Source organism: Prevotella sp. MGM2 (genome assembly GCF_002933955.1).
GTDB lineage: Bacteria > Bacteroidota > Bacteroidia > Bacteroidales > Bacteroidaceae > Alloprevotella.
The window spans coordinates 1-50,350 of the sequence record NZ_BEWW01000286.1; the positions used below are offsets into that span (position 1 = coordinate 1).

The window sequence follows — 50,350 nt, forward strand, 5'->3', positions numbered from 1 at the left end:
TTTCAGCTCTCGAATTTTAACAAATGCACCGGAATTTCGGCTTGACCCGGAAAAAATCCTGTTTCCGATAATATGACGTTTCTGTATCTTTTTCAAAGACGTTCGGCGCATTCGGCCGAGAGATCGTTGAAGAAGTTGCGGTTGAGGATGTGCGACACCCGCCTGAGCAGTTGTGTGTCAATGCTGTCTCGTTCGAATATCTTGTAGATGTGCGTCCGTGTGTAACACAACTGGCCGGCAAACCACGTGACACTGCGTCCCTGTCGGCGGAGTTCCTGGCGGATGAGTTGTCCGATATGTATTGGGGGTGGGTGGGACATGGAAATGAGAAGTGTGGCGGCAGTCCCCTTGCCTTGGTGAGGGATGATGGGGTGGAATAGAAAAAGCGTGGGGATTCTTACCTTAGCCTACCTCTAATTATCAGGCCTTCGCATTGCCCCCTATTCCGAGATAAGCAACGCAGAAAGCCCACGCAGATATGTGTATAACATACAAGCCCCCATTCATTCCCGTGGGGAAAGAATGAAGTGTAAGGAATTTATAACATATCATACGGGACGTCTCGTTGCGGCAGCTTTCGGAACAGGATTCAAAGTTGCGAAGTTTGATAATATCCAAGTCTGCGCGTGTAAACGCCCTTCTGTCGTCTCGCGGCCACCCGCCCCGCAGGGTGCGGCAGGAAGCATGGAGACTAGTGCAAAAGTACGCTTTTTCGGCGGAACATGGAGTTATTGTAACTTGATTTTTTCATTTTTAAACGCTTTGCCGTGGCGGGCTGCGGCGTGTGGTTGTATTTTGAAAAAGGATTACTTGGAATTTGAAATGCAATACTTACAATTTAAATTCCAAGTAACCCTTTTGAAAGGTGGCCGGCATACGCCGCTGAGCGGCCGTTTTCCACCTTTATCTTCAGGGGCGGCGTCCCGCTCTTCGGCAAAGATGAATGGGGTGCCCAGTGGGCGTTTTCGTTGCCGGGGAAGGCCATTGTGCCTTTGGCTGCCATTTCTCCGGCCGGCTTGCCGTTGACAAAGAGGCGTGTGACGCCTGCCGCAGCGTCGTAGGTGGCCACCACGTGGTAGGTTTCGCCCGCTGTGGCCGTGACGTTGCTTTTGAGGATTTTATAGCCGCCGCCCACGTAGGCGTAGAAGCATATCTGTCCGCCCGAAGCCTGCTCAATGCCTGCGAATCCGTTTTCCTGTCCGCTGAGCACGCACATGTTCGAGAGGTTGTCGGGGGTATATACCGTTTCAAGGCTGAAGGCATTTTGGAAGGCTGTTTTCATGGCGGCGTTGCCGGCATAGTCCACGCGATAGTAACACTGGCTGTTGCCTGAGAAATGGGGCACATGACCGTTCTCAGACGCCTTGTCGGCCATTACGGGCAATTCCGTTCCGTGAGTGATGGTGCTGTTCTGTTCGGAAATGTCGGTGGCTTCGCCGTTGCTGTCCCACACAACGTCCAGCAAGTCGGCCGTGGGCCGTTCGGTATCGGGATCAGGAGTATAGGCCGCTATGCGGAAAGTCTCGCTCACCAGCGGAGCGGATTCGTTGTTGTAGGAGTCAATGGCCCTGACGCGTGCCGTCAGTTCCGTTTCTTCGGCAATGCCGTTGAAGGTCATTGTGAAACTCTTCGGCTGGCGGCTGTTGAGGTAGTAGCCCGAGAAACAGGTCCGGCTGCTCACGGCTCGCCCGTCCTTACCGGTGATTTCCACGACATAGCGGTGTACCGCCTCGTCGTCCGTGGCCTGCGGGAAAGTCATCGTGCAGCCGTCTTCAGTGATGTCGCTCACCGTGAGGCGGTCGGTTTCGGCAAACCAGGGAGCTTTGCCGCCGGTACGGTCTTTATAGGTGAAAGCCGTTCCGTCGTGAGGAGCCGTAACGTGCCATCGCGGCAGGATTTCCTCGTTGGAGTAAGTGTCCCAGCGCTGTATTTCCAGATTGCTGTTGCCGTCGGCCTGAACAATGAGTCCTTCGGTGATGCGGTCATATTGGTCGGGATGTATGCCCTCGTCCACCGCGTCAGGTTCTATTTCGGAGTAAGTGGAGGAGCCTGCGTTGACGCTTGTGAAGACATTCTGGCTGATGGAGCGCGGATCGCCGAGCGGAAAGTGGGAGTGGCCGGTGAACAGGACAATCTGCGGGTATTGTTCAAGAATGTCGGTGAGCTGGCTGCTGCCCCATCCGCCTTCGCCGGCGCACGATCCGTACACGGTGCCGTAGGCCGGCACGTGGGTGAACACGAATATGGGTTTTCCCGGATAATCTTCGGCCGCACGGGCCAGGGATTTTTTCAGAAACTCGCGCTCGGTGTTGCCGTAGCCGTCGTAACCGCGTCGGCCGCGGATGCTCACGAGAATGAAAGGATAGCCTTTGATGTCTATGAACTGGTCGAGCGGCTGGCCGGTGGCCGTGCGGAAATTTTCATGGCCGTCGGCATCGTAATTGTCGTGGTCGCCTTGCACGCAGTAAACCTTCACGCCGGCGGGTATGTTGTCGGTATTGGCGAATACCCGCTTGAAGTCTGCGTACTGTTCCTGCGTGCCGCCGTCTGTCAGGTCGCCGCAGACGAAAAGGGCGTCGATGCTGCCCTTCGAGAGAAGGTGCCGCAAGGCTTGGGGTACTTTTACCAGAGGGCCTTCGCCTTTCTGATTGCCGAAGTGGAGGTCACACATGACGGCAAAGCGCGGATAGCCTTCGAACGACTGGCTCACAGACACTGTTACGGGAGTGCCCCCTTCGGGCGACAAGATGATTTTGTCTTCGCGAAGACCGGGCTGTGCCATGGCTTCGGCGGTGTATTCGTAGCACACGGCACCGGTTTGCCGGTCGGCGGTCTTGCCTGTTTGCTTTACCCATGCCGGAAGTGTCTGTGTGAAACCGGTGTTGGCCGCCAGCGTGAGGGTGAAACGCGTGTCGTTGTTGATGAGGCTCACAGCCCGTTCGGCCACGATAACCTGCGGATGGAGGCCGAGTTGCTGCAGGCGTATGCTTGCGTTCCGGCCGTCTTTGGCTGTCAGGGCCACGGTGGTTTCACGCACATCGTTTTCAGTGTTGGCCGGCACAGAAATGTTCAGTGTTCCGTTTTCCAGAGAAGTGCCGCACCAGGTTTGGGATGCTGTGGCGTTCACTTTCAGGTTGGTCTTGACCGTAGCCGCATATTGATGGCTTGCGGCCGTGAGAAGGATAACGGAGTCAGAAGGTGAGAGTGTCAGATAGGTGCTGCCTTCAGGGGCAACGGCTGTCAGAACATACCGCTGGGCTTGTAGCGGTACCAATGATAGCGTCAGCATCATGAGGAGCGCGACGACACCATTTCGTTTTCTTTTCATGGCGTTCATAGAGATTTGTTTTTGTTGATAATAAGCAGGGATGTAAAGATTGGTCATGACAGTTTGTGCCATACGTTTTATTGTCGTCGCAAAATTAAGTGGTGCCGCTCTCAAGAACAAGGGCATATAGATGGTCATATAGAAAGTAATATTTTCAAATGGTTGACTGATAGTGATTTGTGTTTTGTTTATATAGATTTGAATATAGTTTGTAAACAGAGGGGAAAATGCTGAAAAAAGCCTTCCCCCTCTGTTTGCCATCATTCTACGCACAATGCCGCACCGCGTACCGAGGGCGTCCGGTCCGTTGCGGAATGTGAGTTGTCAGTCGGGTCGCGTCATTTTTGTAATGAAATACGTCGGGCCTGACATTTTCCGTTACCGCATTGGTTTCGGAAAGAGAGAAAAAGCTAACTTTGCGGATATTAATTTTGTTTGGCCCTTCGGCCCGTTTTGTCCTTCTTACAATCCCGTGACTATGAATTTCCGCCATACCGCAGTCAGGTTGTTCCTTTCCGCTATATCAGGAGTCTGTGCCGGCATTTTGCCCGCTCAGGCCGAAAATCTGGATTCCTTGCTCCAAGTACTCGACACCTGTCTTCTTAACAGGGCGCATTATGAAGAGGTTTTTCAGGGAAAAGCCCTGGCGGTCAAAAAGCAGGCGCAGCATGCCGCCACAAAGGAGGATGCCCTGAAATACTGGGACCAGCTCAGCATCATGGAATTTGGCCGTCATGGCGATGAGGCCCTTTCGGCCTGTGAAAAGGCCGGTGCTCTGGCCCGTCAGCTCGGGCGCTACAGGCTGGCGGCCGTAGTGGCGCAGCGCGAGGCCGCGGTGCTTGGCATGTGCGGCTTTCCATGGGAAGGCAAGGCGCTTCTCGAAAGCGCCTTTGAAGATGCTTTGTTGCGTCCTTATCTGCAGAAGAGTCATTATACTGCGCTCTATGATCTTTACGATTATTTTCATGCCTATGACTTGCCCTCCTCATTGCTCAACCGCAATTATGCTTTTCTTCAGACGCTGGAGGATTCCATCCGCAAGTATGAGACCGATTCCACCGCCCTTTCGCTGACTTTCCATTACAGTACGCGGAAGGTTGACGACATGGTGGTATTGCTCAAGCGCCGCCTGGAAGAAGTGCGGCCCGAAGTGAAAGGCGTTATCGCCACCACTATTTCAAACAAATATTTTCTTAAGCGCGACATACCGTTGCGCGATTACTACTGGGCTTTGGCCGCCATCTTCAACATCCGTTCCGCCCGCCACGACAATGAGGCGCTCACCCGCCTGGCGGCACGAATGGTTGAGACGGGCGACTGGCGGCGGGCTTTGCTCTACGGCCGTGCGGCCTATGAGGAGGCCCTGACGTATAATTCGCGTTCGCGTCTGCTTGAGACGGTGCCTGTTATGGCCGCCACAGAGCGGCATGTGACGGAAGAGGCCCAAAAGCGCTTACGCGTGTTCCGTATATGCGTTCTTGCCGTACTGTTGCTCGCGGGCTGTATGTTGCTTGTGGTTGTGAAACTGAAAAGGAGGAACAGGAAACTCGTAAGGGAAATGGCGCTTTTGCGCCGGACTCTGGATGAAAACGAAAAGACGGCCGGCGAATGGCGGCTCGCTGTGGCCGACAAAAACGAAAGTGCCATGCGTTTCCTTAAGCTGGCGCTCGATTCTGTTCTGAAGTTTGAGCAGATGAAACAGCTTGTACTGATGAAACTTGAGGCCGGTGAGAGCGAGCGGCTGAAAAAGATGCTGAAGAATCCGGCCTTGCTCGACAATTTCAAGGAAACGTGTCTCAAGCGTTTCGATGTGGCCTTCCTGCGCCTTCATCCAACGTTTCTCAAAGAAGTGAATGCCTTGCTGCGGCCGGAATGTGCTTTGGTATTGTCTGATACGGAAATCATGAACAATGAGCTGCGTCTGCTGGCCTTTCTGCGCATCGGCATTACCGACAGCGCTCATATCGCCGCCATTCTTGGAGTGTCGGTCAATACGGTGTATTGCTACCGCACCAAGATTCGCGGTTGGGCCAACGACCGCAAGAACATAGAGCGTCAGATTGCCGATATGAAATGAAACGTCAATGAAAGGTCAAGGCTTTGCCCACGGCGTTTCGTTTGGCTTTTGTCCTTCGGAGGTGCGGTGATAGCCGGTAAAAGTGATAAAACGCGCTCAAACGGGAATATATTTTTCAGATTACAGAAAGGTATTTGGTGAGTTCTTCGTAATTTTGTCCAGACAAAAAAGCCGGTACCGGCGTCTTCTGCCGGTTGAGTGGCCCTCAACCTTTTTGAAATCACTTAAAGACAATGCGAAAACTTACTGTAGAAGAACTTTGCCGCATGGATGTGACGGCCTTTCGTGCCGCTGAAAAACTGCCCTTGGTCGTTGTGCTCGACAATGTGCGCAGTCTTCATAATGTAGGCTCTGTATTCCGCACGGCCGACGCTTTCCGTCTGGCGGGCGTGTGGCTCTGCGGCATAACGGCCTGTCCGCCGTCGGCCGAAATACACAAAACCGCTCTTGGAGCCGAAGACAGTGTGTCCTGGACTTATTGTGACGACACGCTTCAGGCCGTGGAACGCCTGCGTGCGGAAGGCTACATTGTATTGGCCGTAGAGCAGGTGGAAGGCAGTCTTAAACTCGACACATTCCGTCTTGATCCTTCGCGGCGCTATGCTCTTGTTATGGGCAATGAGGTGAGGGGAGTGCGTCAGGATGTGGTCGACGCCACCGACCAGGCGCTCGAAATTCCTCAATACGGCACGAAGCATTCCATGAACGTGTCCGTTACGGCCGGCATCGTCATGTGGGAGTTTGCCCGCCAGTTGCGCCGGTAGTTGTATGACCAGTATAAGAAAATAATCAAATACATAATGATGAAAAGAAAAATATCGTTTTTCCTTTTTTGCTTTGCCCTTGTGCTCACAGCAGCGGCACAGGCCGGTTTTTCGGTTTCGTACAAACGTGTCAGTCCCACTGAGCTTGACATTGTTTTCACCGGTAAGATTGACAACGGCTGGCATGTTTACGCCACCGACCTGCCCGCAGGCGGCCCCATGTCCACCACGTTTAACCTCGACGAGATAAAAGGTGCGCGTCTCAAAGGCAAGTTGCGCGAGGGAAGTGGCCGTAAAACCGTACATGATGACATTTTTGACATGCAGGTGAGCTATTTTGCCGGCACGTGCACCTTCACCCAGCGTGTGGAACTGACAGACAAGAACTATAGTGTGACCGGCTATCTCGACTATCAGGCGTGTGAAGACAACGGCGCCTGTGTGCCCGGCAAGGCGGAGTTTTCCACCGTTGGCACCGACGGGCCTGCCGCCGCTGCCGCTCCAGCTACCGAAAAGGCTGCCGAGGCCGCTTCAGTTTCCGCGCCGCTGCCTGCTGCCGCTGCCGACAGTCTTCCCGCCATAGGCGGCGATTCGCTTTATGTTGCCGATACTGTGGCTGCGGCCGTTTCATCCGGCAGTGCCGGTGCCGGATGGTGGGCGCCCGTAATCGAGGAACTCAAGGCCTTTGGAGGCGATGACTCCGGTGTGGCCGACATGGCCTGGTGGTACATCTTCCTGCTCGGTTTTGCCGGTGGTCTTGTGGCTCTCTGCACGCCCTGTGTGTGGCCCATCATTCCCATGACCGTCAGCTTCTTTCTCAAGCGCTCCAAGGATAAGGCCAAAGGTGTGCGCGATGCCGTTATCTACGGCATTTCCATCATCGTCATCTACGTGAGTCTTGGTCTGGTCATTACCTCCGCCTTTGGCGCCAACGCGCTCAACGACCTTTCCACCAATGCCGTTTTCAACATTCTTTTCTTCCTCATGTTGCTGGTGTTTGCCGCCAGTTTCTTCGGCGGTTTCGAAATCACGCTGCCCTCATCGTGGGGAGCGGCGGTGGACAGCAAGGCTGAGAAAACCACCGGTCTTCTGAGTATTTTCCTCATGGCCTTCACCCTTTCTCTCGTCAGCTTTTCGTGCACCGGTCCTATCATCGGTTTCCTGCTTGTGGAGGTCAGCACCTCAGGCGGTTCCGCCCTGGCGCCTACGGTGGGTATGCTTGGTTTCGCCCTGGCTCTGGCGTTGCCTTTCACGCTGTTCGCCCTTTTTCCGGCATGGCTCAAGAGTGCACCCAAAAGCGGCGGCTGGCTCAACACCGTGAAGGTGACACTTGGTTTTCTCGAACTGGCCTTTGCTCTCAAGTTCCTCTCCGTGGCCGATCTGGCCTACGGCTGGCACTTGCTCGACCGCGAAACCTTCCTTGCCCTCTGGATAGCCCTTTTTGCCTTGTTGGGCTTCTATCTGTTGGGCAAGATACGCTTTCCCCATGATGATGAGAGCCACCGTGTGAGCGTGCCGCGTTTCTTCCTGGCCCTTTCTTCGCTGGCCTTTGCCGTCTACATGATACCCGGCCTGTGGGGAGCGCCGCTCAAGGCCGTCAGCGCCTTTGCCCCTCCCATGTCCACTCAGGACTTCAACCTCGACCCGGTGAAAGTAGAGGCCCCGTTCACCGACTACGACGCCGGCATGGCCTATGCCCGTCAGACAGGCAAGCCCGTAGTGGTGGATTTCACCGGTCACGGCTGTGTGAACTGCCGGAAAATGGAAATGGCCGTATGGCACGATGCCAAGGTGCGCGACCTGCTCATGAAAGATTACGTGCTCATTTCGCTTTATGTGGACGACAAGACACGCCTGCCCCAACCGCTTGTGGTGACTGAAAACGGCGGGGAAGTGAAGCTGCGCACCGTTGGCGACAAATGGAGCTACCTGCAGCGTCATAAGTTCGGCGCCAACGCCCAGCCCTTCTACGTATTGCTCAACGCGCAGGGCACGCCGCTCAACCATGCCTATACTTTCGACACCGATGTCGACAAATTTGTCGGATTCCTCAACGCCGGACTGGAAAAGCATCGGCCATGATCAGTGAGGAAGAAATATTTCAGCGTACTGGACGCCTGATCGGAGCAGAAGGACTCCAACGGCTGCAAACTGCAAGCGCCATTATCTTCGGCGTGGGCGGCGTGGGCAGTTGGTGTGCCGAGAGTCTTGTCCGGTCAGGCGTCCGCCGGCTGACAATGGTAGATCCCGACACCGTGCAGGCGAGCAACATCAACCGCCAGTTGCCCGCCACTGTTCTCACCTTGGGCCGGCCCAAGGTCGATGTGCTGCGCGAACGCCTGCAAAGCATCAATCCTTCGGCCCTCATCACGGCTTTGCCTGAGGCCTATTCGCCCGATAATGCCGCCGGTTTCCGGCTGTCGGACTACGATTATGTCATCGATGCCATCGACAGTCTCGAAGCCAAAGCCCATCTCCTGCGCACCGCTGCCGACGCCGGCGCGCGGGTTTTCGCCTCGATGGGCGCCGCCCTCAAAATGGACCCGCAGAAAATCCGTGTCGCCGAATTCTGGAAAGTGCGCGGCTGTCCCCTTGCCGCCGCCCTGAGGCGCAAGTTCAAGAAGCAGCACCTCTTTCCCAGCCGTAAGATACATTGCGTTTATAGCGAGGAATTGCTGCCCAACCTGGGCCTTAGCGCCGAAGACCCCGGTGCGAAAGCCTGCATCAACGGTACCATGGCTCATGCGGTAGCCATTTTCGGATTCACTCTGGCAGGCCTCGTGGTTCAGGACATCCTCTCACGAGAGAAATGATCAGGGCAGTTTCGCCGATAACGGCAAAATGCGGGGAGAGGTGTCATATCCTCTTGTCGCCATGTACCGGAAAAGGCCTGTCTTGCCATTCGGATGGCAACCAATGAATAATTCAGCACCATAAAATTATGTCCGACCATCATATCCATCAGGCTGCTCAGGAGCGTTACGCCCGCAGCGGACTTTTTCGCCGTAGCGGCCGCAGCGGCATAATGCTGCCTGCCGTGTCGCTGGGGCTGTGGAAGAATTTCGGCGCGCAGCGTCCCTTTGAGGAGAGCCGCCGGTTGTTGCATTATGCCTTCGACCACGGCATCGTACATTTTGATCTTGCCAACAACTACAGGCCGCCGCCGGGCAGTGCCGAGGAAACTTTGGGACATGTCGTCTCCACCTCGCTGAAGCCTTATCGCGACGAGCTTTTCATAGCCACCAAGGCAGGCTATGAGATGTGGGACGGGCCTTATGGCAACTGGGGGTCGCGCAAGTCGCTCATGGCCAGTATCGACCAGAGCCTCAGTCGCATGAGGCTCGATTACGTGGACTTGTTCTATACCCATCGCTACGATCCGCAAACGCCGCTCGACGAAACCCTTCAGGCTCTGGCAGACATCGTCCGTGCGGGCAAATCGCTTTACGTCGGCATCTCGCGGTGGCCGCTTGAGGCAACGCTCTACGGACTCGACTATCTGCGTCGCCGCGATGTGCCCTGCCTTTGTTATCAGGGAAGGCTCAACCTCCTCGACCGTGCTCCCGAAACCGAAGGCATTCTGCCCGCCCTCAGGGAGAGGGGCTGCGGTTTCGTGTCGTTCTCGCCCTTGGCCCAGGGATTGCTCGCCGGCCGTTATCTGGGCGGAATACCTGAGGATTCGCGCATCCGCCGCGAAGCGACGCTCCCTCCCGAAGTGCTCACCCCTTCGCTGCTCGGAGTGCTGGAGCAACTCGATGTCATGGCCCGCGGACGGGGCGATACGCTGGCGCAGCTGGCTCTCAAATGGGTGCTGGCCCATGAGGGCGTGACCTCCGTCATTGTGGGCGCCAGCCGTGTGGAACAGTTGGCCGACAGCCTGCAGTGCCTCGGCGGCGCGCCTCTCAGAGCCGATGAGCTGGAAAGGATGGATGACATCTGCCGTGCGTTGTAACGGCCGCGCTCTGGCCGGAGTGCCGAAGGGCGGCGTTGGTTTCGCCGCCGGCGGTGAAGGCGCGGTGTTCTGCCGCTTTTACGGCGTGAGGTCCTGTTTTGAAAAACAGCCGGTAACCTGTCGGTGAAAAGGGTTACTTGGAATTTAAAAAGTCCGTATTGGAATTCAAATTCCAATACGGACTTTTCCCTGTTACAATACTGGTTTTTCAACCTTTTGATATTCAGAGTTTTCTTGTCAGGCCGCCATGGCTCTTCTGCCGGCTGGTTGCGGGTGATGCTTCCAATTGTTTCCGCCGCGTTGTCCAGCCCGTTTTTGTTACCGGCTTATTTTTTCGGCCACCAGTTGGCGGAGTTTCACTTTTCCGGTGAATAGATATCCGGTGGCGTAGGTGTTGCCCCCGAAGGTTTCATGTAGCGGCCGGTTCCCGTTGGCATTTTTCAGCGTCATGGCCGTGCCTGCCGGCTCGCGGCGGATGTGTTCCACCACAAGGTTTACGGTGCCGCCCGGAGTCTGTTCCACGGTGAGCGTGTCGCCCTTGGCGATAGCGAAATGGGGCGATGGCGACACGTAGGCGGCACAGGAAGCGCCGTCGGCACCGAGAAAGAGGCTGACGGAGGATTTTGTACGAATTTCGAGGCATTCGAGCATCACGGCAACGCCTGCCGCCATGAGCAGGAGGATGGCGAAGACGCCGTAGCGGATCAGGTATTTGTGCATGTTGGCTGTGTGAGTGAAGGTTAGTCCGCCAGCTCGAGCTGGTTGCGGATGAGTTCGTAGTAATATCCCTTGAGGGCGACGAGCTGCCGGTGGGTGCCGCTTTCCGCCACGCGCCCGTGGCGCAGCACGACGATGTTGTCGGCGTTTCTGACGGTGGAGAGGCGGTGTGCTATGACGATGCGCGTGCGGCCGGCAAAGCGGCGGCTGAGGTTGTCGGTGATGCGTCGTTCGTTTTCGGCGTCGAGCGACGAGGTGGCCTCGTCGAGCATGAGGTAGCAGGGGTTTTTGTAGATGGCGCGGGCTATCATCATGCGCTGTTTCTCCCCGCCGCTCACGCCGGTGCCCTCGGCGCCCACTTTGGTGTGTGTGCCCAGCGGATGGCTTTTCACGTAGTCGGTGAGGCAGGCCAGTTCCACGGCCTCTGAGAGGCGGTGCTCATCTTCCTCCTCCCCGAGCACGATGTTGCGGCGCACGGTGTCAGAGAAGATGAAGTTGTCCTGCATCACGATGCCGGCCGCCCGCCTCATGGAGTGCGCCGAATATTCCGCCAGCGGCTTTCCTCCCAGCCTTATCTCTCCGGCGGTCGGTTCGTAGAATTTCAGCAGCAGTTTCATCAGGGTGGTCTTTCCGCTGCCGCTTTCGCCCACGATGGCCGTCATGCTGCCGGCGGGAATGGTCAGGCTCACATCCTCAAGCGCCGGCCGTCCTATGCTGCCGGTGTAGGAGAAGGTGAGGTGGTTCACCTCTATGTCGAGCGGAGCGCCGGCGGGTACCGTGTCCATCTCCGTTGTGTCCTCGTTGTGGCAGAGGTGCACTTCTTCGGAGCGTTCCAGACTGATTTTCGCGTCCTGAAACTGCTGGAGGAAGGCCGTGAGCTGCGAGAGCGGCCCGCTCACCTGTCCGATGATGGCCGAAATGCTCATCATCATGCCCAGCGTGAGATTGCCGTCCACCACCTCGGCGGCAATCCAGCAGGTGATGAAGATGTTGCGCAGCTGCCCTATGAGCGTGAATCCTGTGTCCTGCACCTGTCCCAGCCGCAGCGCGCGCCGGCTCATGCGGTACTGCCGCTCCTGCAGGGCCTGCCATTCCCCTAGCTTGTAGTCCTCGTAGGCGTTGAGCTTGATGTCGGTGATGCCCGACATGAGTTCGTACTGTTTGTTCTGGTTTTCGGCGCTGAGTTTGAACTGCTCGTAGTCGAGGGCCTTGCGGCGCCGGAAGAAGTAGGCCATCCATGCCATGCCCGCCGCGGTGAAGAGCAGGTAGGCCGCCAGTATGACAGGACTGTACCATCCGATGATGGCCAGATAGAAAGGTGCCGACACCAGTGCGAAGAAAGTCTGTAGTGTGCCGTATGTCACGAAGCTCTGCAGCCTTCCGTGGTCTCCCAGCCGCTGATGGTAGTCTCCCACGCTCTTGGTGTCGAAGAAGGTCATGGGCAGGCGCAGGAGTTTTGTCAGATAGTCCGTGAGGATGTTGATGCTGATGCGTGTGCTCATGTACAGGCTCACCCAGCTTCCCACCAGCCCCATGGAGAAGGAGCCGATGAATAGAAATATCTGTGCCAGCATGATGTTCACTATCAATCCCATGTTGCGCATGCCGATGCCGTCGTCCACCATGGCCTGCGTGAGGAAGGGGGTGACGAGCGATAGCATCAGGCCGGCCAGCATGCCCAGTGCCGACTGCGCCAGCTCGCGGCGGAAGGGCCACACGTATTTCCGGCCGAAGCGTATGAAACTGTGCTTTTCCTTCACCGGTTTCCTCAGGTGGAAATCCTCGGTCGGTTCCATGGCAATGACCACGCCTTTCTCGCCGTTGAGCCAGAATTTGGCGAATGCCTCTTCGCTGAATGTGTGTTGTCCGTAGGCGGGATTGGCCACGCGGTATTTCCATCCTCCGGTCCTGCTCTTCTTCACATAGGTGAGCACTACGAAGTGGTTCTGCTCCCAGTGCAGTATGGCCGGCAGGGGACACTTTTCCCTCAGCTGCTCCGTGGTCATCTCGAAGGCGGCGCTCTCCATGCCAATTTCCCGCAGGGCGTCCCTAATGCCGGCCACGCTCACGCCCTCTCTCGTGAGGTGTGCTATCGACCGCAGATACGACAGAGGGTATTCCTTGCCGTAGGCCGAGGCCACCATGCGGATGCACGCCGGCCCGCAGTCCATCTGGTCAAACTGGCGGGTGAATTTCATTGTCTCCCGTTTCTTTTCTTGTACTGTCCTAGGATGAAGAGCGCGCGTCTTTTCAGTATATCTTCAATTTTCTCCCTCCCATATCCTTTGGGGCATGTACCGGCTACCGTGGTTTCGAGTTTCATTTGGCTACAACCGCCGTGACAGATTGGATAAATCCGGCATTGACGGCAGAATTTGCTGCCATGTCTTATTGACAGGCGCTTTTTGTATTTATCATTCCAATGGATGTCGCCGTCCGCGGTGAGAGTCCCCTCTCTGTTCTTGGATACAAAATCGCGCGCGGTACATTTGTACAGGTCGCCGTTGTAGTTGACAACAACGGTATTTTTTTTGTCGGCATAACAGTATGGCACTGTAAAGTCGTTCGATGGATTGACAAACAGGCCAGCCTCTTCAAATGCGCGTTCAATCTCCGCTATCTTCTCTTCTGTCTGTTTCGCATCTCCTCCGTGATCCTGCCATACGCGTTGGAAAGTGAAGTTCAGCAGTTTTTTTTGTGAGATCGGAAGGTCTTGGAAGTCTGACAGTACATCGATGAACGAAGGGAGTGATCTGCTCGTATAGTTGAATCTAACTCCTACTGGAAATCCAAAGAATGTGGCTAAATGAATATGTTTGATAATGGTGGAATAAGTGGGTTCGTCATTTTTGGTCTTTCTTACCGTGTCGTGTACGTTTTTGTTGCCGTCTATTGTTATTTGAAAGGACGCATCTAGTCCCTTCAACTGTTCTAGAACCTGCTCGGTCATCAGATAGGCATTCGTTGTGAAATGTATTGAGAGTGCGACTCTCTTTTCCTTGCACGTTTGAGCGGCCTCGTTGATGATGTCTGTCACGACTTTGTCAAAGTACAGCAGGGGTTCGCCGCCGAAGAAAGAAAGATTTATCTTGTCAGTTTCTCCTGATACGGCTTGTTTCTTTACCAATGCGATGACGGCCCTTTTCACTTCAGCACTCATCGCCGGCATGTTCTTGTGCGTTTCGTAGCAATACCAGCATTTCATATTGCACGCCAGCGTGGGGTTTACTGTAATGGTAAACTCTCCTGCCTCGTCTTCCGCCTTCTCCTGTGAAGCTATGTAGTCGGCCGTCTCGTCTGTTCCGTCCTCCACAAAGACGCCTTTTTTTACCAGATAGGCGAAGAGTTCGGGGTGTTTCTCTCCGATAGTGTCTGGAGTGTCTTTCCCCTTTTCATAGATGGCGGCCAATTGCGGGTTGAGGGCGATCACTTCATCGGCCTTGGCGTTGTATATCACCATGCCCGTATGGTCTTGCAGGCAGAGGTTGTACTTACTTTCTTTCATTTCTTGTTCTTCGGTTGTTTGTTGAAGCGGTATATCACGTGTGCCATGAAATAGGATGGCAGTACGTTGGTGTAGCTCTCGGTGCGTCCCTGTGCGTTGACCGTCCGTGTCACTTTCGACAGGTCGTGCAGCAGGTCGAATCCATCGAGCATAAAGATGAGGTTGCCGTTCAGGACGCTGTGCTCCAGACGGGCGTTCCACACGAAGTCGTTGGTGTTGAGGGCGGGGTCTTCGTATCCGCGTCGGCTGAATATGGTGAAGTCCGTGGTCAGTCCGATGCCCCATGGCAGTGGTATGCGTGCGGTCAGTCCGTAGTTGTAGTTCCATGCACTGATGTCAGCGAAGTCGCTTCGGTTGCCCGTTAGCCGGCTGTAGCTGCCTCGTGCCTTTGCGCCGATGCTCCATCCGTTGCGCGAATAGTCCAGTGTTAGTTGTTCGTACAGATGGAGGTTGCGGATGGTACTGAGCGTGTTGACGACCGCTCCGTCCACGTTAGCCATGTCCACGTTGTGATTGAAGGCGTAGGAGGTGTAGCTTCCCCACGAGAATGCTTTGTCCCTGCCGAACTGCCGGTCGAGGCTCAGGTTGCCGTCGGTGCGCCAGTTGCCGTTCACGTTGACGGGCCGCACGGTGTATCCGCCGGTGGTAGGATTGTAGTTGCGCTCCATGGCCAGCGCATTGTGGGTGCGGCTGTAGGACAGGACGAGGTTATAGAGACCGCGCCGTTTGTAGTCAGTGCTCAGTTTGACCGACAGGTTGTGGGTGGTGCTGGAACGCAGTGCCGCATTGCCCAGTTGCACATAGAGTGGGTTGGCATCGTTCACCAATTCGATGGTTTTCACGAAGTCAGGCTGGCGGCGGGACAAGTCGTAGTTCACGGTAACGTATGTCCAATAGTCTCCTTTTACAAGGCGTTGCTGAATGTATGCGTTAGGTACGATGAAAGCTTTGTCGCGGCGCAAATCGAAGTGTCGGGTGCTACGGTTGTAAAGCAGGTGATCCAGTTCTATGCGGACGGGCAGATCAAATCCGATGGTGGTTGTATTCTTTGCAGCGCTTTGGTAGCGCATGTGTAAATTTACTACGTGAATGCGGCGCCATTTTTCGGAGTGCTCGCTGTTTTGCAGGTCGAGCGCCTGCTGCATGTCCGACTCGGCCGACGGCAGTGTGCCGAGCGGATAGTCCGTGTCCGCTCCCCATCCGTTGAGACGATCGAGGCGGAACAGGTCGTTGCGTCCGCTGCGGTAGTCTTGGGTGTAACTGTAAGACAAATCTGCATTCCAGTTCAGGCGGCGGGGAAAGAGTGTTGTGGCATATGTCATATTTGCCGAATAATTATAATGTCGCGAGGGTCGTGTTGTATAGCGGTTGCGGTAGTCGTCGGGAACACCTTCCGCATTGAAATATTCCAGATTGTATTTATCGAAACTGTGTGAGGTGTGTTTGTCGTAGTTGGCGGAGAGTTCCAGAATCACCATGTCATTCACGCCCATTGATTTGAACGGGGTCCACCATCCGGTGTACGGCGCGTTTACGCTCCAGTTCTCGCCTCGTCCGCGCGCCTCCTGACTGCGACGGTAGCGGGCTATCTGTCGCAGTGTGCCTCCACCGGGGAGGAACAGACTGTCGAGCACGTTTTCGGTGACGATGCCGTAAGGGTCGCTTCCAAATTCTCCAGCGCGGCTCAGTGAGGTGTAGTTGTTTTTGTCATAGGCGAAGTTAATGCTACCATCATGGTATGTTTTTTTCACCGACTTGAACTTGTGTGAACTGCTGAGACTTGTCGCTTCGTTGCGCTCATCGCTCCGGCTCTGTGAGAAAGCGCGACTGGCAGGCAGGAAACTCTCGCCGCTTGTGCGCGTCAGAGTATGGTTGTCCGTGTGCGATGCGTTCAGGTTGCTCGTCCATTCGAAGGTCTTTTTGCGGTTTTGGTAGTAATATTCCGCTCCGGCGCTCTTACTCGTCTGTAGGCCGTCGGGCAGATACGATGGTGTCCAGTCGCCCCGCTGTCCCGGTCGGCGTGTGTCGTTGGTGTTGTTGATATTTCCGAAAACGGTCAGGCGCGAGCAGTCTGTGAAGCGCAGGGCGAAGAGTCGCCCCAGATATTTGTCCTCCGTGCCGTAGGCCGCCTCCGCGTTGGCTATCCAGCCGATGGAGTATTGCTTTTTCAGGTTCACATCCATTACCAGCGGACGGTTGATTTCCTTCCGTCCCGAAAACTTTTCCAAGTCTGTCTGCTGCTCGAACACCTTCACTTTGTCCACCATATAGGCCGGCAGGTTTTCGAGGGCTATCCTCGGGTCTCCCTTGAAGAAGTCCTTGCCGTTGACGAGCAGGTTGCTGACAGCGCGCCCGTTTACGATGATCACGCCGTTGTCCTTCAGTTGCGCTCCCGGCAGCTGTTCGATGAGCGCATCGAGCATGGAGCCTTGCGAAAGCTGGAAGGCGTCGGCATTATATACGATGGTGTCCCCCTTCATCACCATCTTGATTTTAGTGGCCGTCACCACAGCCTCTCCTAGCACCTTCTCTCTTGCCTTTGGCCGCTTTGTCATTTTCACCTTTTCCGAAAGCCACAGATTGCTGCCATGCCGTTTGGTCAACCTGATCTTTAAGGGGAAGTAAGTGGTCTGGTAATCCTTGTGCGTGAACCGTAGCAGATAGTTTCCACCGGTCGTTATCTTGGCATAGGCATACGAGTTGAGATTCTTGCCGTTGATATTGTTATATGAAACGCCGCCGTTGCGGATAAAGGTGGAGTCGGATGCCAATAGTTCTACTTTGGCATCTTCGATAAGTTCTCCGGTGAATGTATCAAAAAACTCAATATTAACGGAAACCGAGTCGGATTGCGCATATGAGTTGACTATTGCGAAGAAGGAGGCTAAGAAAAGTAGAAGGTTTTTCATATATGTCTTAAAAATATTATTTAAGGTGGGTGCGTTCAACAACACCGTCAATGGACGCACCTACTTTTTCAGAGAATACCACAGAGAGTTACAATACTTTTCCCTGCTTCAGGCGCTTTGGTCGGGGTTGGGGCTTTGGTTATAGCTAAGCAAATACCATCGTTTGTGCATGTTCCGTTGGAACACGCTTCATTTGTACAATTGGTATTACCACAAGTATCATTCTTGCATGAATCATTTTTGCATGCAGAGGCGTTAGAGCAAGCTCTATTACTGCCATTATTTGCCGCAGCGACGGAAATACTTCCAAAGCCGCCCCGCAGGTGCCCTTCCTGATCGGAAGTCAGTGGAGTGAGCAATAACTCACAATCTGACAAAAGTCCTTTTAATTTTAAAGCCATAGCTTGATTTTTTTAATAGTTAATAAATAGTTACTTATTAGCATGACATCATTGTCTTGCTATTCTATGGTACATTGTAACGCCTGTATCAGATTGCAGAGATAACCGACGGCCCCCGTCATTCCATTCTTCCAGTTTTTCGGATTCTGGGGCAGGAAGGTCGGCAGGTCAATGACATCTTTCCACTTCGGCTGCAGGACATGCCAATTGTCTCTGTTATATTTTAGTAAAAGAAGAGCATAACTGTGTGTGCGGAAATCCGTGTCTTCATTCAAAGCCCTTTTTGCCGCTTCCCGAAGGCTATCAAGGTAACGAGTATCGAAGATAAATTCTTTCTCATTTTTCTGTAAAAGAAACAAGCGGTTCGTTACGTAGCAAAGTATGCCTCCTATTCCGCTTTGGAAAGAATAGTCTGTAATTCTTTTTGGGTCTCTCTCCATTATTTTTAGGTCGATAACGGAGAGTTCTTCCGAGAAATCCATATCTGCAAACCCGTTTCGCATCATGTAGATAAGTCCCCATCCGATGCCGCAGAGGCCGTGGGCGAAAGAGAGAGAGAACTCCGCCGTAGGAGTTATTTGTGTGGTAATACGCTCCAGTAATTCGCCGGCTAGAGACGTATGATCGTCCGAATGCAGGTATTCCTCATATTCGCAGAGTACTATCAGCAGTCCCATACATCCTTCCCACAAATTGACACATGAAGTTCGGGAACTTTCTATTAGGAACTCCAGCAAGTCCGGTATCCGCTTTTTCTCGTGGCGGGCCATATCATATTTTTTTAGGTCTATGGCATTATTCACCTTCAATACATCTTCAAAATTCGTGTGGAAAGTGTCGGCATAATATTGTCTTAGCTGCGTCAGATTTTCTTTGTTGACGGAAAGCCAGAACTGAATGTCGCTGTAGATGGACTTATTCCGTTTGTAGGCGATAGTGTTGGCCCAACATTGCAGAGAAGTCGGGAATAAGGTGCTTGAAATGACAAAGAGATTATACCGCATTTGTGCGGTTACAAGGCGATAGGGTGGTGTTTCTCTGTAAATATGTCCGAATATGACTTCGGGCAGCATCTTGCATCCTCCTCCTTCCAGCCAGGCCTTCAGGCTTATATACGGTTCTTCGCTTCCGTAGTGCATTAATCCTTCCATTCCCCGTAAGAGTTTCCAATAGCGCTTACTAGCCGCGTAGCAGGCTCCAAGAACACAGGCTATTTTATGATCCGGAAGTCTCCATAATTTTTTGTCTTCAATCCAATGGACATCTGGGATATAATAATTGTAGTCAAAAAGCAGATATGCGGCGTATGTGGTCACGACTTTTCTTTCATGCACTATATTCTTACAATTCTTTTCTAGTGCCTTTGCTTGACAACAAAGAATTTGTCGGTCGTTCTTTTGCAGTTCTTCTACAATGGTATTATGCCAGTCGAGTGTAAAGCAACGCATATGTGCGTCAAGGAGTAGGAAGTAGGGAGTACGCACCAAACGGGTACCTTTTTCCTTTGAGGCAGCCGCGCCTATACGATAACTGTTGCAGATGTATGTGACTTTGAATTTGGCAAGATCTGCCTGATAATCATAATTATCATCGGAGTGGTCATTTATGGTAATTATGTCGACATGATTCCCTGCCGTGTTTCTAATACTTCTTACAGTATTTCCGACTTCGTCCTTCTCATTCAGAAAAGGAATCACTACTGTGAGCAGATTGGTCGATGAAGGGATATTTACTTCCTCATACGAAACTTTCTTAATCTTTTCGAGCAGCCATTTTGCACCGTCTTTTTTGGCTATGTCAGCTCGTTCTTTCTGTTCTTTCGGATGTCGAGATGTTATTTGATTATTTGATATTCTGTATTTTATAACAGGTGTTGTTATATTATGAAATATTATTTCGTGCTTCATCATTTGTAGCCAAAGACGGTAATCTTCTGCATACTTAAAATCCTCTTCATAGTGAAGTTCATACTGCTTCAAGACCGAGGTTCTTATCATGACGGTGGGATGTGCCATACAGCAGGTGTTGATCATGTCTTGCATGGAAACTTTGTGCAAGGGCTTGAATTTGCTGTGTAGTTGTCCTATTTGTTGAAAACCTCCTCCAAGTACTCCCACTTCTATATGCTTCTCCATATATCCAAATTGTGCTGCCAGCCGGTAGGGCATCATCACATCATCGGCGTCCATTCGGGCGATATATTTTCCTTTAGCCTCGTCCAGCAGTTTGTTGAGTGATCCGATATAGTCGTGCCTGTTTTCTATGAGCCGTATCCGCTTGTCGTGATACGATCGCACGATGTCTCTGCTGTTGTCTGTGGAGCCGTCGTCCACGATGAGTAGTTCAAAATCCGTGAAAGTCTGGGCCAGTATGCTGTCTATGCACTCTGTCAGATAGCGTGCGGCATTGTACACCGGCATGCAGACGGAAACGGCTGGTTCTGTGGCTTTCATAGTCGTGTTCGAGGTTAATTTCGGGAGAATAAATGACGGTCTTTTCCCTATTATTATTTGTTTTTGCGCAAATTTATTGTTTTTTTCTAAGAAATCCAAATTTTCTGACAATAAATTTTATTTTTAGTTAATAGATGCTTCAGGAAGAATATTTGCTGTTAAACATGAATGCTTTGTTGCAAGATGAAAATAATGGATTGTTTTCTAGGCCTGTCAGGCAGATATGTCGCGATAAAGAATTACCTTTGCAGGCAGAGCCGGTTCCGTGAGTCTTGAAAAAGCTCCGGCCAAGAGGGAACGCCGCGAACTTCGGCGACAGTGCCCGCTGCTGTATGTCCCCTTCATCAGCGTCGCAAACGGACAGAGAGATGTACCACTGCCACTGTACCATTACTTTATATCCATGTATGGCGGGAAGGTGTTTGCGATGGGGAATAAGTCAGAAGACCTGCCGGCTTTCAGGTTCCGCTTCCTTTCCGGGATTTTTTGAGAGGACGGAACGCACCCATCACGTTTGCAGCATGAACGACGGGCGGCCGCTGGCCGTCGGATGGAAGAGGGAACACCGCAGTTTTTTCAATCTTCTGTCGTGGATGACCGCCGCCACATAAGGACAACGCACATTTTTTATCATAACATTTCACCCATGAGCACAGACAATTTTCTCATCACCAAGCGCGATGGGACTACAGAGACTTTTTCGCTTGAAAAGATAAAGGGCGCCATTCTCAAGGCTTTCTCCTCGGTGGCCGAACCGGTGGACAGCGTTGCGTTGCAGCACGTTGTGGACCACTTGCGCTTTTGCAACGGCATGAGTGTGGAGGACATACAGAATCAGGTGGAGGTGGCCCTCATGGCCGACCGTCATTTCAAGGCCGCCAAGGCTTTCATGATTTACCGTAAGCGCCATGAGGACGACCGCGAAACGGCCGACAAGCTGCGCTTTCTCATTGATTACTGCAATGCCGCCAATCCGGCCACCGGCTCGAAGTTCGACGCCAATGCCAACGTGGAGAACAAAAACATTGCCACCCTCATAGGCGAGTTGCCCAAGCAGGGCTTCATACGCCTGAACCGCCGCCTGCTCTGCGACAGGATAAAGGAAATGTATGGAAAGGAAACGGCCGACCGATACATTTATCTTCTTAAGAACCATTTCATCTACAAGAACGACGAAACGAGTCTGGCCAACTACTGCGCCTCCATCACAATGTATCCCTGGCTGCTGAACGGCACCAGAAGTGTCGGCGGCAATTCCACCGCACCGGGCAACCTCAAGTCTTTTTGCGGTGGTTTCGTCAACATGGTGTTCATCGTTTCCTCCATGCTGTCGGGGGCCTGCGCCACGCCGGAATTCCTCATGTACATGAGCTATTTCCTTGAGAAGGAATACGGTCGCGATTATTACGAAAATCCTGACCGTGTGGTCGATCTCTCATCCCGTAACCGCACCCTCGACAAGGTGGTTACCGACTGTTTCGAGCAGATTGTCTATTCCATCAACCAGCCCACCGGCGCCCGCAATTTCCAGTCGGTTTTCTGGAACATATCCTATTACGACCGTTATTACTTTGAGAGCATTTTCGGCGACTTTCGCTTTCCCGACGGTTCGCAGCCGCAGTGGCCCGCCGTCGACTGGCTGCAACGCCGCTTCATGACGTGGTTCAACCAGGAGCGTACCAAAACCGTGCTTACCTTCCCGGTCGAAACAATGGCTCTCCTCACCGAAGACGGCGACGTGAAGGACAAAGCCTATGGCGACCTTACCGCCGAAATGTACGCCAGCGGCCATTCCTTCTTCACCTACATGAGCGACAATGCCGACTCGCTGGCTTCCTGCTGCCGCCTGCGCAACGAGATACAGGACAACGGATTCAGCTATACGCTCGGCGCCGGCGGCGTGTCCACCGGATCGAAGTCGGTGCTCACCATCAACCTCAACCGCTGCGTGCAGCAGGCTACGCGTGAGGGACGCTCCTATGTGGAATATCTCGAAGGCATCGTGGACCTTGTGCACAAGGTGCAGATGGCCTACAACGAAAACCTCAAGTACTTGCAGGAAAAAGGGATGCTCCCTCTTTTCGACGCGGGCTACATCAACATTCGCCGCCAATACCTCACCATCGGCGTGAACGGCATGGTGGAAGCGGCCGAAAGTCTGGGAATGACCATCAGCGACAACGAGGAGTATGCCGCTTTTGTGGCGGCCATTCTCGGTCTCATCGAGAAGTACAACAAGCTCTACCGCTCCAAAGACGTGCTTTTCAACTGTGAGATGATACCGGCGGAAAACGTAGGCGTGAAGCACGCCCGATGGGACCGCGCCGACGGCTACTACGTGCCGCGCGACTGCTATAACAGCTATTTCTACGTGGTGGAGGACACGGCTACCGATGTCATCGAGAAATTCCGTCTCCACGGCCGCAAGTACATCGAGCACCTCACCGGCGGATCGGCCCTCCACATGAATCTCGACGAGCATCTTTCGGCCGCCCAATACCGTCAGCTGCTCCGTGTGGCGGCACATGAGGGATGTAACTATTTCACTTACAACATTCCCAATACGCTCTGCAACGACTGCGGCACCATCGACAAGCGTTACCTCAAGGAGTGTCCGCACTGCCATTCGCGCAATGTGGATTACCTCACGCGCATTATCGGTTACCTCAAACGCGTGTCGAACTTCTCGCTCGACCGTCAGAAGGAGGCCGCCCGCCGCCACTATGCCCATCACAGGGCACAGGCTTCATAACACCGCCTTTCCGTATTTTTTTCGTCATAAAGAGAATCATGCTCAAATACGTCAACCACGACATCGTATTCAGCGAGTTTCCCGACGAGGTGACGCTCGCCGTCAATCTCTCCCTTTGTCCCAACGGCTGTCCCGGCTGCCACAGTAGCTATCTTCAGGGCGATGTGGGCGATGAACTCACCGAAACGCGCCTGCTGGCTCTGGTCGACGGCTATCTTGGAGCGGTGACCTGTGTGGGGCTGATGGGCGGCGACAACGATCCCGTTGCTGTCCGCCACCTGTGCCGGCGACTCAAACAGCTTTACGGTCCTGCCCTCCGCACGGGCTGGTACAGCGGCCGCAGCCGGTTGCCCGCCGGTTTTTCCGGTGCGGCCCTCTCCGAAGCTTTCGACTACGTGAAACTCGGCCCCTACCGCCGCCAATTGGGGCCGCTTTCCTCTTCTGGCACCAACCAGCGGCTCTACCGCGTACAGCCCGATGGCAGTATGGAGGATATCACCGCCCGATTTTGGCGGCACTGAGAGCCGGGCTGATCATGATTTCACCCGTGTCGTTTGCCTGTACGGGAACAAAAACAATGAACGGAAAGGCCGGCAAGGCTTTTTGACGGAAAGAGAGAATTGCTGACGGCTGTTTGGACGTTTCCATTCGGATTTTACTGAAAAACAATATAAAAAAGAAGGTATCTTCCCAAAAGATACCTTCTTTTTTGTGAACTGCATTTTATTTTTCTTGAAGTGTCTTAATACGGTTTGTCCGACAGGAAATCGATCATTCGCAGGATGGCACGGCTGCATGCCGGACAGAAGGGAGCGTAATCGCGCATCATGCAATGGTCCATCGGGCGGTAAATGCCTTTTGAAAGATAACCGCCGCCTTCGAACACACCGGCCTTGTCTTTATGGGTATTGTTCAGCGGGGTGGGGATGGGGGTATTGGTCGGAAGGAGGTCTTTCCATTTGCTGTCAAAGTCGACCAGTGTCGTGATATTGGGTTCCCACGGCTCATATTTTAAATTGTAGAAGTCCTGATAAGCCACTTCGGAGGAGAAATACTCGTCCGCCAGTCCGGCAAAACTATGTCCTAATTCATGAACGAAGATGTGTTGTGTCTGTTCGTTGTCGGCTGTGCCGATAGCATAGAAGTTATACATACCGCCGCCACCGTATGTGTCGGTGTTCACCAGAATGAACACGGCGTCGCACGGAACGTTCCATACGGCATCGCGGATGGATTTCATATCGGGGGTCGTCAGGTAGCGGTCGACGCCGAATGTGTAGTAGCCCGAATTCAGTGCGGTGTTCTTGTAGACGCCTTTTCCGGAAACATCGGTTCCGGTATCTTCGGAAATCAGGCTGACGGCCCAGATGTTGAAATCTTTCCGCCGGCTTGTGTAGGGCGGGGTGTCAAACAGGGATTCTGTGAACTTTCTGGCATCGGCAATGAATTTTTCCTGTTCCGCTGCCGTGTAGCCTTCGGCCAGGAATACCAGGTCGACTTTTTCGCTCGGGTCGCCTTCGTATTGGATCCGGGTGATTTTATTGTCCTTCAGTTGGCCGCGGTCAATGAAAATGCTGGTCGGGTCGATATCCGTTCTGAGCAGCGGGCGGAATTGCATGTCGGCTTTGTCGCGGGCGGATATTTCCATAACCACCGTTCTTTTGGGATAAGGTACGGAGACACTGTTGGTCCATGCCTGAGTTTCGTTTTTGGCCTGTTCCGTGGAGCGCCATTCCTCAAACAGAGTGTTGAAACCGCGTGAGTAAATCAGTTCGCCGCTGGCTTTGTCATATAGGTTCACATAATAGCCGCCGTAGTTGAACCGGTCAGTCAGATTCTTCACGGGGCCTCCCCATACCGGTTCCTGCCGCAGCTGCTGTATGGCGGCGGCCTGGAATGCGGAATTTCCGCTCAAAGCAAAATCTATCCGCAGGCTTTTCTTTTCGAAATGTTTGTTGAATGCCTTCTGTGCAACACCATTGAGGCTGCAGAGGACGGCGATCAGGAATAAGGAAATTTTTGTTCTCATATTTTTTCTGTTTTTATCAGCTGTTACTTTGGCTGCGCAAATATAATGATTCTCCGGTGAATGCGGGCAGGTCAGGGAATGGAAATGCCTGATACGATGTCAAAGTGAATGTTGTCACCGGCGGGGACCGGAAAGAGCGGCTGACTTTAACATATTTAACTTTCCGTAAGATATGGAAGTGCCGAAACGCAGGTTACAGGTAAGGGGAAATGAAAAAATCTGTATCGGAATTTCAACACGAATACTTGGAATTTGAATTGCAATACGGACTTTTTTTAGAAGAAACCAGGCGGAAATCCGCCGGAACAGTTGCGCGGAACACTGAAAAAGCGGGACCTTCCGCTGGAAAGGTCCCGCCTGGCTGTTGCAAAGATACAATAAACGGGAGGCGAAAGCAAATAGTGTTAAAAAGCTTCCGCGGGGTTGTTCCGCTCCTTGGCGGAGTGTTTCAGGCCGCTTTTTCCCGCTTTTGGGAGCGGTGTCCGTAGATGACTATCACCACAAAGCAGATGAGAGGCAGCACAAAGGAAAGGTTCACCGCCGGCATTCCCCACAGGGTGTGGCGGTCGATGACGGCAGCCTGAAGCGGCGGCAGCACGGAGCCGCCCAAAATGGCCATGATGAGACCGGCGGCGCCGAATTTGGCGTCGTCGCCCAAGCCTTGAAGGGCTATGCCGTAGATGGTGGGGAACATGAGCGACATGCAGGCCGATACGCCCACCAGACAGTACATGCCCCAGATGTTTTCGAAGCCGATGACGCCCAGCGTGAGAAGGCAGGCCGCCGCGGCCAGCACCTTGAGCAGCAGGCCCGGACTGAGGTAGCGCAGGATGAAGGTGCAGATGAAGCGGCTGGCACAGAAGATGACCATGGCCGCGATGTTGTATTGCTGTGAGAGCACTTCGGCCGCTTTTTCCTCCATGCCTTGCGACATGAACAGGCGGGTGCCGTATTGTATGATGAAGGTCCAGCACATGATCTGTGCCCCTACGTAGAAGAACTGGGCGATGACGCCTTCGCGGTAGCGCGGCCGGCAGAATATGCGTCTGATGGTGGGAAGGAAGTCTACGTTGTGCGTCTGGTCGCTGCTTTTGGGCATTCTGACCATGCGGATGACGATGAGCATGAGCAGGATGACGGCTCCGATGACGAGGTAAGGGGTGATCAGCACGGATAGGTCGGCGTCGCGCACGGCGGCGAATTCCGCGTCGGAGAGCCGGGCGCGCTCGGCCGTATCCATGGGGTCGAGCCGGTTCTGGATGAAGTTCATGGCCACGTACATGCCCAGCAGCGAGCCCATGGGGTTGAACGACTGCGCCAGGTTCAGGCGGCGGGTGGCGGTGCGCTCGTCGCCCATCGAGAGGATGTAGGGGTTACAGCTGGTTTCGAGGAAGGAAAGGCCGCACGTCAGGATGAAGTAGGCCGCCAGAAACGGGTAGTAACTGCCGGTGAGCATGGCCGGATAGAAGAGGAAGGCTCCCAAAGCGTACATGCCGAGGCCCAGCATGACGCCGGCTTTGTAGGAATATTTCCTTATGAACACGGCTGCGGGGAAAGCCATGGCGAAGTAGCCGCCGTAAAAGGCCACCTGAACCAGTGCGCCATCGGTGACGCTCATGCGGAAAATCTTCGAAAAGGCTTTCACCATCGGGTTGGTGATGTCGTTGGCAAAGCCCCACAGGGCAAAGCAGCTGGTGATGAGAATAAAGGGAATTAAAAGGCCGGCACCGTTCTTGCCGATGATGCCGTTTTTTTTCGGGGTATTCTTCATGATGTGTTGGGGTTTCTGCTGTCTTTTTCTTGAAAGGGAGTGATTTTCATTCGTATAAGTGGAAGATGCGTTCCATCGGCTGCCACTTCTCAGCGGCTGTGGCGCCGGGCTTTACCGTTTGGAATATGGCCATGTAGTCTTCCCATTCCTGCTGGCGCGGCAGGCTGGCCAGACGCGCCATGGCGGCTTCCCAGTCCAGTCCGGCGGGAATGTCCACGATCATGAACAGACGGGTGCCCAGCAGGTAGATTTCCATTTCCAGAATGCCCGCCTCCCGGATGCCGGCCGGTATTTCGGGCCAGATGCCCTCGCGGCTGTGCCGCCGGCGGTATTCGGCTATCAGTTCCGGATTGTCGCGCAGCTCCAGCGTGCGGCATATCCGTTCCACCGGCCCGTTGTGCTGTTTGGTGATGTAACGTTTGACGGAGGTGTCCGTGTGATGGTGTTGTTTCATGTGTGTACGTACTTTCTGATGTCGTTCCTGCTCTTGATGTCGCCTTTGGCCATGGCCTGCACCAGTACGTTGCCGATGGCGGTGGCTTCTGCCGGACCGGCTGTTACCGGAATGCCGGTGGCTTCTTCCGTGAGGCGGTTGAGCAGTGTGTTGCGGCAGCCGCCGCCGATGATGTTGAGCTGCTTCACGGGGGCGGGGAGCAAGGCGTTGAGCCGGTCAATGCCGCGTTTGTAGCGCTGGGCCAGCGACTGGAGTACGCAGCGTGCGTACTGGCCCGGACTCTCAGGCACTGCCTGTCCCGTGGCGCGGCAGTAGCCGGCAATGGCGACTTCCATGTCGGCGGGGTTCTGGAAGAGATGGCTGTCTACGTCTATGGTCGGGGCGGTCCCGGCGTTTTCGGCCGCTGCGAGCAGTATTTCGTAGCTGTAGTCTTCGCCGCGTTCCTTCCATTGCGCCATGAGCCGTTGGAGTATCCACAGGCCGGTGATATTCTGCAGGAAGCGGATTTTTCCGCCTACGCTGCCTTCGTTGGTGAATCCTGCCTGCCGCGCGGCTTCGCTCAGAATGGGTTCGTCCAGTTCCACGCCGAGCAGCGACCATGTGCCTGAACTGAGGAAAGCGCAGCGTTCCCGTTCCACTTGGGGCGAGGGAGGTATGGCGAATATGGCGGATGCCGTGTCGTGCGAGCCTACGGCGATGACCTCCACCGGATAGGTCAGACCTATTTCTTCGGCAACGTCCTGCCTCACTGTGCCGCGTACGGTTCCGGGCATTACGATGTTGCCGAACAATCCTTCCGGCAGTCCCAGTTTTCCGATGAGCGCTCTGTTCCAGTCCCGTTGGCGGGCGTCGAGCAGTTCGGAAGTCGAGGCAATGGTGTATTCGTTGCAGGCCTCTCCTGTGAGGAAGAAGCTGAAGAGGTCGGGCATGAACAGCAGCCGGTGGGCTACGGCCAGTTGCGCGTCTTCTTCCTTCTTCATGCTGTAGAGCTGAAAGAGCGTGTTGATGGGCATCACCTGTATGCCGGCTTCGGCGTAGTGTCGTGCCAGTTCGGTTTCCGGTTGTGCGTCTTCGGAGGCTTGCCGTGCGAAAAACTCTTCGGGCAGGCCTTCGGTGCGCGGGTCGCGGTAGCATACGGGATTTCCCAGCAGATGGCCTTTCCGGTCGACAAGGCCGAAGTCCACTCCCCAGGTGTCGATGCCGATGCTCCTTATGCGGTAGCCCTTGTGCACCGCCATGCGGAGTCCTTGCTTCATCTCGCGGAAGAGGGCCGGAAAATCCCAGTAAATATGATTGCCCATGCGCACCTGATGGTTGGGAAAACGGTGTATTTCCTCCAGTGTCAGGGTGTCGCGGTGGATGGAAGCGGCCATCACCCGGCCGCTTCCCGCACCGAAGTCAACGGCCAGATATGCGTTTTTCATTTGGTCTTCTTGCCTAAGATGTATGTTTCAAGGTCATCAATCTCTTCGGGAGTGAGCACTTCGTGTTCGCCGCCTGAGAGGAGGACGATGCGGCAGGCCATTTCGAAGAACATGGCCCGCTCGAAGGCCTGGTCGAAGTCCTTGCCGCATACCACCTGTCCGTGTTTCGACAGGAGTACGGAGTTGTGGTTGTCCATAGCCTCCACTACGGCTTGTGCCAGCTCCGGCGATCCGGGCCGGAAATAGGGGATGACCGGTATTTCGCTGCCCACGTGGCAGGGCACCTCGGCGGTTACGTTGAAGTTGTCCGGTTTGTTTTTCATGCAGGCCACGGCTGTGGCGTAGGGCGACTGGAAGTGGAGCACTACGTTCACGTCGGGCCGCCTGCGCAGCACGCCCAGGTGGAAACCGCTTTCCATCGACGGTTTCACGCCGTTGAGCACTTCGCCTGTGGCCAGTGTGCAGCAGGCCACCTTCTCCCGGGTGAGCGCCGGCACCCAGGAGCCTGTGCCCGACAGCAGCACTTCCTGTCCTATGCGCCATGAGATGTTGCCGCTGCTGCAAACGGTCAGTCCGGCGTTGCCTATGCGGCGGGCCTGAGCGATGAATTCTTCTATGTGTTCGTTGGTAATCGTCATTGTCGTTGTTTTGGTGAATGTTCTTGTGCCGTCGGCGTTATTTGTAGAGGGGGCCGTAAGTGGCGCATGCCCGGTAGTCCGCTCCCTCCTTGTCCATGCCGAAGGCGTTCCAGGCGGCAGGGCGGAAAATGTCTTCCTCCGCCACGTTGTGCATACATACGGGAATGCGGAGCATGGAGGCCAGGGTGATGAGGTCCTGTCCGATGTGTCCGTAGCTGATGGCGCCGTGGTTGGCTCCCCAGTTGTTCATGACGGAGTACACGTCTTTGAAGGCCGGCTTGTCGCAGAGTCGTGGCACGAACCATGTGGTGGGCCAGGTGCGGTCGGTGCGCTCGTCCAGCAGGCGGTGTATTTCGGGGTCTATCTCCACAGTCCATCCTTCGGCTATCTGCAGCACGGGGCCAAGCCCTTTCACGAGGTTCAGGCGCGACATCGTGACGGGCATGCCGCCTTTGGAAAGGAAATTGGAGGAGAAGCCGCCGCCGCGGAAGTAGTCGCGGTTGGCCGGATACCATGTGGTGGCCTCCAGACACTGCTCCACCTCGGCTTCGGTAATTTCCCAGTGAGGTTTCATGGCGGGCTGTCCCTGCGCGTCGTTCTGCCGGCCCGTACCATCGAGGGTTGTCGCGCCGGAGTTGATGAGGTGTATGATGCCGCCGGCGGCCCGTCCGGTGAGTTCCTTGCCCGTTACGCGCTTCACGGCCTCAGGGCTCCAGTAGGTGCGCACGTCGGAGAATATCTGTGCCCGGTTGGTGAGCAGATGGCCGAAAAGCATGGCCACTCCGTTGCACGCGTCGTTTTCGGTGGCCACCACGTAGGCCTCGCGTATGCCGTTCCAGTCGAACGAAGTGTTGAGCATGGCCTCGGAGTAATCTCCGTTAGGATAGAAGTCCGTCCACTGCCGCTGCCCCTGAAAGCCGGCGGCTATGGCGTTGTGGCCCAATGCCTCTTCCTTGAAGCCCATGTCCCTGAGTTTGGGGTTGCCTTGCATGAGGTCGCGCATGATGATGGTCATCTTTACGATGAATTCCCAGTCGGCATCCTTTTCCTCGCGTGTTTTTGTTTTGTGGGGCGGATTGAAGTCCTTGCCTTCGTTGGCCTTGCAGTGTCTTTCCGTCCAGGCCATGGCTTTGTCAAACTCCTCGTGGTCGTAAATGCCTTCGGTCATGCGGCGGATAATTTCCGTCAGGTCGACGGATTCGCTGCGGATGTCCAGATATTCCTGAAAGAAGTCGGGGCTGACGATGGAGCCGGCAATGCCCATCGACACGCTTCCCATGGAGAGGTAGGAGCGGCCGCGCATGGTGGCCACTGCCTGTGCGGCGCGGGCAAAGCGGAGCAGTTTTTCGGCCACGTCGGCAGGAATGGTGTTGTCGTCGAGGTCCTGCACGTCGTGCCCGTATATGCCGAAGGCGGGCAGGCCCTTCTGCGCGTGTCCGGCCAGCACGGCGGCCAGATATACGGCTCCCGGCCGCTCCGTGCCGTTGAAGCCCCACACGGCTTTGGGGTAGTAAGGGTTCATGTCCATTGTCTCGGCGCCGTAGCACCAGCAGGACGTTACGGTGATGGTGGCTCCGACGCCCTCGCGCTCGAATTTTTCGGCGCAGGCGGCGGCTTCGGCTACGCGGCCTATCGTGCTGTCGGCTATGACGCATTCCACGGCGCTTCCGTCGCCGTTTTTCAGATGGCCCGTTATGAGTGCGGCCACCGCCTTGGCCAGGTTCATGGTTTTTTCCTCCAGGCTTTCGCGCACGCCGCCCTGGCGTCCGTCAATGGTGGGACGGATACCGATTTTGGGATATCTCTTTGTCATGGTTGGTGAGTGTTAATGTTGTTCAGTTTGAAAAATTACCGTAAAGTAAGTCCTTTTATTTTAATTATGATATAAGTCCCTTTATGTTTTGTAGCATGTTTGTGCCACGTTGGCGCGCCTTTTTTAGAAACAAGGTATTTCTTTTCCGAAAAGGGTTACTTACAATTTAAAAAGCATTACTTGGAATTCAAATTCCAAGTAATGCTTTTTTGATGGCTTTTAATGTTTTGGCCCTCAGTGTATTGGAAAATCCTTTCCCGGCCTGTCCTATAGCCCGGTGCTGTTGTCGTTTTCTGCGTAGAGCCGGTTCATGGCGCGCACCTCGCCGGCTATCTGGCGGCGTAAGCTTTCGGGCTGCGTCACGCGCAGGTTGCCGCCAAAGGAGAGCAGGGCGCCTGTGAAGTCGCGCGTGGGGGCTATGTCGAGTTCCAGCCTTGCCGCGGCTCCGCTGCCGCCGGCGGCCGGAGTGAGGCTTTGGGAGGGATGGAGCGGGCGTCCGCGCAGATAGGCGGCCAGATCCTGCGTGAGCACGTCCGCCACCACGTGGACGGGTTCGAGGTCATAACCTCCGTAGGCCCCGTAGCTGTGGGCAAACCAGCCTTCGGGGGTGATGCCGGTTGGCCGGCGGAACTTCTGCGCCATCATGACGAGTGAGTCGATGCGGTCGGCGGCAAAGGTGCGCACGCTGCTGTGGCGGGACGAACGGCCCACAACGTAGTGGCGTCCTTGTATGCGGCGCATGAAGTAGGGCGCGAAGTCGGTTTCGTAAGGTGCCTTGCCGCAGGGCGCGTAGGTCATGCGCAGCACGCTGTTGCCGTCGATGGCCTCGGCCATCAGCGGCAGCCATTCCGCTCCTGCCGGGCGGTTGTCCTGTCCGAGGTCGGCCGCCATGTCGCCGAACATGTGCCGCAGTACGTTCTCTTCCGAGGCCGACAGGCATTCCAGCCGGTAGCGGTTGCCTTCGCGGCGCACGTGCAGGCCGTAGCGCGACTCGAGGTAGTTGCAGTTGTCGTAGAAGGTGCTGCTGGCCATCGGGCGGCCCATGTCGTCCTGCTCGCGCCATTTGTCGCGTATTTCCTGACGGGTGAGGCCTCCCGTGTGGCTGTAGAGCAGGCGCGCCAGCCAGATGGTTTTGTTCATGAGGGGGGATATAGGTTGCGGAGAACTGTTGTAAAAGCCGGTCTTTCCGTTGTTCCGTTCTCGGGATAATGGCGGAGAAACTGACCGGCCGGTGTTAAATCCAGAATTTGGCGGACGGATGCTCCGTTTTCACTTCGGGGGCTTCGGCGCCGGCCATTTCATATATCTTGTGGGCGAAGAGGACGTCGTGCAGGCCCAGTCCGATGTTGTAGCTCAGCAGGCGTTCGGTGTCGGAAGTGCGGCCTTCTGTCGTTCCGGTGAGCACGTCCGCCAGTTCCGCGAAGTGGCGGAACCGGTCGAAGTAGCGGAAGCCGCACACGTGGGCACGGTCGTCGGCGAATATTCTGTCGAAAAAGAGGTCGCAGTTCTGAAAGCCTTTGGTGTGTACGGGTACGATGAGGCATCCTTCGCGGAAGAGCGTGTTGTCGGGACACAACAGGGTTTCGGCATTGGTCAGGCAACTGAATACGACGTCGCTTCCGCCTACCACGCCGGCCGGTGTCTCGCATGTCTCGAAACTGACGTTGTCAAAGCGCGCAAAGCGTGCCTTGAAACTTTCGGCCTGGTCTTTGTAGCGCAGCAGCTTTACGTGGAAGTGGCGGTCCGCCTCGGATGCGAGGAGGCAGAGCAGCGTGGCGCGCGCCGTGTTGCCCAGACCTATGAAACCGTAGGTGAGGTCGCCCCGGCGGCGGAACAGCTGTGCGGCCAGTGCGGCCACGGCGCCGGTGCGCATCGTTGTTATCCAGTCGCCGTCGAGCATGGCCTTCAGCTCTCCCGAAGCGGCGTCGTAGAGCAGGATGTCGCCTCCCAGCGTGGGCTGCGCTCCCTCTATGCGGTGAACCACCTTTACGCCGAAGCGGTGGAAGCGTTCGGGCAGCAGGCAGGGCATCGTGTTGAAGAAATCGCTGCCTTGGGGGTGGAGGCTGATTTTGGCGGGCAGTTGGGCTCCGGCCTTGAGGAGGAAGCTTTCGCGCACCCATTCCACGCATGTTTGGGGACGGATGGCCAGCCGCTGTATGTGGTCGTGTGAGATGATCTTCATCGGTTCTTGTTTTGTGAAAGGTTCATTCCATGCTCTTCAGGGCGCGTATGAGGCGGTCGTTGTCGCCGCTGCCCCTCACGGCGATGCGCACGTAGTTCCTGCCGCCGAAAGCGCGTTTCGCGCTGCAGTCTTTCAGCAGGATGTTGTGGCGCTTGAGCATTGAGGCGGTGAGGCCGTGGGAGGTGAGGGGGGGAAGCACCTGACAGAGGAAGTAGTTGGCCTGCGAGGGGATGACGCGCAGGAAACTTATGCCGTCCAGCGCTTCGGCCAGTCGCCGGCGTTCGTCCTGGAATTTTTCACACGCCAGGTGGTAGTCGGCTTCATATTTGGAGTATATCTGCATGTAGAATTCGGCAAAGGAGTTGATGTTCCAAATGGCTATGTCTTTCTTTACTTTGCCGATGAGTTCCGTGTCGGCCGAGGCGAGCAGTCCGAGCCGTAGTCCGGGCACTCCGAAACTCTTCGAGATGCTTTTCATCACTATCATCCTCGGGTGCGCTTCGAGCACGTCGTCGGAGAGGAGGCTGTTGCTGGCATAGCCGGTGCTGAAGTCGACAAACGATTCGTCCACCACGAGGCGCGTGCCGCGCTCTCCGCACCATGCGGCCAGGCGGAGCACGTCGGCGCGGGCAATGAAGTTGCCCGACGGGTTGTCGGGGTTGACCAGCAGCAGGGTGTCGACGGGGCGGGAGGCGAAGAAGTCCATCAGGTCGTCGGCAGTGTAGGCAAAGTCGTCGTTTTCGGGCGTGAACACCTCCAGCATGCCGGCCGGCCGGCGGTTGGGATATTCCTCAAAGGTGGGGCATACCACGCCCATCCTTCCGGCGGTGTGCTCCATGAGGCTCTTGATGAGTTCGGCCGCTCCGTTGCCGGGCACCACGTAGTCCTGTCTGACGCCGAAGCACTTGCCGGCCAGCAGGGCGTTGACCTGCATGCCCGAGGGGTATTCGGTGAGCAGCGTGTCGAAGTTGGCGCGCATTTCGTCCTTCATCCGCCGTGAGGGGAAGTAGGGGTTGACCAGATAGCAGTAGTCGAGCATGCCGGGGAAGCGCCAGTATCCGCCGTAGCGGCGCATATATTGGCGCAACTGCTCGTCGCCTTCGGAAAAGAGGGCGGTGGCGATGTCGAGGTCCTGTATGTCGTCTATCTCGTACCATTTTTCGGTGGTGACGGGCAGGGCTTTCAGCTCGCTCTTGTCGAGGAAGGTGATGACGCGCAACACTTGTTCGTAATATTCGTTGTTGCCCAGCGCCTTGCTGTAGGCTTCGAGAAAGGGCACGTATTTGTGGCGTGCGAAGTCGCGGCTGAACTTGTAGATGTTCACCGTTTTGTAGTAGCGGCCGGTGTCGGCGTAGTCGAAAGCCTTTTTGGGCACGAAGTTGACGATGTTGTTGTCGGAGTCGATACATACCATTGTGCCGTCCATCCACGTCTGGTATTTGGCCACCAGTGCCAGATTGGGGTACGGGTTGGAAAGGATGAGGCTGAACATTTCGTCGTCGAAAATGAGGTCGCTCTCTATGAGCAGGGTGTCGTCCTGCTGCAACTGTTCCTTGGCCAGTGCGAGGGAGTGGATGTTGTTGGTTTTGTCGAATACGGGGTTTTCGACGTATTCTATGCGCAGGCTTCCGTCGAAGCGGGCCCCGATGTAGCGGCGCAGTTCTTCGCCTTTGTAGCCTACGACGATGACCACCCGGTTGAGGCTGAGGCGTGAGAGCTGTGTGAGCAGGCGGTCGATGAGCGTGGTGCCGTTGACGCGCACCATGCATTTGGTGTTTTGGCGGGTGAGTTCACCCAGGCGCCGCCCCATTCCGGCGGCCAGGATAATGGCTTGCATGTGTTTGGGAATTGTCGTTATGTGTTTTGTCGGGCCGGTGACTTCTCTGGTGTCTTTTCCAGTTGTTCGGCGAAGAAGACAGCGTGGCCGCGGCGCTGGTTCTCGGGAGGCAGCTGCATGTAGTCTCCGAAGAGGTCGCGCAGATAGCGGTCGGGGTCGGCGGGTGCGGCAAAGCTTTCCCCTTCAAATTCTATGCGGCCTGTGGGAAAGATGGTTTCGGTCAGGTGGCGGTTGCCGTTGCCGCTGTTTTCGAGGATGTTGGAGTAATATTTTCCGCGTCCTGCAAAGAGTGCCCCCGTGCGCCAGAGTGTTTTGCACCACAGGCGTTTGAGGCCGAAATAAAAGAGCTCCGCCGCCGACCGCAGGCTGTAGTAGTGCTGTGCGTGGAGTATGGCGTTGGCCTTGCAGTAGCCGCGTGCCACGCGTTTGGAGAACTGCGGTCCGAACGAGGGCCACGGTTCCATTGGGAAGATGTCTACGTAGATGCCTTTGGCGTAGCTGCGTGAGAAGTCGTCGCCGTATTCCACTATGAATGAGTTGAGGTTGCGCACCTTGCAGATGGGCAGGCGCATGTCCGGTTCCGTTTGCGGTGTCTGCACGAAGAGATGCGGCGGCAGTTCGCGGCGGGCTATTTCGGCGAAGCGCGCCATGTCGCTGTTTCTGAGGCAGATGTCTATGTCGTCGTCCCAGGGAATGAACCCTCCGTGGCGCACGGCGCCGAGCAGTGTGCCGCTGTCGAGCCAGTAGGGAATGTTGTGGCGCTCGCACAGGCGGGCCACTTCCCGCAGAATGTCGACCAAGGCCAGCTGCAGGCTGCGCAGGCGGGCCTGAGTGTGGTTGCGGCGGTAGCGGTCGCGTTGTTCAGGTGTGCTGTTGGGGTGGCTGGCAGCCGTTGCGGTAGTGTTGTTTTGCGGCATTGGGCTGAAGGGTTTATTCGGGTTGGAGGAGCAGTTTTTCGAGGCGGTCAGTGTCGCTGGCAAAGGTGAGTTTGACGGCACGTGCCGATCCTTCGACGTATTTTATCTTTTCTTCCGGCAGATAGCGTGTCATTACGCCGCAGTCGTCGGTGGCCCTGAAGTCGGGGTCGGCCAGTGCCATGCCGTAGGCGCGGGCTATTGTTTCGGCCCGGAAGCCTTGCGGCGTTTGCAGGTGTACCATGCGTTCACGGGGAGGGATGCGGCTGATGCAGCCGTTGTGGATTTCGGCCATGGTGTCGACGGCGGGAAGGGCGGCGCAAGCGGCGGGGTATTCCCTTAGGGCGCGGCACACTGCGGTGATGGTGTGTTGTGTCACCAGCGGCCGGGCGGCATCGTGAAAGAGGAGGTTCACCGTCCGGCCCGTGTAGGCGCGGATGGCGGCCAGGCTCGATCCGCTGCGGTCGGTTCCTCCGGGGAGTATGTGCCGTACCTTTTGCCATCCGCGGCGGCGTGTGAGCTGCCGCATTTCTTCTATGTGGCCGGCGGCGACTACGATGACGGTTTCGCTGATGTCTGCATGGCGTTCAAAGGCTTCGATGCTGTGCTCCACCACCATTCGTCCGCCTAGCGTGAGGTATTGTTTGGGGCGGTCGGCCTGCATGCGACTGCCTGTGCCGGCGGCCAGTACGACGGCTACGTTCGGGCGGTTGTCGGTTTGTGTTTGCATAATAGGGCAAAGTTAGCTATTTTTTTGTAAAGCTGCCGTGCCGCTGCGGACTGATTTGTCGCCTTCCGTCATTTTCCGGAAAATGACGGAAGGCGACGTCCCTTGTTTTTCTTCTTCCGCGGGGGCGCAAAAAAAAGAAGTATTCCTTTTCAAAAAAGCATTACTTGCAATTTGAAAAGGAATACTTGGAATTTAAATTGTAATACGGACTTTTTCAGCCCGAAGTAACAGGTTGATAATGAGGTGTGGCCAGAGGCTTACTGCTCGGGGGCGAAGAGGGGGTCCCAGGCGGGCAGGAGGGTGGGCTTCTGCTCCAGGAGTCTGAGTGTCTTTTTGGGCACGAAGCGTTTTTCCACTACGAGGCGGAACATGTATTCGTCGAACCATTCATCGGTCATGATGAGGTGGCCGCGATGGCCCGAAGAGGCTCCCCAGGAGTTTTCTACCATCCATTTCTTGGGCCGGCCCTGTTCGTCAAGGTCTACGGCCATGAGTGTCATGGCATGGCTGGAGGCGGAGGCGAAGGTGCGTATGCGGTCGGCCTTGTTCATGGGGAAGTCAGTGCCGAGGAGCGAGGCGTAGTCGTAGTTGCCCAATGAGAGTATGCCGGTTTTGGAATTGAGGAACTTGCCTACGTCGCAGGAGAAGTACATCATCGTGGAGTCTTTGATGGAGGCGATGGCCATTTCCTTGATTTCTTCGATGGGAAGGTTGAGGTAGGTCCACTGCTCGCCGTCGTAGGTGTGGCGGTCGAGGTCGATGGTGTAGGTTTTGTGGTAAGGCCGTGAGGGGTCGTTCATGAGCATGACATAGTTGCCTTTGAGGTCGGCGCCTACGTATTCCTTGTAGAAGGACAGAGGAGTGTAGGTTTTTGTGTCGACGGGCTGTCCTTTCACGTCCTTTCGCGTCCAGGTGAACTCCGTGGGCGGTTCGCCCAGGCATACGGAGAGGATGTGGTAGACGGTGGCGAGCATTTTTGTTTTGCGCTCCTGCAGCTGTCCGGCCTTTTCGCCTTTGGCGGCGGCTTCGCGGAGGGTGAGGCCGTACTCGCGGAGTTTCAGCGATAGGAGGTCGGCCATGCGTGAGGTGTTGTTGGCGCTGTGGCGTTCGGGCATGACTTCGGCGGGCACGAGGCCGTATTTCGTCACCACGTCCTGCACGCCGCAGAAGGTGCCGCCGTCGGAGAGCGGATGCTTGAAGAGCCATTCCACGGTTTTATCGTCCATGGGCTTGGAGGCGTTGTCGATGACGGCCTGAAGGAAGAGGTTGGACTTTTCCAGCTGGTCGTAGAAGAAGTTGTAGGCCTGTGAGAACTGGAATTCGCCCAGTCTGTATCGGGCTATCATTTTGGCACGCATCACGTTCATGCCGGTGAAAAGCCAGCAACGGCCGGAGGATTGCTGGTCGGTGATGCCTTTTGAACTGACTTTGTGGGAGAAGTACGTGTCTTTCACGGCCGGATTGTCGGCCACGGTGGCCAGCTGGTTGATGCTGGTGCCGGCCATGGCGTTGCGCAGGGCTTTTTCGGAGGCCCCGTCGGGCTGTTCCGCTCTGATTTGCTTCAGCATGTCGTCGGAGATGCCGCCGCCCGGTGTCTGGGCCGTGAGAAGGGCGCAGGGCATGGCCAAGGCGAGAGTAAGTAGAATCTTTTTCATATCGGTTTTGTTTTGGGTTAGTTGTTTCGCATTGTCTGGTTTGTCCGGCCGGCGGGGGGAGGCAGGGTGTCGGGTGTTTTCCCTTCTACTGTCAGATGTTCCATATAGGGGAAGAGGCGGTGGCTGAGCCGGTAGAAGATTACGGCCGAGAGAAGGCCGCCGAATACGTCGACGAGGTAGTGTGCCTCGATGTAGACGGTGGAGGCGCACAGCAGGAGGTAGAAGGGCATCATGCACCACATGACGGGCCGGCAGTTGCGCCGCATGAGCAGCATGAGGATGGTGCTTATGCCTACGTGTGAGGAAGGGAAGGCCGCCGTTGGGCGTTCGCCGTTAGCCTGGGCGTTTTCCACCAGATTGCGGAAGAAACCGTCGGTGCCTGGCGAGCGGAGCATCTCGGTGTGTGTGCGGAAATAGTCGCCCAAGGCGGTCAGATGGCCGCTTTGGGCCGCGTCGGTGCCGATGGCCTGAAAGTAGTATTGCGGTCCTGCCACAGGAAGGAACAGGTAGATGAGATAATACATGAAGAAGGAGGTCATCACCACAAAGGCGGTGCGGCTGAAGCGTGAACGGTCGGTGAAGAGCGGCACGAACACGGTGAGCGCTATCATGGGATAATAGGAGAAATAGCCCATGTGGAAAAGTTCGCTCCATAGTTTCGACGGCAGCAGCCGGCTGAAGCCTATGGACGGCTGGCACCCGAAGAGGGCGAGATCGGCGGCGGCGAAAAGGTGGTCGAGGTTGGGCAGCAGCTGGCAGAACTCGTAAGTGTCGGGATACCAGTAGGCCAGGAGCGATAGGGGGTAGAAATAGCGCAGGAAGAGCGATGCGCGGCACGGCAGTATGCGGTAGACGATGCCTGTGGTGAGGATGCCCGCCACCACGAATATTCGTCCTTGCAGCAGTTGCCACGGTGCGGTCATCTCCGGCCATGCCACGCCTATGGCCAGGGCGGTGAAGAGCGTGTAGATGAGTGTGACTTTTTCCACGCCGAGCAGTCCGTGGCGCAACGGTTGTTTTCCGATGAGATTCAAATCCATTTTTCTTTCTTGTACCAGGCTATGGTTTCTTTAACGCCTCGCGCCAGGTCATATTGTGGGGTGAAATTCAGTTCGCGGCGTGCAGGTGTGATGTCGCATCGCCAGTTGCGCTGTTTCATTATGTTGTATTTGTCCTTGTTGAGCGTGACGGCCTTTCCCCGGCGGCGCGCCGTTTTTTCGCCCAGGGCGCAGACGGCGCGGAGCAGCCACAGCGGGGCGGTGAGGCGGAGTACGTGGCGCACGCCCATTTCCTGCTGTATGAGGCGGCCGAAATGGCGCGGATTGTAGTCGGCCCCGTCGGAGAGCAGGTAGGTGCTTCCGCTCCTGCCGTTCACGAGGGCGCGGAAGGCGGCATCGACGAGGTCGCGCACGTAGATGAAAGTGATTCGCTGACGGCGGAATCCAACGGCGAAGTCAACGTGTTTCCTGATGCTGTCGGCTATGAGAAAGTAGTCGCGTTCGCGCGGGCCGTAAACGCCTGTCGGGCGGAGGATGATGTAGTCGAGTCCTTCAACGGTGCCCAGAAGTTCTTCTGCCGCCAGTTTGGAGCGGCCGTAGGTGGTGTTGGGGCAGGGCGTGTCGGCGGCGGTTATTTCGCGGCCGTCGTGTTCGTGTACCGGTCCCATGATGCTGAGCGAGCTGACGAATACGAATCGTCCTTCCAGGGCTTTGGCTGCCGTGAGGCTTTGTACGAGGTTTCGTGTGCCTTCGGTGTTGACGGCCTTAAAGTCTTCGGGACTGGCGCATTTGGTGGCTCCGGCGGCATGGATGACGTGTTGCCACGGGCCGTGCTTGCGGCGGTGGTCTTCTATCTGCCGGAGAAGGTGCTGGCCGTTGCCAAGGTCCAGCTCGATAAAGCGGATGCGTCCGTCCGTCAGGTATTTCCGGCTGCTGGTGGGGCGTATGGCGGCCCATACCTCCATGTCTTCTTTCAAGGCATGTTCTACGAGAAAACTGCCTATGAAGCCGCTGGCACCGGTGATGAGGACGGATTTTTTCGGACGTTGGGGTTGCATGGAAAGAATACGACAGCGTGTGGCGGTGTCTTTGTTATATTATACTAATGTGTGTATTGCCGGAAATCGGGCTTTGCTTCCTGGTGTCTTCCGGTTGGGAAGTCCCGTTTTGGGACGGTCTGGCGCGACTGCCGTGCCAGGGGTGGTTTTCCGGCGGCTTATAGCTCTATTTGTTCCACTTCCACGGGTTGGTGCATGAAAAGGGTGGCGTTGTCGTGGAACTTTTGAGGGTTTTCTGTGGTGAGATAGTGGCATTTCCCGCCTTTGGAGCATCGTTCGGCCATATCGGGATGCCGCTCAAGGTAGTTGCCCAAAGCGGCGGCCACATATTCTCCTTGCGGTACAATGCGCACGCCTGGCGGTGTGTATTTCACTATTTTGTTCATCAGTAGGGGGTAGTGGGTGCAGCCCAGCACAAGCGTGTCGATGGCGGGGTCAAGACGGAGAATGCCGTCGATGCGTTTTTTCACGAAGTAGTCGGCTCCGGGTGAGTCGAATTCGTCGTTTTCCACCAGTGGCACCCACATGGGGCAGGCTTGCCCGGTGACGGTAATGTCGGGGGCCGTTTTTTTGATTTCAAGGGTGTACGACTCCGAGTTGATGGTGCCTGCCGTGGCCAATACGCCGATGTGGCGCGAGAGCGTGAGATGGCACACCGCTTCGACGGTGGGGCGTATCACTCCCAGCACGCGGCGGGAGGGGTCGAGGCGTGCGAGGTCTACTTCCTGAATGGTTTTGAGTGCTTTGGCCGAGGCGGTGTTGCAGGCCAGTATGACGAGATGGCAGCCGTGGCTGAAGAGCGCCTCGACGGCCTCGAGCGTGTAGCGGTAGATGACTTCGAAGGAATGGCCGCCGTAGGGGGCGCGCGCGTTGTCGCCCAGATAGATATAGTCGTACTGGGGGAGCAGCTGACGGATTTGCCGCAGGATAGTCAGCCCGCCGTAGCCTGAGTCGAATACGCCGATAGGGCCTTTTGCGGTTATTGGGTCAGGAAGTGTGCTCATGAGAATACAGGTATGGTGTCCGCGGTCAGATTAATAGTTGCGCAGAGTTCCAATCATTTCTACGATGAAGGGAGTGGCGTCTTCCGTGAGGGCGGGTTTGAGGTATGGCAACGTGTTCGCGTCGCGGTTGACAACGACTTCATAACCCCGTACTTCGGCTGTGGCGGCTATGGCGCGGTCGAGGAGCTGACGGATGGGGCGTTCCATGTCCTGCCGGGCCTTGTCGAGCAGATTTTCGGCTTCGCGGCGGAAGGCGATGCCTCTCTCCAGAGCGTTTTGCAGTTCGCGTTGGCGTTTGAGGAGGATGTTTTCGGGAAAGTCTTTCTGTCCCTGTAGAAATTCGGCAAACATGCGCTTGAAGGTCGTTTCGTTGTAAGCGGCTTCTGTTTCGTGCTGTTTGCGCAGTTCGGCCAGTTGTGCCTCCATGGCCGTGTATTCGGGCAGGGCATGGAGAAGGGAGTCGTAGCGCACCGCACCGTATTTAGGCTGTGTTGGCATGTTGGTACCGACGGTGTTGGCATTGTTGCCGGCCGGAAACTCAGCCGAGTTGGATACCTGTGCGCTGAGTTTGGTTAAGGACAGCGGCAGGAGCAGGCAGGCGATGAGTAATATTTTTTTCATATTTATTGAGATATGATGTTGTTTCTATGTTTGTTATATTCCACTGCAAAAGTACGATTTTTTTTGGAAAGCAAACAGTTTTTCAGAAAACGAGTGGATGAAGCTTTATGGTTTCTTTCTTTTGGAGAGGCTGGTGGATTGTTACGGTAAAAAGCATTACTTGGAATTTAAATTGTAAGTATTGCTTTTCAAATTCCAAGTAATGCTTTTCTGAAAAGCGATAGGGTTGTTTTTCGGGTCATTCGCGCCGGAGCGGATAGTTGCCTCGCAGGCGTTCGAAGTCTTCCGGCCGGGCTTTCAGGGCATCGCTGTCGCGTCGCGGGTCGTAGCGCCTCAAGTGTCCGATGGTATCGCTGTCGTTGCCTGTGAGGGCCGGCAGGTGGCCTGCCAGTTCGGGATAGTAGGCAAAGCCTGCCGGCAGCTGGGGCGGCTCTATGAGGAAGTCGGCCTTGACGCCGAAGTGTCGCGCCACGGCCTGCAGCGCCATGCGTGTACCGTTGGCTTTTCCGTCGGCCGAGTATCCGGCTATGTGGGGGGTGGCCAGAAAGGCGCGGTCGAGCAGGCGGCGGTCAATGTGGGGTTCTCCTTCCCAAGTGTCGATGACGGCTTCCGACACCAGTGCGCGGTCGAGGGCGCGGAGCAGGGCTTCGGTATCGGTCAGTTCGCCGCGGCCGGCATTGATGAGGATAGGTTTGCGCCGCAGCCGGTTGAGGAAATCCTCGCCGGCCAGATGTAGTGTCGCGTCGGGACCTGTGGTGGTGAGGGGAGTGTGCAGGGTGATGATGTCGGCTTCGGCGGCTACATCGGCCAGAGAGGCGGTGCATTCTTCGGCCTTGACGGGCAGATGGCTGTGGCGCACGCGGCCTTCGTGTCGCGGCGGGTCGCAGAGCAGGAGGCGTATGCCGCGGCGGCGTGCCATGAGGGCCACTTGGCTGCCCACGTGGCCGACGCCTACGATGCCCAGGGTGGCGTTCCGGAGGTCTGTGCGGCCTGCGGCCTGGAGCAGGAGCAGAGACGACTCCACGTATTGTGCCACGCTGCCGGCGTTGCAGCCCGGGCAGTTGCTCCAGCCTATGCCGGCGTGGCTGAGATAATGGGTGTCAATGTGGTCATGTCCGATGGTGGCCGTGGCTACAAACCTGACGCTGCTGCCCTCGAGCAGGCGGCGGTCGCAACGGGTGCGGGTGCGGATGATAAGGGCGTCGGCCCGGCGCACGTCATCGGCGGTTATGGCGCTGCCGGATAGGTAGACGGTGTTCCCTAGCTTTTCGGCCTGTCCGCGCATAAAAGGTATTTTGTCGTCAATGATAAGGAGCATGGCGGTGAGGGGTGACTGGTTATAAAATGAGGTGTGACAAGCGCACGGCGGAGTAGGCCGCCTGACGGTCGGGGCTGTCCGTGCGTTTGTCACCCTGCTGTCTGAGTGTCTTTTTTTCTTATTTTAGTTTGGCCGTTTGCGGATTGCGCAGGCCTGTGGCGCCGCTGAGAAAGGCCTTGGCGGTTCCGAAGTTGAGGTTGAGGTCGAGGCGCACGGGAATGTGGTTCTTGTCGTCAGTGATGTAGAAGGTCACGACCTCTTTTTCCTTGCCGTTTTCTTTTTCCACAAAGGAGAATACGAGGCAACGGTAGGTGGTGGAGGAATTTTCCATTTTAAACTTCTTCTTTCCGCGGTAGACGATGTTCTGCCACTGGCATGTCCGGCCGTCTGCCATGAGAAAGGGCATGCGGTGTCCTTCCTTGAAGCCCGAGGGGTCGAACGACCGTGCACGCAGGAGCATGCTGATCATGTCGTAGGCGCAATGCTCGCCCGAGTATTTCTTGCTGAGGGGCTTGTCGTTGTTGCGGCGGTAGGTCATTTGTGCCGTGCAGCGGTTGTCGGGATAGAAGTAGGTTACTTCGTTAAGGCGGTAGGTCTTGCCTTCGAGTGCGGCTTTTTTATAGTAATAGGGCACGAGGTCGAGGCCGCAGTAGGAGGTGAGTGTGTCGCGCATGACGAAGTATTTGTCAGCTTTGCCGGAACTGCGTGTGATGAGATAAGTTTTGTAGGCGGGCTGGCCTTTCCACTTTGTCTGTGTGGTGTTCATGTAGGCCGTACCGGCTTTCACCCATACGAACTTCCAGTTGAAGTAAAGATCATACATCAGTGTCTCGCCGCTCTTGAAAGCGGTGTTTTTCGATGAGCATTGGGCCGATGCGGCCGTGGCCGTGAGCAGGATCACAGCCAGGAGAGTGATTAGTTTTTTCATTGTTTCATCGTTTTTTAAGTGGTGTTGGTGTGAGTGGTTTCAGGAGCGTCCCAACTGCCGGTTGCGTTCGGCGTTGAGGTTGCGCGGCTTTCTTTCTTCATCAGCCTTCTGCTTGGTGATGGCTTCGGGCTTCTGGTGGATGAGGGGCAGCTCTTTCACGTGCCACGTCTGCTCTATGTCCCAGTTGGCTCTCACTTCAATGGGTGCGGGGAAGTAGTACACCGCTTCGGGCTGCAGTCCTGCGGCATAATCGCCCGTGTCCCAGCAGCCGTTGAGGTTGCCGTCTACGAAACAGCGCAGGTAGTAGGTGCCCGGTTGCAGGTAGAAGAAGTCCGCCCGGCCGCCTTTGATCCTCACCTGCCGCTCTATGTTGCTGTCGCTCTTGAGGAGCTGTACGGTGGTGGTGATGTCGGCTCCCGGCAGGTGGAGGAACAGCGAACCGTAGTCGGCTTCCTTTCCTACGTTGACTGCCAGTTTGAATTTGTTGTTGACTTGTCCGGACAGGCCGGTGACAGCGGCCGAATCCACCTCCAGTTCGTATTTCTGTCCGTATCGCCATTCGCCCATTACGGTGAGGGCTGTCATTACGCCGGAGGGCCTTTTCAGGCGCATGGGGGCGTCCACCTTTGTCGAGTCGACCAGCAGACGGAGGTGTATTCCGGCGGTGTCGAGGCGCATAACGGGTTCTTCGAAGGAGAGTCGGATGTTTTCTGCCGGTGTGATGCTGCGCGAGGTGTTGCCTTTGATGTTGAGGAAAACCTGCGGCGGTGTTTCTTCGGAGTAGTCGCCGCGTTTGTGGCGGCGTTCCAGCGCTTTCTGCCATTTCTCCATGGCTTCGGCCTGTTGCTTGAGGCGGCGCGCCATGGTCATTTTAGGCGTTAGCTCCAGTGTGTCGGTGCGCAGTGTGTTGTGTCCCAGCGAGTCGTCGTAGGCTTCGTAGGTGTAGGTCATGCGCAGCGTGTCCACCTGAGGTATTGACGTGTCGCGCAGCCAATAGGTGAGTGTGTCGTTGCCGGTGTTGGGCTGGTGCAGCAACAGGCTGTCGGCGTTGAAGTTGAGTCCGTGCACTTCGGGTGCCTTGGCTGATGGGGCGGTAAAGTAAATGCGGAACCATTCGGGCACGTCGCGTTGGGTTTTCAGGAAGTGGCGCTGTGTGTTCTTTTCGCTGAAAGCCAGCAGTACGAGGTCGTCGGGGACGTAGCGGGTGTAGTGCACCTGCCGGATGCTGTCGTAGCGCACCGTGTCGCGCCACACGGTGTCGGCCCTTACGGCGGGAAAACTGCGGGGTACGACCTTTTCGCCCAGAAAGGCAAGCATTTCGCCTGTGGAGAAGCGGAAGTCGCCGTCCATGTCCTTGAGGGCGAAGATGCGGTAGGTGCCCGGCGCCACGCCTTTGATGCGGAAACGGCCGCGGCTGTCGGTCTGTGCCACGCGGTCAAAGGGCTTTTTCGTGAAGGCCGTGTCGGTGGTGTCGGTGTGCAGGCCTACCAGAATGCCTTTTACCGGTTCCAGATTTTCGGCGGCCAGCACGTTGCCGGCCACCTCCATTGTGTCGAGGCTTTCGCCTGTTGAAAAGAAGTAGGTGAAGTTGCCCAGCGGATTGCCTTCATTGGCATCGACAATGGCATCGGAGAAGTCGATAGTGTAAGTCGTGTTCTCCCTCAGCGAGTCGATCAGTTCCACCGTTATGCGCCGGCCCTGCACTTTGATGTCGGGTATCTCTATCTGTGGCGGCGATATCGTTATTTTCTCCTGGGCGTTTTCCACCTTTATCAGTTCGTCGAAGGTGATGGTCACCTTTTTGTCCTTGGCCATTCGCTGCCCTATGGCCGGCGACATGCTTACGATGCGTGGCGGCGTCTCGTCGTAGGGACCTCCGTCGGGGCCGCTGCCGGGATTGGCGCAGGCCGTGAGGAGCATTGCAGCGACGAGGATGGCCGCTATGCGTATGGAATGGGATAGGGCTGAGATGTGGTTCATGACGGGGAAGAGGCGTTGTTGAGCGCGATGACTTGTTCTATGATGTCGCGGTTGTTGGCCAGCCGCGGCACTTTGTGCTGTCCGCCCAGCTTACCGCGGCTTTTGAGCCAGTCGTTGAAGAGTCCGCGGCGGGCGGGGATGATTTCGAGCGGCTGCAGGGTGAGGTTCTTGTAGCGTTTGGCCTCATAGTCCGAGTTGATGGTCTGGAGCGCGTTGTCGAGGCGGCGGGCAAAGTCATCGAGGTCTTGCGGCTCCCGCCCGAATTCCACCACCCATTGGTGGCGGCACTTTCCTCCGGCGTCCATAAACACCGGCGCGGCAGTGTATTCCGTCACAACGGCTCCCGTTTCGCGGCAGGCACGTTCCAGTCCCTGCTCGGCGTTGTCTACTATTAGTTCTTCGCCAAAGGCGTTGATGAAGCATTTTGTGCGGCCGGATATGACGAATTTGTAGGGCCGCACGGAGGTGAAGCGCACCGTGTCGCCGATCTGGTAGCGCCACAGGCCGCAGGAGGTGGAGATGACGATGGCATAGTTGCGTCCTGTTTCCACGCCCCACAGGGGGACGGCTTGCGGCCGTTCCGTTTCCAGTTCCTCAAGCGGAATGAATTCGTAGAACACGCCGTAGTCGAGCATCAGGAGCATGGCCGTGTCGGCGGGGTCGTCCTGCAGTCCGAAGAAACCTTCCGAGGCGTTGTAGGTTTCCATGTAGTGCATTCTTTCGGAGCGTATCAGGCGGCGGTATTGCTCGCGGTAGGGCGTGAAGGCTACGCCGCCGTGGAAGAACACCTCAAGGTTGGGCCATACTTGCTCAATGGAGTCTTTGCCGGTTATCTCAAGCACGCGGTTGAGCACGGCCATCATCCATGAGGGTACGCCTGATAGGTTCGTCACGTTTTGACGCGCCGCCATTTGGGCTATGCGGTCGCGCTTTTCCTCAAAGTCGGCGAGCAGGGCTACTTTCTTACCGGGTGTGCGCACGAGGTTGACCATCGGGTTGATGTTTTCTATCAGGATGGCGCTCAGGTCGCCCACCAGCGAGTGGGGCAGGTTGTAGTTGGGCGCGTGGCTGCCTCCCAGTATGAGGGCGCGGCCGTCGAAGAGGCGGCTCCCGGGAGTGTTGCGCAGATAGAGGCTGACGGTGTCCCTGCCGCCGGCGTAATGGGTGTCGTGCAGTCCGTCGCGGCTCACGGGTATGAATTTGCTCTTGTCGTTGGTCGTTCCCGACGATTTGGCATACCATCGCACGGCGCCGGGCCAGAGCACGTCGTGTTCGCCGTGGCGCATGCGGTCAATGTAGCCCTTGAGTTCCTCATAGGTGTTGAGCGGTGTGGCTGCGGCATATTGTTCGTAGTCCTTGGTGGCCGCATAGCCGTGGCGCGCGCCCCACTCGGTGTCGGCCGCTGTGGCCAGCAGGCGCGCCAGTACGCCGCGCTGGATTTCCTCAGCGTGGCCGGCATAACGTTCTATGGCCCGTGCGCGGCTCTTGAAGCCGTGCCGGAGCAAGTTGGTCAGATTCATGTCCGTACCTCTTTTTTTATCCTTATAAGGGGCAAAGTTAGTGCAAGGCGTGAGAATGGCAAAGCAAAAATGCAGTTTTTAGGTTTTTATACTGTGAGGATGGCCCCGTCTCCGCCCCCTCCGGTTAAGGGCAAGGAAAAGGCCGTTCAAGCACCGGGAGAGGGCATCTTGTACGGCCGGATGATGATGGACTGTCTGCCATGGAGCTATTTGGAGAGGATGTATAAAATTATGAAAGACAGGCAGAATATGCTTTGGTTGATGATTCGCCGGTAGAGTTTTTTCTTCAGGGAAGGGACCGCTCGTTTCCTGATGTGGAACAGAAGAAGCATGCAGAGCAGGAACGACATCGCCACTCCTGCGCCACTGATATCGGTGAAAATCGCTTTGCCGCTCCACCAGCCGATGTGCAGTGTTATGAAGCAGATGCTGTTGAGCAAGGCCAATATGTCGAGTTTGTTTTCGAGGTCCATAGTGTTTTAATTAACCATAGAAACAGTCATAGAAATCAGCTACCATTAATACTACACCTATATATCCAAGGTATCTTTTCCCGATGGCTATAATGGCTTTTCTAAGTGTTGTAGCTGTAAGTATGCCATTTACGGAAAGTTCCTTTATTTGTGAAACTCCGATAGCAAATCCTAGGCAATTTCTTAGTCTTTTTGTGTCAACAGATTGTGTGCTAATTGTTGAGGGTTGGGTACTATCATTTTTGTCTAATATATCTATATGATATAATAAAAAAGACAAAGATGCGAGTTCTTCTTCGTTTAAGTTTTTAATGAACTCTTTATCTTCGTTAGAGGATGATATATCATGGTCTAACTGTAGAATTATTTGATTTTGAATGGTTTTACCATCTGTTATTAATGGTTGCAAAATTTTTTTACAGGCAAATTCTGTATCTGAATTTGATCTGGAATTTATGTTCAATTGAATTAAATTCTTTACTGATTTTTGCAAATGTGTTTGTTGATAGTGAACTTTTAATTTCTAATTATGGGCATGAAAACGAAGCGTACAACAATATGAAGAACGTTTGAATGTGTAAACCTTTGATAATTCGGTAAGTAGGTGAGGGTGGTGGGGTAGAGGACAGGAAAACGAAACGCACAAAAGGTTTAAGTTAGTTTAGTTTTGCTTTAAGAACGAGGGCAAAGTGTTTAAGCAGGTGTTTAATGCGGCTTTGCATCAGGTTTAATTTGCTTTAATCGCATGGGCGGTCAGATGGCTTTTTGGGGCTTTCTGGCCGCTTTCTTTTGTCTGGTGAGTACACCACTACAAACGAGCAATAACGGCGTGAAATGGGGCTTTTAGCCGTATCTCCTGTTGTTTTTGGGGCGTTGGGGAGGGTAGGGTAGTGGCGAGGCAGCAAAGCGGAAAAATACCCTTTAACGGGCGTTTTATCACCAGTTAAAGGGACTTTTGGAAATGGTAGAATTGAGGTGTAAATGGTCGGGTAGGGTAGGAGGTAAAACGGTACGTTTCGTTTGAAAAAACGAGGTTGGGGTGTCAGATGGGGTGTCAGTTGGGGTGTCTGCGTGTATGGTGAATACTCCCCCAAAAGAGCAAAAACGACTATATAAAAGCGGCTTTTTCGTGAAAATCTACCCCTTTAATTCCTTTTTGTATATAGGAAAAATAGCGGCTATAATCTATTTAAGTTGTTGATTATAACCGTTTAAGGCGTATTTTCCCCTCGAAAAAATGAAAAAACAGCATGATTCCTAAGAAAGTACCCATATATGGGGCATATAAAGGGGCATATCAGCGGCGCAAGATATTTATCACTGTTATCCGACATTTGCAACGCCAGAAGTCGGGACATCCGAGGCATTTTTTCCCTTTCCCCGTTCAAGTTGAGAAACTCGTTCTTTTAACCGCCCAATTTCTTCTGCTTGCTGTACAATCTGTGCGTCTTTTTTTTGAATAAATACATCGAATTGTTGCAATATAGGAGCAAGCCTGTCATTGTCAGAAACAAGTACAGGTGCATTTATATCTAAATTGCTTACGCGCATGTGTCCTATTCCCGTGAGTAACCACATTGCATTTACATCGAGAGTTCTCACTATTTTTTCAAGAACATCAGCCTTTGGCATGATGCCTTTGATATAACCACGTATATTTCCCTCACTTATGCCTATTTTATTGGCAAATACAGTGTTTTTGCCATCTCCATATTCTTGGACTAATGCCCCTATCCTATCGTGAATTGTTTCGTCCATACATGTATAATTTATAGAAAATCGAAATTTCTCACGCATTTTATTTGTATATTCGTGAGAAATCACGATATTTGCAGCGTGAAACTTATAACACAGCCGCCAAAGGTACGAAAAAAAGCCGAGGCGGCAGAATGTTAAACCCTAAAAGTAAAAGGACAATGACACAGAAAGAATTTGAAGACAGGACACGAAGACTGATAACGGCAGAAGATTATCATTTTGTGGAGAATCTCTACATAGCTGCTGGAAATATGGATAAGGACGAGTTCTGTAAAGAAATGAAAGCCATGTGTGCCTATGACGGAGCTAACGATCATATCGAATTACGCCAATGTTTGAAAGAAGTCGGCAGACGTTGGAAAAGGCGCGTGAGTTTGACCCCTTCGG

Annotated in this window: 37 protein-coding genes, 1 pseudogene and 1 riboswitch; of the genes and pseudogenes, 7 read left to right on the forward strand and 31 right to left on the reverse strand. The window is 55.1% G+C overall.

The window, feature by feature from the left end; translation table 11 throughout:
- Nucleotides 1-92: 92 nt before the first annotated feature.
- Both C5S62_RS08880 and C5S62_RS08885 read right to left on the reverse strand, forming a co-directional pair.
- Nucleotides 93-320 (reverse strand): hypothetical protein, encoded by a 228-nt coding sequence (locus C5S62_RS08880; RefSeq protein WP_104405028.1) that lies wholly within the window; start codon nt 318-320, stop codon nt 93-95.
- Nucleotides 321-838: 518 nt separating this feature from the next.
- Nucleotides 839-3,400, reverse strand: coding sequence for a metallophosphoesterase (locus C5S62_RS08885; RefSeq protein WP_172486244.1), 2,562 nt, complete (start codon nt 3,398-3,400; stop codon nt 839-841).
- A gap of 406 nt (nt 3,401-3,806) precedes the next feature.
- Between C5S62_RS08885 and C5S62_RS08890 the strand changes: the two genes are divergently transcribed.
- The 5 genes from C5S62_RS08890 to C5S62_RS08910 all read left to right on the forward strand — a co-directional run bounded on the left by C5S62_RS08890 (nt 3,807) and on the right by C5S62_RS08910 (nt 10,121).
- Nucleotides 3,807-5,405 carry a DUF6377 domain-containing protein gene (locus C5S62_RS08890; RefSeq protein ID WP_133159552.1) on the forward strand — a complete coding sequence of 533 codons (1,599 nt, stop codon included), beginning with the start codon at nt 3,807-3,809 and terminating at the stop codon, nt 5,403-5,405.
- Between the two features lie 233 nt (nt 5,406-5,638).
- Nucleotides 5,639-6,169 carry an RNA methyltransferase gene (locus C5S62_RS08895; RefSeq protein ID WP_104405031.1) on the forward strand — a complete coding sequence of 177 codons (531 nt, stop codon included), beginning with the start codon at nt 5,639-5,641 and terminating at the stop codon, nt 6,167-6,169.
- Nucleotides 6,170-6,208: 39 nt separating this feature from the next.
- A complete protein-coding gene (locus tag C5S62_RS08900) occupies nt 6,209-8,251 on the forward strand; it encodes a cytochrome c biogenesis protein CcdA (RefSeq protein WP_104405062.1) in 2,043 nt (680 codons plus the stop codon).
- Nucleotides 8,248-8,982 carry a ThiF family adenylyltransferase gene (locus C5S62_RS08905; RefSeq protein WP_104405032.1) on the forward strand — a complete coding sequence of 245 codons (735 nt, stop codon included), beginning with the start codon at nt 8,248-8,250 and terminating at the stop codon, nt 8,980-8,982. The genes C5S62_RS08900 and C5S62_RS08905 overlap by 4 nt, the downstream gene beginning before the upstream one ends.
- A gap of 128 nt (nt 8,983-9,110) precedes the next feature.
- On the forward strand, nt 9,111-10,121 hold the full coding sequence (locus C5S62_RS08910) for an aldo/keto reductase (protein ID WP_104405033.1): 1,011 nt from the start codon (nt 9,111-9,113) through the stop codon (nt 10,119-10,121).
- Between the two features lie 318 nt (nt 10,122-10,439).
- Here C5S62_RS08910 and C5S62_RS08915 read toward each other — a convergent pair whose 3' ends face one another.
- The 6 genes from C5S62_RS08915 to C5S62_RS08935 form a co-directional block, all read right to left on the reverse strand.
- Nucleotides 10,440-10,841 (reverse strand): hypothetical protein, encoded by a 402-nt coding sequence (locus C5S62_RS08915; RefSeq protein ID WP_104405034.1) that lies wholly within the window; start codon nt 10,839-10,841, stop codon nt 10,440-10,442.
- Between the two features lie 20 nt (nt 10,842-10,861).
- Nucleotides 10,862-13,036, reverse strand: coding sequence for a peptidase domain-containing ABC transporter (locus C5S62_RS08920; protein WP_104405035.1), 2,175 nt, complete (start codon nt 13,034-13,036; stop codon nt 10,862-10,864).
- Nucleotides 13,033-14,343, reverse strand: coding sequence for a radical SAM/SPASM domain-containing protein (locus C5S62_RS08925; protein ID WP_104405036.1), 1,311 nt, complete (start codon nt 14,341-14,343; stop codon nt 13,033-13,035). Before C5S62_RS08925 ends, C5S62_RS08920 begins: the two co-directional genes overlap by 4 nt.
- On the reverse strand, nt 14,340-17,252 hold the full coding sequence (locus C5S62_RS08930) for an outer membrane beta-barrel protein (protein ID WP_104405037.1): 2,913 nt from the start codon (nt 17,250-17,252) through the stop codon (nt 14,340-14,342). Before C5S62_RS08930 ends, C5S62_RS08925 begins: the two co-directional genes overlap by 4 nt.
- Nucleotides 17,253-17,320: 68 nt before the next feature.
- A complete protein-coding gene (locus tag C5S62_RS13295) occupies nt 17,321-17,653 on the reverse strand; it encodes a hypothetical protein (RefSeq protein WP_133159553.1) in 333 nt (110 codons plus the stop codon).
- Between the two features lie 59 nt (nt 17,654-17,712).
- Complete coding sequence (locus C5S62_RS08935; RefSeq protein ID WP_133159554.1) at nt 17,713-20,106, reverse strand: glycosyltransferase; 2,394 nt, start codon at nt 20,104-20,106, stop codon at nt 17,713-17,715.
- A 241-nt stretch (nt 20,107-20,347) separates the two neighbouring features.
- A riboswitch (cobalamin riboswitch) is annotated at nt 20,348-20,577 on the forward strand.
- Nucleotides 20,578-20,752: 175 nt separating this feature from the next.
- Here C5S62_RS08935 and nrdD point away from each other — a divergent pair.
- Nucleotides 20,753-22,858 (forward strand): anaerobic ribonucleoside-triphosphate reductase, encoded by a 2,106-nt coding sequence (gene nrdD, locus C5S62_RS08940; RefSeq protein WP_104405063.1) that lies wholly within the window; start codon nt 20,753-20,755, stop codon nt 22,856-22,858.
- 742 nt (nt 22,859-23,600) lie between these two features.
- Here nrdD and C5S62_RS08950 read toward each other — a convergent pair.
- The 23 genes from C5S62_RS08950 to C5S62_RS09060 form a co-directional block, all read right to left on the reverse strand.
- A complete protein-coding gene (locus C5S62_RS08950; RefSeq protein ID WP_104405040.1) occupies nt 23,601-24,887 on the reverse strand; it encodes a M64 family metallopeptidase in 1,287 nt (428 codons plus the stop codon).
- 448 nt (nt 24,888-25,335) lie between these two features.
- Nucleotides 25,336-26,658 (reverse strand): L-fucose:H+ symporter permease, encoded by a 1,323-nt coding sequence (gene fucP, locus C5S62_RS08955; protein ID WP_104405041.1) that lies wholly within the window; start codon nt 26,656-26,658, stop codon nt 25,336-25,338.
- 46 nt (nt 26,659-26,704) lie between these two features.
- Nucleotides 26,705-27,112, reverse strand: coding sequence for an L-rhamnose mutarotase (locus tag C5S62_RS08960; protein WP_104405042.1), 408 nt, complete (start codon nt 27,110-27,112; stop codon nt 26,705-26,707).
- Nucleotides 27,109-28,536, reverse strand: a complete 1,428-nt coding sequence (locus C5S62_RS08965; protein WP_104405043.1) for a rhamnulokinase family protein — start codon at nt 28,534-28,536, stop codon at nt 27,109-27,111. The genes C5S62_RS08960 and C5S62_RS08965 overlap by 4 nt, the downstream gene beginning before the upstream one ends.
- Nucleotides 28,533-29,174 (reverse strand): class II aldolase/adducin family protein, encoded by a 642-nt coding sequence (locus C5S62_RS08970; protein ID WP_104405044.1) that lies wholly within the window; start codon nt 29,172-29,174, stop codon nt 28,533-28,535. The genes C5S62_RS08965 and C5S62_RS08970 overlap by 4 nt, the downstream gene beginning before the upstream one ends.
- Before the next feature lie 37 nt (nt 29,175-29,211).
- On the reverse strand, nt 29,212-30,987 hold the full coding sequence (gene fucI / locus C5S62_RS08975; RefSeq protein ID WP_104405045.1) for an L-fucose isomerase: 1,776 nt from the start codon (nt 30,985-30,987) through the stop codon (nt 29,212-29,214).
- A gap of 267 nt (nt 30,988-31,254) precedes the next feature.
- Nucleotides 31,255-32,127 (reverse strand): YafY family protein, encoded by an 873-nt coding sequence (locus C5S62_RS08980; protein ID WP_104405046.1) that lies wholly within the window; start codon nt 32,125-32,127, stop codon nt 31,255-31,257.
- Between the two features lie 94 nt (nt 32,128-32,221).
- Complete coding sequence (locus C5S62_RS08985) at nt 32,222-33,169, reverse strand: ornithine cyclodeaminase (RefSeq protein ID WP_104405047.1); 948 nt, start codon at nt 33,167-33,169, stop codon at nt 32,222-32,224.
- Between the two features lie 22 nt (nt 33,170-33,191).
- A complete protein-coding gene (locus C5S62_RS08990) occupies nt 33,192-35,006 on the reverse strand; it encodes an aminotransferase class I/II-fold pyridoxal phosphate-dependent enzyme (RefSeq protein ID WP_104405048.1) in 1,815 nt (604 codons plus the stop codon).
- Nucleotides 35,007-35,023: 17 nt separating this feature from the next.
- Nucleotides 35,024-35,923, reverse strand: coding sequence for a phosphorylcholine transferase LicD (locus tag C5S62_RS08995; RefSeq protein WP_104405049.1), 900 nt, complete (start codon nt 35,921-35,923; stop codon nt 35,024-35,026).
- Nucleotides 35,924-35,936: 13 nt separating this feature from the next.
- Nucleotides 35,937-36,650: a 2-C-methyl-D-erythritol 4-phosphate cytidylyltransferase gene (locus tag C5S62_RS09000; protein WP_104405050.1), complete on the reverse strand. Its 714-nt coding sequence runs from the start codon at nt 36,648-36,650 to the stop codon at nt 35,937-35,939.
- 257 nt (nt 36,651-36,907) lie between these two features.
- Nucleotides 36,908-38,305, reverse strand: coding sequence for a C1 family peptidase (locus tag C5S62_RS09005; protein ID WP_104405051.1), 1,398 nt, complete (start codon nt 38,303-38,305; stop codon nt 36,908-36,910).
- A 17-nt stretch (nt 38,306-38,322) separates the two neighbouring features.
- A complete protein-coding gene (locus C5S62_RS09010; protein WP_104405052.1) occupies nt 38,323-39,345 on the reverse strand; it encodes a phosphatase PAP2 family protein in 1,023 nt (340 codons plus the stop codon).
- Nucleotides 39,336-40,361, reverse strand: a complete 1,026-nt coding sequence (locus C5S62_RS09015; protein ID WP_104405053.1) for an NAD(P)-dependent oxidoreductase — start codon at nt 40,359-40,361, stop codon at nt 39,336-39,338. Before C5S62_RS09015 ends, C5S62_RS09010 begins: the two co-directional genes overlap by 10 nt.
- A 158-nt stretch (nt 40,362-40,519) precedes the next feature.
- Nucleotides 40,520-41,365, reverse strand: a complete 846-nt coding sequence (gene murI / locus C5S62_RS09020) for a glutamate racemase (RefSeq protein ID WP_104405054.1) — start codon at nt 41,363-41,365, stop codon at nt 40,520-40,522.
- Between the two features lie 30 nt (nt 41,366-41,395).
- Nucleotides 41,396-41,986 (reverse strand): OmpH family outer membrane protein, encoded by a 591-nt coding sequence (locus tag C5S62_RS09025; protein WP_223301202.1) that lies wholly within the window; start codon nt 41,984-41,986, stop codon nt 41,396-41,398.
- Between the two features lie 238 nt (nt 41,987-42,224).
- Complete coding sequence (locus tag C5S62_RS09030) at nt 42,225-43,304, reverse strand: 4-phosphoerythronate dehydrogenase (protein ID WP_104405055.1); 1,080 nt, start codon at nt 43,302-43,304, stop codon at nt 42,225-42,227.
- 118 nt (nt 43,305-43,422) lie between these two features.
- A complete protein-coding gene (locus tag C5S62_RS09035; RefSeq protein WP_104405056.1) occupies nt 43,423-44,232 on the reverse strand; it encodes a DUF3108 domain-containing protein in 810 nt (269 codons plus the stop codon).
- Between the two features lie 39 nt (nt 44,233-44,271).
- The gene (locus tag C5S62_RS09040; protein ID WP_104405057.1) at nt 44,272-46,212 is read right to left on the reverse strand and encodes an Ig-like domain-containing domain; all 1,941 of its coding nucleotides are present in this window, start codon (nt 46,210-46,212) and stop codon (nt 44,272-44,274) included.
- A complete protein-coding gene (locus C5S62_RS09045) occupies nt 46,209-47,732 on the reverse strand; it encodes a GH3 auxin-responsive promoter family protein (RefSeq protein ID WP_104405058.1) in 1,524 nt (507 codons plus the stop codon). The genes C5S62_RS09040 and C5S62_RS09045 overlap by 4 nt, the downstream gene beginning before the upstream one ends.
- A gap of 206 nt (nt 47,733-47,938) precedes the next feature.
- Nucleotides 47,939-48,205, reverse strand: coding sequence for a hypothetical protein (locus C5S62_RS09050; protein WP_104405059.1), 267 nt, complete (start codon nt 48,203-48,205; stop codon nt 47,939-47,941).
- Between the two features lie 10 nt (nt 48,206-48,215).
- Nucleotides 48,216-48,668: a hypothetical protein gene (locus tag C5S62_RS09055; protein WP_133159555.1), complete on the reverse strand. Its 453-nt coding sequence runs from the start codon at nt 48,666-48,668 to the stop codon at nt 48,216-48,218.
- Nucleotides 48,669-49,528: 860 nt separating this feature from the next.
- Nucleotides 49,529-49,963 (reverse strand): helix-turn-helix transcriptional regulator, encoded by a 435-nt coding sequence (locus C5S62_RS09060; protein ID WP_016268415.1) that lies wholly within the window; start codon nt 49,961-49,963, stop codon nt 49,529-49,531.
- 158 nt (nt 49,964-50,121) lie between these two features.
- Between C5S62_RS09060 and C5S62_RS09065 the strand changes: the two are divergent.
- Nucleotides 50,122-50,350 (forward strand): annotated as a pseudogene (locus C5S62_RS09065) (hypothetical protein); the annotation flags it as partial.

Bases quoted from the DNA above. Each gene is read 5' to 3' on its own strand.
- C5S62_RS09025 (WP_223301202.1), bottom strand. From the start codon at position 41,986: ATGAAAAAAATATTACTCATCGCCTGCCTGCTCCTGCCGCTGTCCTTA.
- C5S62_RS08910 (WP_104405033.1), top strand. From the start codon at position 9,111: ATGTCCGACCATCATATCCATCAGGCTGCTCAGGAGCGTTACGCCCGC.
- nrdD (WP_104405063.1), top strand. From the start codon at position 20,753: ATGAGCACAGACAATTTTCTCATCACCAAGCGCGATGGGACTACAGAG.
- C5S62_RS08915 (WP_104405034.1), bottom strand. From the start codon at position 10,841: ATGCACAAATACCTGATCCGCTACGGCGTCTTCGCCATCCTCCTGCTC.
- C5S62_RS08995 (WP_104405049.1), bottom strand. From the start codon at position 35,923: ATGCCGCAAAACAACACTACCGCAACGGCTGCCAGCCACCCCAACAGC.
- C5S62_RS09045 (WP_104405058.1), bottom strand. From the start codon at position 47,732: ATGAATCTGACCAACTTGCTCCGGCACGGCTTCAAGAGCCGCGCACGG.
- C5S62_RS08895 (WP_104405031.1), top strand. From the start codon at position 5,639: ATGCGAAAACTTACTGTAGAAGAACTTTGCCGCATGGATGTGACGGCC.
- C5S62_RS09005 (WP_104405051.1), bottom strand. From the start codon at position 38,305: ATGAAAAAGATTCTACTTACTCTCGCCTTGGCCATGCCCTGCGCCCTT.
- C5S62_RS08965 (WP_104405043.1), bottom strand. From the start codon at position 28,536: ATGAAAAACGCATATCTGGCCGTTGACTTCGGTGCGGGAAGCGGCCGG.
- C5S62_RS09060 (WP_016268415.1), bottom strand. From the start codon at position 49,963: ATGGACGAAACAATTCACGATAGGATAGGGGCATTAGTCCAAGAATAT.
- C5S62_RS08950 (WP_104405040.1), bottom strand. From the start codon at position 24,887: ATGAGAACAAAAATTTCCTTATTCCTGATCGCCGTCCTCTGCAGCCTC.
- C5S62_RS08900 (WP_104405062.1), top strand. From the start codon at position 6,209: ATGAAAAGAAAAATATCGTTTTTCCTTTTTTGCTTTGCCCTTGTGCTC.
- C5S62_RS08980 (WP_104405046.1), bottom strand. From the start codon at position 32,127: ATGAACAAAACCATCTGGCTGGCGCGCCTGCTCTACAGCCACACGGGA.
- C5S62_RS09040 (WP_104405057.1), bottom strand. From the start codon at position 46,212: ATGAACCACATCTCAGCCCTATCCCATTCCATACGCATAGCGGCCATC.
- fucP (WP_104405041.1), bottom strand. From the start codon at position 26,658: ATGAAGAATACCCCGAAAAAAAACGGCATCATCGGCAAGAACGGTGCC.
- C5S62_RS08970 (WP_104405044.1), bottom strand. From the start codon at position 29,174: ATGACGATTACCAACGAACACATAGAAGAATTCATCGCTCAGGCCCGC.
- murI (WP_104405054.1), bottom strand. From the start codon at position 41,365: ATGAGCACACTTCCTGACCCAATAACCGCAAAAGGCCCTATCGGCGTA.
- C5S62_RS08990 (WP_104405048.1), bottom strand. From the start codon at position 35,006: ATGCAAGCCATTATCCTGGCCGCCGGAATGGGGCGGCGCCTGGGTGAA.
- C5S62_RS08880 (WP_104405028.1), bottom strand. From the start codon at position 320: ATGTCCCACCCACCCCCAATACATATCGGACAACTCATCCGCCAGGAA.
- C5S62_RS08935 (WP_133159554.1), bottom strand. From the start codon at position 20,106: ATGAAAGCCACAGAACCAGCCGTTTCCGTCTGCATGCCGGTGTACAAT.
- C5S62_RS08930 (WP_104405037.1), bottom strand. From the start codon at position 17,252: ATGAAAAACCTTCTACTTTTCTTAGCCTCCTTCTTCGCAATAGTCAAC.
- C5S62_RS09035 (WP_104405056.1), bottom strand. From the start codon at position 44,232: ATGAAAAAACTAATCACTCTCCTGGCTGTGATCCTGCTCACGGCCACG.
- C5S62_RS08985 (WP_104405047.1), bottom strand. From the start codon at position 33,169: ATGAAGATCATCTCACACGACCACATACAGCGGCTGGCCATCCGTCCC.
- C5S62_RS08925 (WP_104405036.1), bottom strand. From the start codon at position 14,343: ATGAAAGAAAGTAAGTACAACCTCTGCCTGCAAGACCATACGGGCATG.
- C5S62_RS09015 (WP_104405053.1), bottom strand. From the start codon at position 40,361: ATGCAACCCCAACGTCCGAAAAAATCCGTCCTCATCACCGGTGCCAGC.
- C5S62_RS09010 (WP_104405052.1), bottom strand. From the start codon at position 39,345: ATGGATTTGAATCTCATCGGAAAACAACCGTTGCGCCACGGACTGCTC.
- C5S62_RS13295 (WP_133159553.1), bottom strand. From the start codon at position 17,653: ATGGCTTTAAAATTAAAAGGACTTTTGTCAGATTGTGAGTTATTGCTC.
- C5S62_RS08905 (WP_104405032.1), top strand. From the start codon at position 8,248: ATGATCAGTGAGGAAGAAATATTTCAGCGTACTGGACGCCTGATCGGA.
- C5S62_RS08890 (WP_133159552.1), top strand. From the start codon at position 3,807: ATGAATTTCCGCCATACCGCAGTCAGGTTGTTCCTTTCCGCTATATCA.
- C5S62_RS08885 (WP_172486244.1), bottom strand. From the start codon at position 3,400: ATGGCACAAACTGTCATGACCAATCTTTACATCCCTGCTTATTATCAA.
- C5S62_RS09030 (WP_104405055.1), bottom strand. From the start codon at position 43,304: ATGCTCCTTATCATTGACGACAAAATACCTTTTATGCGCGGACAGGCC.
- C5S62_RS09050 (WP_104405059.1), bottom strand. From the start codon at position 48,205: ATGGACCTCGAAAACAAACTCGACATATTGGCCTTGCTCAACAGCATC.
- C5S62_RS08920 (WP_104405035.1), bottom strand. From the start codon at position 13,036: ATGAAATTCACCCGCCAGTTTGACCAGATGGACTGCGGGCCGGCGTGC.
- C5S62_RS09000 (WP_104405050.1), bottom strand. From the start codon at position 36,650: ATGCAAACACAAACCGACAACCGCCCGAACGTAGCCGTCGTACTGGCC.
- fucI (WP_104405045.1), bottom strand. From the start codon at position 30,987: ATGACAAAGAGATATCCCAAAATCGGTATCCGTCCCACCATTGACGGA.
- C5S62_RS08960 (WP_104405042.1), bottom strand. From the start codon at position 27,112: ATGAAACAACACCATCACACGGACACCTCCGTCAAACGTTACATCACC.